This is a genomic window from Haloarcula sp. Atlit-47R, assembly GCF_003665985.1.
Lineage (GTDB): Archaea > Halobacteriota > Halobacteria > Halobacteriales > Haloarculaceae > Haloarcula > Haloarcula taiwanensis.
The window spans coordinates 288,358-344,535 of record NZ_QPLQ01000003.1 but is presented as its reverse complement, the minus strand read 5'-3'; the positions used below and the strand labels follow the sequence as shown (position 1 = coordinate 344,535).

Below are 56,178 nucleotides of genomic sequence, written 5' to 3'. Positions count from 1 at the left end.
AAAGCGTGCGCCGCGGCTCTGCAAGAGAACCCACAGATAAACGTCTCTCTCGACGAAGCAAACGAGGAAATCGTCGAGAAACAGTACTACAATATCGGTATCGCAACGGCGACTGATGACGGCCTGCTGGTTCCTGTCGTCGAGGATGTCGATACGAAAGGCCTGCTCGAAGTCGCCGCTGAAACCTACGAAAAGACTCAGAAGGCCAGAGAACGGAGTCTTTCGCCGGAGGAAATGCGTGGCGGGACATTTACCATCTCGAACATAGGCGGGATCGGCGGGGAGTACGGAACCCCGATCATCAACCAACCGGAGAGCGCCATCCTGGCACTGGGAGAAATAAAAAAGAAGCCACGAGTCGTCGAAAGAGATGGTGAGGAGACGATAGAACCCCGCCATGTCATGACCCTCTCGCTGTCGTTCGACCACCGGGTGCTTGATGGCGCAGACGCCGCCCAGTTCACGAATGCCGTACAGAAATACCTGCGAAATCCAAATCTGCTCCTACTAGAATAATGGTTGTCGGAGATGTAACTACGTCGACTGACGTACTGGTTATTGGTGCTGGTCCCGGCGGATACGTCGCCGCAATCCGCGCCGCACAGCTTGACCTCGATGTCACGCTCGTAGAAAAGGGAGCGTACGGCGGAGCCTGTCTCAACCGTGGCTGTATCCCCTCAAAGGCCCTGCTCAACGCTTCAAAACTGGCAGCGGAGGCGGGCAACGCGGAGGAGCTGGGAATTTACGCAGACCCAACAGTTGCGCTCGACGAGATGATGGACTGGAAAGACGGCGTCGTCGATCAATTAACGAGCGGTATCGAGCAACTGTGTACGGCAGCTGGCGTGAACCTGCTGCAAGGGACTGCCGAATTTGCTGATGAAAACAAGATCAGAATCGTCCACCAGGGTGATGGACAGGGGTCTGAATCGCTAAAATTCGAATACTGCATCATCGCGACGGGGTCCCGGCCGATTGAAATTCCGGGGTTCGACTACGGTGACGAGTATATCGTGTCCTCTGCCGGCGCTTTGACCCTTGAAACAGTACCCGACGAACTCGCAATCGTCGGAGCCGGATACATCGGCATGGAGCTAGCGACTGTCTACAGCCGACTTGGAAGCGATGTCACGGTCGTTGAGATGCTGGAGCAAGCGCTTCCCAGCTATGAGCAAGACATTGCTTCGGTAGTCCGGCAGCGAGCGGAGAATCTGGGTGTGGATTTCCATTTCGGGTACACCGCGGACAGCTGGGCTGAGTCTGGCGACGAGGCCGTTCTGACTGCTGTCCCCGCCGACGGAGCGGCACACGATAGCGATATAGAGCTCACCGCTGACAGAATACTCGTTGCCGTCGGCCGACGCCCGGTGACTGACACGCTCAGTATCGATGCCGCCGGCGTCGAAACCAGTTCTCAGGGGTTCATTCCAACGGATAGCAGATGTCGGACAAACAAGGAGCACATTTTCGCAGTCGGTGACGTTGCTGGTGAACCGATGCTCGCGCACAAGGGATCGAAAGAAGGGGAGGTTGCAGCAGAAGTAATCGCTGGCGAGCCAGCGGCAGTCGATTATCAGGCCCTCCCGGCTGCCGTGTTTACCGAGCCGGAAATCGGAACCGTCGGGCTCACAGCGACCGAAGCAGCGAACGAGGGAATTACGCCTGTCACAGGTACGTTCCAGTTTCAGGCGTCTGGTCGAGCACTGACAGCAAACCGGACGGACGGCTTTGTCCGAATCGTCGCCGCAAAAGAAACCGAACGTGTGATCGGTGCACAGATTGTCGGTCCGGAGGCCTCTGAGTTGATTGCAGAAATCGCGGCAATGATAGAAATGGGGGCAAAACTTCAAGATATCGGTTCAACGGTCCACACGCACCCAACACTAAGTGAATCGATAATGGAAGCCGCACAGAATGCAAGAGGGAAAGCGATACACAGACACACCTGACTGAACCGAATTGAGACCTCAGTCTCTCTATCTACGTCCAAACTGAGGGAGACGCCACTCAATTACGGCCCATACGATACTACCTGCTGGTTCGAAGCTGTAACTCCGGAACAGACCGCCGCAAGCGAACTCCACGTCTCCTTTGCTGGCCACGTAATTCCGAAGACTGGTCCAAGGCGGCTGTCGACTATGAACCAGTGTCAGTCGTTTGCGACTGTTTGGGTTGCGCCGCCGTCTCTGGTGCTTAGCTTGCTGTCTTCTTCGGGTTTCGCTGTGTCTGTTGGCAACTCTTTGTACAGAATTCCCTTGCTGCTGTTATACTGTGTCATGAATTCACATGGCTTGTGGACACACGTAAACCCATCCCTTATTTCATATCATTAAATATTAACACTCATGGGATATTTATATATCAAACAATCCTGTAGAGCAACAAAATAGCGCATCTGTATAAAGTATATAGAAATAAACGGACGCTCAAACTATTCTTTGGAGAAAATACATAGGAAATAACCTTTACTTCGATAATTTTTACTATTTGGTTGCCGTCTGCGTAGCCCATAATATGAGTGTGGTGTATTATATACTGTATTTTTGTATATTTGTGGTCTATACCAGTCGAAAACAAAACGGGAATCTCAGATATTGGGGTACTGCGATGTCATGCATTCCTCTTCACAGAAAAAATGCTCTGTTATCTCTCCGCCTGAGTCTCGTATCGTAAGACCTCTGTACCTCATCTGTTCGCTGATCACCTGCCCACAGTAGTCACAGCGGTAGGTCGGTGACCCACCAACTAGGACTCGGGTCGACTTATTTTGAATTATCAGCTCGGTAGTGGTTGTGTTGCCGCTGACTTCCATAGCGCAGCGACCGGTTGCTAACGACTGTTCTGCGTCACTTTGTCCATTCATCGTTCGTATCGATTCGTTGTTGACGGGGGACGGTCTCGTTCTATCGACTGGTCCACACTACTCCACAGTCGCGATAATCGACTCACCGACGTTTTCCACCGATACCGGGGTACTGCCCGGGCTGCGATGGTCTACGCGGATTACTAGGCAGGCAGTATAAAAAACGTATAACCGGTCGCTACGACGGTAGCTGCCATTGTTTTCCGGGACGCTTCTCCCGTCTGGACACCCGGTTCCATGTACATATATAACAAACTATTGTATTTAATCATTTGGTTAGTGTGCATCAACTCATCTACTGAGACGGGGCTGTCTGCAAACGCCGGTAGTTGGTGGGTGTGAACAGCCCTCACATAATTGTTAAGTGTACATCCAATGAATCCATGCATATGAATCCGGGCGTCGACTGTACGGCTTGGAAAGTAAGCCCGCTGTCCCGGCACGTGATCGGTACGGATCGTTCTACATCTGGTTTTACATTTTTCAAGTTTTAAACTGACGTAGACCACCACAGTGCGGGCAAACGTCCGCACACAGGTGGAAAACGTCAGTCCCGGCTGGTCCCCAGAGCACCGGCCAACGGCTGTCGGGTCGTGATGACCCATCACACGACGCGCTGTGACACAAACTACAAATCCACACTCAGCACCATCATGAACGCACAAAACACGCAGGAGTATCGTAGCCAACAACCAGCGGACATCGCAAACGCAGACCAGGCCCGGAATGCAGCCCCCGAAAGTGTCGAGAGCCAATCTATCAGGGTCGTCATTAGCTCGATTGCAACGCGCCACTGCGACCACTGCGGAGCACCGATCGGGGAAAACGTCCAGTATCGAAATGTCACTACCAGAGATGGGGCCGGCAACGTCACGGAATACGCGTTCTGCAGCGTCGACTGTAAGTCCGCCCGGTTCCCGAGGCTCGACTGATTACCTTCTGTCGGGGAACTGCGTCTGCTTACAGACCCGCTGGCTGGGCTGCCAGCGTTCCTGTGCCTGCTTGGGAAGAAACCCTCATTCGGACTGGCAGTCGCAGCCACCCTGTTCCAGAAATGCGACAATATCGTAGCTACGGCCACAGTCCTCACACAGTACCTGCAGTTCGTTGATGATGTTGAAATCGCCCGCTGAGATGGCGTCGTTTTTTTCTAAGCTCTCGATAGTTTGCCTCGTCACGGCGGTGGTTCGCCCCCGGAGCCGCTGTATTCTGTCAATGGCACTTTCTTTCCGTTCTTCGGGTGTCTGCTCGGGCCTAGCCGCGCCCCGATCGTTCTTGAGATAGCGATACACCGTCTGGTGGGAAATAAAATCAGCCATCACGGATTCGATATCGACTCCGCTCTGTTCGAGGCGGGAGCGTATGAGTGGGGCGTCGGCGTCGTCTTCACTGAGTGACTGATAGACCTGTTGGACATCACCACTCAATGTCGGGGCGTCAACCCCTTCAATAGCGGATTCGAGCACTGATTGATTGAAATACTCCGCAAGGTCGCGGGTGCTTTGTTCCTCTCCCTCGTCACCAACCCATCGGCTCTCAAGCTCTGCACCCATCCCGACAAGACCGTACTTCTGAATCACGGCATCGACCTTGCTCGTTCCTCCACCGGACTGTGAGTCGTCTGTGGTCATGATCCGATTTAGGTGGTGGCCATAGTTACTAAACACTCCCGCATATCCAGAGTCCGACCACGGTCCCGCACACGCAGCGCTTTCTCAGACCCGTGCTCTGGGATGTGCTGACAGATTCACGAACCGCCCTACTCATCTGATTCAGCGTCGGGCTCACGAACCCACGTCACTGGAACTGGGGACGTCCGGACGATTTTCGCGCTGACACCACCCATGACGTACCTGCTGAAATCAGTCTGTCCGTGAGTCCCCATAACCGCGAGACCGATCTGGTTCTCGTCGATGTAATCGCGAATCACCTTTGATGGGGTACCGTGTTCGATGGCGGTGGTGACCGAGTCAAGCGACGTTTCCTCAACTCTCTCGGTTGCCTCGGCCATAATTTCGTTCGCCCGATCAGTCAACTCCCCTTCCTTCAGGACAGAGCGTGCATCGAGCCCGAGACCGCCGGTCTCGACAACGTGGAGCAGATGGAGTGTTGCCCCCGTCGCGTTTGCAACAGCAATCCCCTGTGTCACTGCGACCCCCGCGCCACGGCTGCCATCTGTCGGGACAAGGACGTGTGTCGGCGGATACACGAGTGACCGCTCTCCTGCGGGGTTGACCGCAATGACGGGAACCGTCGCCGTGTTGATGACACGTTCGGTGACGCTTCCGAGGAGGATTCGCTTGATCCCCCGCTGTCCGTGTGTCGGCATGACAATGCAGTCAATGTCGGACTGTTCGCTGTAGTCGAGTATCGTCCTGTGCGGGTCTCCTTGGAGAACCGTCGAGACGACTGGGACGCCCTCATCCTTCGCATGTTGCGCGGCTTCCGCCACAATGCGCTCTCCTTCTGTTTCGAGAACGTCGATGACCTCTCCACGAATCGTTGTGACACTGTCTCGGCCAGTATCGGCGACGTTGAGGATATGCAATGTCGCCTCGTGCTCGGCTGCGATCTGTAGCGCGTATTCAAGAGCCGATTCTGCGGCGTCGCTCCCGTCAGTCGGGAACAGGATGGTGTCGTACATACTGGGAGTCGCTTGTTTGCACTCGGTCAGCTATCTGGGCAACGGAGGGCGTTCCGGGGTGACTGAAGACGGATTTCTGTTTGCACCCGTCCGTGACTGTGACTTCTGAGCCTTTGCTGTGTCAGCGTCCGCGCAGCGAACTGGTCGGCTCGATGTCGTTGCAGATGCATCGTAATCCAGAGACGCTGTTCGATGAACTACACAGTGGGATCTAATAACATCTCGCCTGCGGAAGTTTCTTGCCCGCTTCGGATAGAGGATGTACAGCGTCGCCGTCAGGTACCTCGATAGGAGTGGTCCGATGACAGGGTGGTATTGGCACACATTTTTACCATAACCCCGCGCGTGTTGAGATATGGCAGCAGTCCGACGCCTTGTAATCGATGTCCTGAAACCACACGATCCGCCGCTCCTGACCTTTACCGACCAACTGGCCGAAATTGCGGGGGTCGACGGAGTAACATCGTCTCTGATTGAACTGGATCAGGAAGTGCAGAATGTCAAGGTCACGTTCGAAGGCGACGATCTGGATTTCGAGGCGATCGATGAAACGATCGAACATCTCGGCGGGTCAGTGCACTCTGTAGACCAGGTTGCCTGCGGTGACACTGTTGTCACGGATCGACGGACGTTACAGGATGGCTGATGCGCTGTGGCGTCCATTCGACAATTCATCAGGCGACTGCTCGGAAAGGAAGATGTTCTTGCTATCTCCCGTCGGTACTTCATTTCGAACGGCTTTGACGGGACACTCACGAGCATCGGCATCATCGTCGGCGCTGTCCTGTCTGGGGTCCCTGATGGATACACTGTGATCAAAATCGGACTGGGCGCGGCAGTTGGCCTCGGGACCTCTGCAGTCTGGAGCGTGTGGGAAATCGAACGTGCCGAAACCCGGGCCGAAATCAGACGTATCGAGCAAGCGATGCTTACGGATCTCGATGATACCCGCGTGCAGCGAAACCAGCGCGGTGCCCGCTTCGTCCACGCCATTATGAGCGGCCTCGGCCCGCTGGTCGGGATTCTGATTCCGCTGACCCCGTTCCTTGTCGCAGGAACCGTCGTCACAATGACAGAGGCGGCACTCATCGCGGTTGGCCTCGGTGTCGGTGTGTTGGGTGCGTTCGGTGCCTACATGGGTTCGATTTCGGGCCAGCAGTGGTACGTTGCCGCCGCGCGAATGGGACTTGCCGGCGTAGTCGTGGCCGTTCTCAATCTCTTTCTCCCCGGCTGAGAGACTGGGACTCTGTTTCCTCACGGAAGCACAAATCCCAACTTGCTTTGGACTGGCCGCCGAACAAGGTCGTAGATGCATGTTGGCTTGCGGCAGTTCAAACGGCCGTTGTGCTACGTGATGTCGACCCTGTATGTCGTTGCTGGGATACTGCATTTCGTCGTGCCGGAACTATACGTCCAGATCGTGCCGCCGGTTTTGCCAGCACCGCTTGCGCTGGTGTACCTGTCCGGTGTCGCCGAGATCGGTGTCGGGTTCGGCCTGCTGGTACCGCAGACGCGCTCATACGCTGCATGGGCGACGATCGCACTGCTCGTCGCGATTTTTCCCGCAAACGTCTACATGGCTGTTTCCATGGTCACCATCGAGGGCACGGGCGGCGGCCAGCCATCTGCACTGGTCCGCTGGGCACGCTTACCACTGCAGGGCGTGTTGATTCTCTGGGCGTACTGGTACACCGACTGAGCGTGGCGGCGGCCGACCACGACGTGTTCGCCACGATACCTGCGCTGAATGAGAAGCTGGACCACGTATCCTGATTGAATCACTTATTACGAAGAAGCGGATGGTGTCGCACAATGGCCGTTGAATTCCTCCTCCCCGGCCTGATCGGATTCGCTTTCGTAATGGTTGCAGCCTATGCCGGCTCACTCCGGGCGCTGGAAGTCTACTTCGACTCGGAGCAGGACAGTATCTTCCTCTCGGATGACTACGACCCGCCCGGTGAGCAGTAGCCTCGCGGTATCAGCCACAGAATCGAGGCGTGTGCTGAAAGCTGGAGACAAGCTGTTCCGACGCGCTGCTTCGTGGTCAGTCTGTGTTCAGGCGCTCTGTAGCGGAATCTAATTTAGAGGCAGAAGTCAATAGTGTCGGTACTCACACAACTTTCTGCCAGGCCGGGCTCGCTTCGAGTTCTTGCATCGCCGTGCGGACCTCTGACTGAATCGCCCCGTAATACCGCTTTCGACCAACTGGTGTCTGGATGCGGATAATGGCGGTCTCGCTTGTCACCTCAAACAGCGACAGGGCCCACTGCCCGGCCTGATAGGACCAGTCGCCGAGTTCTATCGTTTGCTCGTCCTGAATAGAGCGTGTGCCCAGTTCCCAGCTCTGACGTGTCAAATGATCGAGGTTGAACGGCACAACATCGGGAAGCGTGGCAGCACAGCCGCTTTCACAGCGAGTGTTATCTACCGCCATGATACGAAATCCAGAATCGATCAGTAAAAACGTGTCTACTTTCCCGGCTCAAATCTGACGCGACGTGGAGTTCTCAGCGTAGCGCAAACCGCTGTCTGTTCTCGAATATATACTTACGCGACTCGCCACCGAATAAGCGGCTCACTTTGAGCGGGCTTCAACGTCGTTTCTAGGCCATATACACAGTCATTCCTCGCGTGAACTCATCAGCATTCTCGGAGCCGTCCGTCCACCTGGACAGCGAGGCCTTCTTCGCGAGCGTAGTCTGCAACAGTCTTGAACGGAGGTCCGACCGAATCGACGGCTGTCTCGCGCGGAATCGGCCAGTTGTCGCTGTAGACGACGTACGAGTTGGTGGCAATCCTGTACTCGCGACCGGCGTCGATAGGCTGGTCGTTGACAGCCACGCTCACTAGCCGTCCAGTTTCGGTGTCGTACTCGACGGTCATCCCGCTGATGTCGCCGTGCCAGAGCCGTCCGTCATCGCGGTGGGGACGGAAGGCTGCCTTCAAGAGCGTTCGTAGCTGGTCACCCGAAAGGCGGAGGACCTCCACCTTACCGCCGAAGGGGTTTAGGCTGGCCACCTCGCCAGCCGTGACCTCACCAGACAGGGGTCGCCCCTCTCGAAGGCCGCCATTGTGGACGAAGGCGACATCGGTATCAGCCGCCCAGCGATAGGCGTCGGCCACGAGGTTGCCAATACGACTCTCGCCGCGGGTACGCCGGTCGATATCGCGATAGATCGGGTCGTCGACAGTGGCGACAGTCTCCAGCAAGCCGACATCGGCCAGCTGCTCGCGGGTCGTATCGGCCATCGACTTGTCGATAGGTCCCTCGGCTGTCGAATGCCGAGTGGCCACCGGCGGACGATTCCCGTCGAACAGTTCGACTTCCCAGACCACTTGCCCGTTTGCTCCGGGGCGGATAACCAGTGTTCCGTCGACGATCTCGTGGCGTTCCCTGTGGACGTGGCCCCCGAGGACCGCGTCGACACCGTCGACGGCCGCAACGGCGGTCTCATAATCACGCCGTAAGTGTGCGAGCACCACGAACTGATCGACAGTGTGACCGAGTTCACCCACCGCTGTTCGCACGCTCTCGACAGGACTGGTCACGGTCAGCTCCGACGCGCCGGTTGGAGCAATTCGGGGCGTCGCGGGATCGATTACCCCGACGAATCCGATCTGTTGGCTATCTCGGTGTAGAACTGTCATTCCTTCTAACCCAGCGATGCCAGAACCACAACCGGCTTCACTGTCGCCGGCAGCGACGTTCGCGACGATCCACTCCTGTGGACTCTCCGAGATGACGTCTAGAATGGGCGCAGTCCCGAAGTCGAAATCGTGGTTTCCTACCGTCTCGACATCGGTACTCACTGCCCGGAAAAACGGTAGCGCTTGACGGCCTTCGAAATAGTGAGCGAGAACACCCGGGGCAGTGTTGTCGCCGGTACCGGCGACGACTGTGTCCTCTCCGCGGACGGACTGGATTGTTCCGGCGAGCTGCCCCATCCGAACGGGGTCGTCACAGCCGGTCTCAATGTCAGAGTACTGGAGTAACCGAACTGACATCGCTCAAAGCCGATTCCAGTGACGTATGGAAATGGATTTCGCTTGTGACTTCTCGGTAATGTGCTTCCGTTCCCGGCCGCCTCGGTGAGACCGTCCTCGTTGCTGGGTGAGATTCACTGCTCCAAAGCAACGTAGCTTCGACCGCGGCGTCCGCCAGCTGTTCCAATTAGAGGTCGTTATGTCGATTGTTCGGCTAACTTTTTCAGTTCCACCAGCCGCGGCAGTTCTGTGACGCCGCTAAGTACGACTAAAACCGACAGCGTGTTTCGGTCGGGCGTGGGCATGTCGCCACTCCGGACCTCCGGCGACTGGAGTTCCTCGGTAAGCCATCGCCGCCCGTCGGTAACGGCTTCCCGGAGCAGCCACGCGGGCGGCCCGGCAAACACAGCTAGGGCTTTATCGGCGGACGCCACCTCGCACTGGATCGTTAGTTTGCCACGTACCGCTCGGCGGAGTGTCGTCTCGACGGCGTTGTATGCCTCTATTTCGTCAACATCGTCCGAGTTGTCCCCGAGAAAGCGGTTTTTGAGCTGGCCTATAACTGTCCCGTCTCCGTCCCCGCTATCCGCCTGCAGGTCCTGACTGGCGTAGCCAAGTGTTGTGAAACCAGAGTCTGAGAGGGTATTGATAATCTCGCTAGCGTCAACGACACTCTGACCGACGGTGTCGGATGCCGTCGCCTCACCTGCGGCGAATAGCGCCCCGAGCCGCGCCACAACGGTTTCGTTCAGTGTCTCGGAGGTCTCATCGACCGTCTGGCCGCTTCCGAGCCACGCTTCGTTGTCGAACAGTATCTGTCCGTCGACAGGCGATTCCAGCGCCTGGAGTGCCTGCATCGTGTTCGCGGCTGCGTCGTCGTCCCTGCCGGCTGGTAACACCGCTAAACAGTAGAGTGGGAGCGAGTAAACCTCTCTGAGCGCGTGGGCGACGTGGGCTGTGGCACCGCTGCCAGTCCCGCCTGCAAGCCCGGCCACGAGGACGATAGCGTCGATATCACTCGTTATCAGTTCGTCTATCGCCCGGCGAATCTCGAGCCGTTCGTCTTCGATAGCGGCGATACCGCTCGCTCGGTCCCCGTTCGTTCCGATCCCAGTTGTTTCGGAGAGCCCGAAGGCATGCCGCCGGTCGGACGGGAGTCCATCGAGTTCGCCGAGCGCTTCGGTGTCCGTGTCGAGGGCACAGGCTGCGCCGAGATATGGTCCTTCGCGGCGTTCGTTGTCCTGCCACAGTCGCTCAACGATCCGGCCTCCAGCGCCACCGATACCAACTGCCGCGACTCGCATACGTCGCATTTAGTGTCGTCTACTATTAATAATCCGACTCACTGCGATACCACCACTGGTATTGCTACAAGTCGAGGTACGGTCGGAGCTTCAGTAGCGTCTCACAGGACTGGTATTTGACCGCAATACTGTCAGAATAGAAGCCTCTCATGCGACAGGCGCTGAAAAGGACTGTGTCTCACGAGCTTGTCGATGAACCAGCCGATTCTCTGTCTATTATCGTTTCCGGCGAGTCGATGGGCAGCCTGTTCATCGCCACCGCTCTCGACAGCTATAGGCCCTGTGCTGTGCGCGGCCCCCTCGGCTCTCGGGGGGTGCTGGCTCATAGAGCCTGATGCTGGTTTCCCGCTGTGTAAGAATGGATGCGGTGTTACTTGTCTGCTTGTCTAATAGTCGGTATATGACCCTCGTTGTGCCGTTCGACGGCTCTGAATTAGCCGAGGCAGCACTCGTTCGGGCGACGGAGTTCGGCAACGTCTTCGAAGAGGAGGTGCTGGCCGTCAGTGTCGTCCGGAACGGGAATGCGGAGTACGCTCGGGAACACGACTGGATCGGGCCGAACGAAGAATTCGACTTGGAGACAGTTGTCTCCTCACTGCACGAGCAGGTGATAGACCTGTGTCCGGCTTCCGATTTCCGACATACAGTCGTGGATCGGTACGCGCCGGCCGGGTCGGTGGCGAAAGCCATCCGCAAGATGGCCAAGAGAGAAGACGCGTCAATGGTCTTTATCGGGAGCGAAAACGCCGGCCACCTCGTCACGAGCATCAGCAGTGTCGGCGGATCGATTGCCTCGGACGACGCCTACGACGTCGTCATTGTCCGAAACTGCAATCCGTCTAAAATCGCCAAACTCAGGGACACGTCCCCGCACAGACAGTCGAAATCCGATTTTTATTTCCCGGAATAGGGAACGATGCCGGCCGTACAGTCATCCCAGAACCGACAGACGGAACGCAGATATCACAACTGTTTTTGTTACCAACTGTATATTGTTAGGTGGGTTCTGGTCCTCGCTCCATCTCCCCTTGAGTCTAATCCAGTTCATCGATTGGCCCGAGTCCAGAACCTGTCGTCGTGGATGACGACTTTGGGTGGTGCGTGCACGCCACTCCCCCCGGCTGCCCACCATTCGTTTGCTGACTACTCCTGAGTCGTTGCTGGTCCTCGTGACGGGTTTTTGGAAGTTCTCCCGTGTTACACCGCTTCCCCCAGTAGCGAAGCGGCCACGAATCGGTGTGAGCATACTGGCAGGGTTCGAAAGCCCGTGTCTGACAGAGTCAACTAGCGGCTACACATCGCTTCAAGCATCATGAGTGCCAGGAACCACTTCGAAGAGCTGCCCTGTATCAACGAACCAGGGCTACTGTTGGATTCTAAATAACTGTTGTGGGCTCGTTATTCGTGCGTTTTAGCCGGCGTATTATATCGCTAAATCGGCCAGTCATCCACGAAGCTCTCGGAGTAAATTCACGCGGCGCTGTCTCCGTTGATGGCGACTCGTAAAACGGAGAAGGGGAAAACCAGGTTGGCAGACACTGGCGTTGGCCCCACTGGCTATATATACTCTAGATATATAAGGTTTCTGATATATTATTTATAGTATTATCTAATAGTGTGGCAAATAATAGGCGACGCGAGATGCGAACGCCTACATCACTTTCTTGCGCAGATAGGCTGAGATGGCTTCACTGATGAGCACAAGGCCCAGAATCGAGATGAGTATCGTCAGGACTGCTTCCCAATTGAAGTAATTGATCTCTGTTTGTAGTGGGACGCCGATCCCGCCTGCACCGACGAATCCGATGATCGTCGACGCTCTGACGTTGATATCCCATCGAAGCGTCGCGACGCTGATGAACGCCGGCTTGATCTGTGGAACGATACTGTAGATGAGTACATCAACGGACGATGCCCCAGCTGCTGTGATCGCCTCGACAGACCCGCGGTCGATCTCTTCGATGGCCTCTGCGATTAGCTTTGCAGTGAACCCGATCGACCTGATCGAAATCGCAAGCACGCCAGCGAGGGCTCCCGGGCCGAAGATAACCACGAAGATCAGCGCCCAGATGATGACGTTGACCGAACGGGTAAACGAGATGATGAACTTACCCAGCAGGTACGCCGGCTTGTTGGGCGTCGTGTTGCTGGCGCCGAGGAACGCGACCGGAATCGCCATCACGATGGCCAGTGCCGTGCCGAGGATGGAGATATTGATGGTCTCGAGGAGCGGCCCGACAATTTTCCGGGAGTATCCCACATTGGGAGGATACATCCGGCCGAAGAGGTCAGCCAGTTCGCGCGGAGCAGTCACGGCGTAGCCGTAATTCACTTCCATGGCACGCCAGGCTGCGACGAGGATGACAAGCCCAGCCAGTAGTCCAAAGAACCGGAGCAATCGCTCACGGCGATCGAACCGGCTCCAGGAGTCAGTGCTGTTTGACATTATTGGATCCGCCTCCGGACGAGAGCGCTGACGCCTTCACCGACCATGACAATCGCGACGATGACGGCGATAATCGCCATACTGAACTGGTAATCGTACTTATCGAAGGAGTTCAGCAGTGTGATCCCGATACCACCCGCTCCGACAATCCCAACGACGGTGCTGTGACGGAGATTGATGTCGAGCCGGTAAATCGACAGCCCGACAATCCGGGGCATTACCTGTGGGAGCACGCCGTAGAGATACGTCTGGACGGGTGTCCCGCCGACCGCGGTGATCGCCTCCATCTGTCCGCGGTCGATGTCCTCGATTTCCTCTGCGAGGAGCTTCGCGAAGAATCCGATGGTTTTGAACGCGAGCGCAAGGACACCAGCGAGCGGACCGAACCCGACCGCTTTGACCATAATGATCGCGACGATGAGTTCGTGAAGCGAGCGCGTGACGGCGACGATGCTGCGGCCGACGTAGTAGACTGGCTTCGGCGAGAGGTTGTTGGAAGACATGACAGCGACCGGCACGCTGACGATGATTCCCATTGTCGTGGCGACAATCGTCATCACAATGCTCTCGACGATTCCCTGTATGAGGAGTTCCCGCTGCGACGGAGTGTACGCTGGTGGGAGCATGCTCGAGACGAGCTCGACACCGGCTCCGATCCCTCGCATAAATCGGCTGGGGGAAATCCGGAGGTTCCAGAAGCTATACGCGAAGAACAACAAGATAAGCCCGTAGATGAGATACTTGACTTTCTTGTTGTAGAAGACTGTGGGTCGCTCCCAGGATCCTTCAACAGCCGATCCAGATTCAGCAGCCATGTTGATTAGTCACCTCGCTCGGCAATAACGTCGTCAGAGTCGGTGCTGCTACTGGCACTCGGCTCTTCGCGGTCCGCAATGGATTCACCACCGCGATAGATTTCGTCTCTGGCTGCCTGATCCAGATCGTCGGGCGGGCCGTTAAAGACGATTTCACCGTCACTGAGACCGATGATGCGGTCCGCGTAGTCGACCGCTAGATCGACTTCGTGGATGTTGATGATGATGGGGATATCGTCTTCATGAGCGATGTCCGTCAGGAGGCTCATGACCTCTCGGGAGGTGTCGGGGTCCAGCGCACTCGTCGGCTCGTCAGCGAGCAGGATTTTCGGCCGCTGAATGACGGCACGGGCGATACCAACGCGCTGTCGCTGGCCACCAGAGAGTTCATCTGCACGGTTGTTCTCGACGCCTTCAAGATTCACGCGACTGAGAATCTCCCGTGCGCGCCTGATGTCCTCCGGTGGGAAGTTCCGCCGGAACGCGTTCCACGTGCTGAGATAGCCCAGGCGGCCGGAGAGTATGTTTTCCATGACCGTAAGGCGCTCTACAAGATTGAACTCTTGGAAGATCATACCCATATCGCGACGGACGTCGCGAAGGGCTGATTTGTCCAGGCCAGTGACCTCTGTATCGTCGAGTGAGACGTGCCCACCAGTTGGCTCGGTCAGCCTGTTGATACTACGAACGAGTGTGCTTTTCCCGGCCCCGCTTGGCCCGATGATTGCAACGATCTCGTTTCCACTGACTTCGAATGAGACACCTTTGAGTGCTTTATCACCGGAGTCGTACGTTTTTTCCAAATTATCTACAGTGAGCATTATTCGAGTCTCTTCTTAGCCTTCGATGTTATCGGTGTTGTACTTGATCTCGTTATTCTCCTGAATCTGCAGGATGATATCGTAGACTGTGGCGTAATCGATCTCCGTCCACTTTCCGCGACCACCGAAGACCTCCGCGATCTTGGTGTCAGAGTAGTCGTAATCGAGGAATGCCGCCCTGATACCTTCCTGAATTTCTGGTTTCAGGTTGTAGCGGTAACAGAAGCTCGTTGTGGGGAACGGATTGCTGGCCCACACGACTTTGAGATTCGTCGGGTCAATGTTGTCCGCCTCGGCAACACGCGTGACACAGGTGCTACAAACCGGGGCAGCATCGTAGTCGTCGTTTGCCACACCGAGGATGCTCTGTTCGTGCCCGCCAGAGTAACTCACTTCGTAGTCGTCTCCCGGAGTGACACCCTGGTTCGAGAACAGCGCACGCGGAGCCAGGTTCCCGGAGTTGGACGACGGCTCAGCGTGTGCGACACGCTTGCCCTTGAGATCCTCTAGCGAGGAGATTTCGTCGTTGTCTGCCTGTGTGGCGAGCCACAGCCGATAGCCGAAGTCACCCTCTTTCGAAATCTGGAGTGAGAACGGGACAGCACCAGCCAGATTCACAGCAAACGGCGTTGGCCCAGTGGAGAACCCGGCGACGTGGAGGCGTTCGGATCGCATCGCCTCAATCTGTGACGCGTACGAGTTGAGGGGGAAGTACTTGACTGATTTCCCCGTTTCCTCGGCGATGTTGTCCATCAGCGGCTGCATGGTATCCCGATAGACTGCCGGATCCTCTGTCGGCGTCATCGCAAACGCGATACGGTCCGGGTCAATCAGCTCATCTTCATTGTCGGGAGTACTCTGGACGGGATCACCGTAGCGAGGGGACTCGCGTTCCTTCATGTTCTTCAGGTCCTGCAGGGACCCCGTCTCGAATCCTGCCTCGATGAGCGTCTGCATCAGCTGCGGGAACTCCGGGTTCGCCGGATCGAACTCGGGATAGTTGTTACTTTGTCCGGAACTACCGTCACCGCTACTGGAGCCGCCGCCGCTATCAGTGCTATCTCCACCAGATGCTTCGGTGTTCTGGCTACTCTCCTGAGAACAGCCTGCAACGCCCGCTGCGAGCGCAGTAGCGCCAACTTTCAGCACAGATCGTCGGTCAACTGGGTTCTGTTTCATTGTCGACGCAGACATATGCGAAATCTGGGTTAAAAAGTATTTATGTTTAAATCTGACAAAACGATATAGCCTTCAAAACGAGTTTCAGCCATACATGACGTAGTATGAAAAATCAATATCAAAACACAATGTATGACAGATATTAGGTACTAACCGCTAATCGAGAGACGCTTTCGGTCTCCACAGAGACTATATCGATATTCAGGCCAGACTCAAGGCCAACACCTATTACCCATCAGTATATTTGTCTCCATATAGAATATAGTAGTATATAGACTATATAAAAATGACGGAACCACCGCTTGAAAGTTAAGATGACTGTAATGAGTGCAATCGCGAATACGGCTGTTTTCGGAGGTATAGAGGGGATAACTGTCGATCCTGAGATACTCCACCTTTTTATCGCAGGTGCGCTGGGAATGCTGCTCGGGCTCGAACGAGAGTGGGCCAACAAATCCGCAGGAATCCGCACGTTTACCCTGACGAGCCTAGTGGGGGCTGCCGCAATGTCGCTCAACGAGACAATCCTACTTGCTTCTGGCGGAGCGCTTGTTCTCGTACAGGGGGGGTTGCTTGGAGTCCGGGGGATAGTCGCACAGTGGACTGGCGACGATGGTGAGCTAGACTCTGGCCTGTCCCTGACAACGTCGACCTCGCTCCTCGTCGCGTACGCGGTCGGGATTTTGGTTGGTGCTAATCACGTCCTGATCGGCGTCATCATTGGGATAACGTCGTCGTTCCTGCTAGTCCTTCGCAGGGAGCTACACGAGTTTGCCAACCAGTTATCCCGAGAGGAAGTACGCAGCGCCGGTGAGTTTGCGATCATCTCATTTGTCGTATATCCGCTCCTGCCCGGTGGAACGTACGGGCCGTGGGATGCGATTGATCCGAAACTGGTCTGGATGCTCGTAATCGCAGTCAGTGGGATCGGGTTTGTCAACTATATCGTGATGCAACGATACGGCAGCAAGGGGATCGCTGTCACTGGTTTCTTCGGTGGGTTGGTGAACTCCACCGCCGTGATCGGTGAAATCGCGGGCCGTGCAAAGAACAACGTGGGAATCACAGAGCTTGCAGTGGGAACGATACTGATAGCTGATGCGGCGATGGCGGTTCGGAATTTAGCGATCATCGTTGCGTTCGTCCCCGAGTCGGCTGTCAGCGTTGGACTCCCCCTCGGCCTGATCGCCATCAGTGGCGTTGGACTCGCATATTACGATAGCAACTGGGAGGGCGATCTGGAACTGGATTTCGACTCCCCGTTTAGTAGCGCGAACGCGCTGAAATTCGGGGTGCTCTTCCTTGCTGTCTTGATTCTCACCGCTGGCGCACAGCGTATCTTCGGAACAGCTGGCTTCCTGATTACGAGCTTCCTCAGCGGCATCGTCTCGAGCGGCACGACGACAACGACTGCAGTGACGCTGACATCGACTGGCCAGATATCGCCGGCGGTAGCGGCACAGGGCGTACTGGCCGGAACCCTCTCCAGTATCCTCGTGAAAATCGGGTTTGCAACGAGTATCAACCGCTCACTGTTAGCGCCGGTAGTGCGAAAGTCGCTCTACCTGTCGCTGATCGGAATCGGTGGTGTGGTTATTAGCCTCCAAGTGATATGAACCGCCAGAGCTATCCGGATGGTACGAGGGCCGCCGGGGTCCCTGCGGCAAAGGAAGCGCCTGTGAATACGTCGGCAGCGGCGTCTGCCGAAGCGTTACTGTTCGAAACGGGGAATCTCTAGATGACGTACACCAGTGCTATTATCGATCTCGACGGAACGGTGTATCGAGGGGAGTCATTAGTTGAAAACGCTGCCGAAGGGGTCCAAGCAGTGCGTCAGGCGGGGCTTTCGACCCTGTTCGTTACGAACAAACCGATTGACCGCCGAGAGACATACTGTGAGAAGCTGAACGCGCTGGGCATTGAGTGCAGCAGTGATGACATAATCACGTCCGCCACGGCAGCAGCGGACTATCTATCCGCGCAGTATCCGGAGCGTGAGATTTACGTTATCGGCGAGGACGCCCTGGTCGCGGAGTTGCGCGCCGCTGGATTGAAGACGACGACTGACCCAGAGCGAGCAGGCACAGTCATCGCATCACTTGATTTCGGGTTCGATTACCAGACGCTACAGGATGCGCTAATCGCACTCACTGAGAACGACGCGCTCTTCGTTGCGACCAATCCGGATCGAACGTGTCCTGTAGATGACGGTGAGATTCCCGATGCTGCAGGGATGATCGGAGCGATAGAGGGAGTGACTGGGCAGGAGTTGGACCAGTTGATTGGAAAACCGTCCAACGTCATCCTGCAGATGGCGCTGGAGCGGGTCGGCGGAGAGCCCGACCGTTGCCTCATGATCGGTGACCGGCTCGAGACAGACATCAGAATGGGAAATCAGGCTGGAATGGAGACGGTACTGCCACTCACTGGCGTTACCAGTACCGCGGACTTGGCGGAGAGTGAGGTGCGTGCCGACCACGTCGTGACCGACCTTTCAGAGCTGGCAGCGATTGTAGCGGACGAGGGATAGGGCAGGGACCAAGGAGCGGTTAGCTGTTCCCACTGCGTCTATGCCTCAGATATCAATCGAGTACACCGGGGTAGTCAGCGATGATTCCGTCGACACCGGCCTCGACCAGTTTCTCCGCCTGATGCCAGGTCGTTATGGTGTATGGGATCACCTTCCGCCCCTCCTTGTGGGCAGTCTCGACCAGATCGATCTCGGCGAAACCCGGGTCTTCGAGGTAATAATCTTCGTTGAAGAAGGGCGTGTTCATAATCATATTGTACGGGGGCTGGATGTACTCCGCGTCCAGATCACGGACGACAGACAGTCCCTCCTCGATGGAGTCCCAGAGCAAGTACGCGATCGGAATATTGGGATTCGACTTTCTGACGGACTCCAGTGCAGCCCTCTGGAACGACTGAACGATAAAGTCGTTCTCGTGAGTGGAGAGGACGTCAAGCGCCTGCTCCGTAAACGGGTCCCAGGTCTCAACGGCCGATTCTGACGCGTCATCGTCGGGAGAAACTCCAGCGGCTTTCCACTCAATGTTGAGTGGGATGCTGTCCGGAGTGGCTTCGACGAACTCGTCTAGTCGTGGGATCGTCTCTCCGCTGTCACGGATTTCGGCGTCCAGAACGGTCTGTACATCTGTCTCCCAGACGTACCCGGATTCGTCTGTCAGGTCGTCCAGCTTATCATCATGGAATACGACGATTTCGAAGTCCTCGCCCTTCCAGGGTTTCCCGCCTGCAGGTACGAGGTCACACTCCATCATGTCAGTGTTGTACCCCGGACCGCCACGACCACCGTACGCCGCCTGTTGGACAGCAGCAATGGTGTTTTGCGGATACAGGCCGCGGTAGCCACGGTGTGCAGCAAGGATCGGTGTGGAAGCGATAGGCGGCTCGGTGCTGTCGTGATCGTTTTCTCTGCCAGCAGCAGTGCCCACGATGGACCCCAGAGCGGCAGCAGACGCACTCTTCAGCACGGTTCGACGGCATATGTCTGGTATTCGAACCATTCCGTGGCCTATTACCTACACAATCTATATATAGCTATTGATTAGTAATATCGATATATACGGGTTCGGAGTTGCGAGTCATTTTACCCCTCATAGGAGGTGTGTCTGTAGCTCAGTCGGAACTGACCGACCCGCAATAGTCCGACAGCGACGAACAGGACGACGGAGTTCGCTGGGGCGGACCCAAACTCGTGGAACTGGAGGGGTCCGGGAGGGGGCGTGAATAATTGCGTACCGGTCCGACCGTCCGTTGTAGTGCGGCACATGCCGAAATGGCATATAACTGTAACTATGCGGCAGCCTCCGCTCACTTTCAGTGTGCTTGATTACTCAGTACGGGGACGTAGCTGTCAGGGCCACGGATCTGAAAGCAGCGCATCAGGAAAACAGTCGTTCCCAGAGCACCGAACAGCAGCCCGACAGTCGGATACGGAAAGACTCCATCAAAGAGAATGACCAGAAACAGTCCGGCGAGTGTCACCTGCACGCCGAGAAACTCCGCCTCTATCGTCTCTATATCCCCCTCTCTCCCAGCCGTTAAAACGGTTGTGCCGTCCGACAGGAAAACAGTTCAGGCACCGTGAAAATGTGAACTGTTAACTAAGAACCTCGATATATGGAGGCACGGATGCCACAGCCAGTCATTGCATCGGTCGGTGCCTCACCGCTCGGCCGCACGGACCTCCCGGGCCGCGACCTGTTCTCGGTCGCTCTCGCGGAGGCGTTCGACGAACTGCCCGACCCTGCCGACATTGTTGAGGCGGTGTACGTCGGTAATCAGTCGGAGAGCTACGAACACCAGATCATGTACGGGACGTTGCTGGCGGAGTGGGCCGGCCTTCGGTATGTCCCCGCTGAACGGGTCGAAGGGTGTGCCGCCGCGGGCGCGCTCGCGCTGCGCCACGCAGTCAAGGATGTCCGCAACGGTGAGCATGAGGCCGTGCTCGCCTGCGGTGTCGAGAAGATGACGTCTGCGGGCACCAGCGGCGCGACGGACGCGCTGTCGGCGGCATTCGACCGCGCCATCGAGCAGCGCTCCGGCATCACCGCACCCAGCCAGTACGCACTGCTCGGCCAGCGCTACCTCCACGAGACCGACGCCACGGAGCGGGACCTTGCCGAGATCGCGGTGAAGAATCACGCCAACGCTGCTCGCAACCCTCGGGCGCAGTTCCCGAAGGAAATCGACGTGGCGACTGTGCTGGAATCGGACCCAGTTGCCCCGCCGCTGAAACTCTACGACTGCGCGCCAGTCGGCGACGGTGCCGCCGCTGTCCTCGTGACGACCGCTGAACTAGCGGCAGACCTTGACCGGCCGCAGGTGCGCGTCGCGGGCAGCGGGGCCGCTGCGAACAACATCGCGGTCGCTGAGCGGAACATGACCGATATCGCTGGCGCTCGCATTGCTGCCGAGACGGCGTACGAAGAGGCAGGCATCGACGCCACGGCTGTCGACATCGCGGAGGTTCACGACGCGTTCACAGTCTGTGAGGCGCTCCTCGCGGAAGCTGCCGGCTTCGCGCCTACAGGCACGGGCTATCAGAGCTACCTGCCGCCCGCGGAGCGGGCTGACGGCTGGACAGACGTGCAGTTGAGTCCGAGCGGTGGGCTGAAGGCTCGCGGCCACCCCATCGGCGCGACCGGACTCCTGCAGGCGCTCGAAGCCTACGAGCAGCTCACCGGAGCCGCAGATGACCGAGCAGTCGAGGGGGCCGAGACGGCCCTGTTGCTCAACGAAGGTGGTGTCGCTGACGCTGTCACCGTCGGCCACGTGCTCACGACGGCGGAGGCACCATGACTGACAGCGACCTCGATGCGACCGACCCCCAGACACTGCCGGGGTTCTTCGACACCCTTGCGGACGGCGAGTTACTGGGCGGGGTCTGTGCGGACTGTGGACAGGTCCTGTTGCCGCCGCGGCCGGCTTGCTACGCCTGCGGTAGCCGCGCCGTCGACGTCGAGCCACAGCCCCGTGAGGGACAGATCTTCTCGTACACGGCAGTTCACACGCCACCGCCGGCGTTCGCGGAAGACGCGCCATACACGGTCGCCGTCGTAGAACTCGCGGCCGGTGGCCGCCTCCTCGGACGCGTCGCCGCCGATTACGCCGATGTCTCCATCGGTGACCCAGTCGAACTCACGGTGCGCGAGCCGACGGCTACAGAGCGGGAGGTGGCGCTCGACTACGAAACCGACTGGCCGGTTCACGTCTTTCAGCCGCGGTGAGAGCAGGCCTCGCAGACGACAGCAAGACGGTCGCGGCCACCCCAGCCACCCCTACTTGACTCAGGAACGGTAACTGATACAATAGACCCGCTGGGACGAGGCACGGAGCCACGAGGTCTCAATTATCGTCCCGGGGGGAATCGTCTCTATCTCAGAAATGACAAACCGATCCCGGTCGATCACGAGGTCGAAATTTGAGACGGTAAGCGTACGCCGTTGTCGGAGTCCCTCGCCAAACCATCCGAAGTCGAGCACAGCTTCGAAAGACCGTTCAAGCAGCCCCTGCCGCTGTGCACTGATGAAGTCAGCATCTCCAGCAGCGATGAGTATACTGTTTGACTCAGCTACAATATAACAGATCGTTTGCGCACTAAAGTACAGATCGCCTGGTTCGAAGAACTTCCATATCACCGGAACGAAGTCGGTGAGAGAATCGACGAAGACCACTTCACCTGGTTTCGTCTCGATGAGGTCGTCAAACCGCCGGAATACATGTTGATACTGCTCCGTTGACTGGTCCGTCTTTGATTTGTACTCGAAGCCGCCACCAGCCCCGGGTTTCATTGGCCCGAGAGTGACCATTTCCTCGGCAAGGCTGTGGACCTCGATGTGGTCAGGTGCGAACGTCTGTAGAATTGAATTTTCAGCGTAACAGTGCCTCGTTGACGGCGATCGTCATGACGACAATTTCGGCGGTAGACGCGCAGTTATCCGCTGTCATGATAGTTGGACGGTGAGTCCCCAGCAGCTGTATGAAAAAAAGACAGTCAGTCTAAGGCACAAGTATTTTAATACTAATCATATAATAATCGGTTGGGTTCTGGTCCCCGCTCCACTTCCCTCTGGATCGCCCCAATTCAGCAACTGACCCGGGTCCAGAACCCGTTGTCGTGGATGACGACTTCCAATGGTGTGTTGCACGCTGCTGCCCCATGGCTGCACACCTACCCCCCACTCTGTTGTTGCCTGATCGGTGGTGGTTGTGCAGGCGTGCCAGTCTCTACCTGAATGTATCAGTAAGCGGTCTGGCTGCGGTCCAGAACTCGGCAGGCATGAAGGATATAGCGCACGCTTCTCCGCATTCACCTCAGACCTGCGTGGATTCTGTGCCCCATTGATTCGTCTATTCTATCGACTGTGTCAGGGCTCAACTCTGTCGTCGACGCCGCGGTATCCGCTAGTTCGATGTGTCCCGACTCTCCCACTCTCAGCAACTGACTGCTCCGTTGATGCACATAGCGGGACCGAAGTTGTGCGACGTAGAACTGTGGACACCGCTAGAGACTGTGGCAGGATGGCCGGTTTCCGAGAGGGCTTATCTTATGCCATTCGATGACATGTCTCAACAAAGTCTATTTACTAGGCGATTATTACATCCGAGTGGGTTCTGGTCCCCGCTTCAACCACCCCTGATTGCTGGTCGTCTGGTAGGGTTTCTCGGGTCCGGAACCCAGCCGTGCCTCTGACATAGCAGTACGGTGGGTCACAAATTGCCCATTGTGGCCCACCATTTCCCTCCAAACGATCGGGCAGGGTCCAGTCCCTGGTTGTGTCGTACTGTTGTTCCGTTGGAATGCCGGTAAAATGGGATCGCAGCGTCTTGCAAACGTCTCTACAGGCTGAGCAGGCCGAGTGCCTCGGGGCTACCCGAGGCGGTTCACACGGAACTGGTGCAGCCACGTGTCAGCGTCAGTCAGCGAATACACGTTGGTGCAAGCGTGTTCAGTACTCATCGCTTCTGTTTTTCCGTTTACGTATCATAGCCCGGCTGGCATACGTAGCGCGCGGCTTGACCTCAGCGGCACTCGCCTCAAACCGCACACCCGAGGTCGTCAAGCGTCTGAAGCGCCGTCTCGAGGTCCGACTGTTTGACGAGCACGTGGTCCGTCGAATACGCCGAGACGACGAACACAGAGACGTCGGCGTCGGCCAGGGCCGACGCGACAACTGCGAGGAACCCGACCAGTTCGAACGGGAGTTCAACATCGAAGGTCAGTCGCTTCCAGCCACGTTCCACGTCAGCGGCCTCGTCCACGGTTGGGCTGGTCTGGTCGACGACGACGGTGGTCTCTGTCTCGTCCTGCACCGTCACGAACGCGTCCGGGTCTGGGTGGGCCGTCCGGCAGACGGCGTACACATCGTCAGCAACAGTGACCGTGGCGTCTTCCAGAAAGTCAGCCGGTTCCATCCCGTCGTCTTTGGTTCCTCTCCCACTAGTAGTGGTCGGTGTAGAATGCCGACCAGCGGGCCTGAGTCAAGCATGAGCTGGAAGCCGCAGCTTCGAATTTCCGCTCTGCACTGAGAGACAGCCAATCAAGACGGGTGATCGCTACTCCTCGACCCACTTGCACCGGAGCTCGTAGCGTGCCACGGCGTCGACATCGACGCCAAGTGCGAACTCAAGTGTGGTCGACTCACCGACGTCAACGGCGTCCACTAGCGTGCGTCCAGCTTGATATACCTGCTCGCCGGTATCGGAGCGAAACGTACAGACGATCCGTGGGACTGGCGGGTCGGTTGTGATAGATTCGTCGCCGTCGTTTTCGGCCGTCACCTCGACGGCGATTTGAGTGCCAGAGTACGTCGCCTGAACTGCGTAGTCGTGTGAGAGGACGAGCGGCGTCTCGTTTGTGCTCACGGTTCCGTTGACGCTCGACCCAGTACAGCCGGCAAACAGTGTCCCCACCCCGGCGGCCAGCGATCCGAGGACGGCACGTCGGTGCATGCTATGACCCCGGACACCTCCAGAATAAATGTCCCGTCCGTACTGTCCGGACGCCGCCGAATCTCGGACCGGCGAGCGCGCCGCCGGTGGGGTCAGTGCAGTTCGGGCAGCCTCTCGACCAGCGCCCGGAGATCCGCCACCTCGGCGGTCGGTTCAACGTCGAGGGACACGTCCGAGACGTGGTCACGTCGGAGGAAGACCGAGTCGATGCCGGCGCGGTGAGCCGCGACAACGTCCTTCTCGGAGTCCCCGACGTACAGCGCCTCGCTCGCGTCCAGGTCAGAAAGCGCCTGCTCGATGTACGCCGGGTCCGGTTTGCGCCGGGCCGCGCCCGCGAGGGTCGGCTGGCGGCCGTAAGCGGTGTCGAAGCGGTCGATGTCGTGGTGAGCGAGCAGAAATTCGACGGTCGCGTGCTGGTTGTTGCTGACCAGTCCCAGCGGCACGTCGAGCGCGTCGAGCGCGCGCACGTCGTCGTAGACGGGCTTGCCGCCCGCGCGGGTGTGGGCCTGCTGGGCGAGGCTCGCGGTCAGTTCGCGCTGGTGCCAGAACGCCTCGGCGTCGAGGCCGTGGTCGGCGATCAGGTCCCGCGGGACCGCGTCCTCGGCGACGGACTGTCGGACCGTCGACGCGTCGACCGGCACGTCGAAGGCCGCGAAGGCGTCCACGACGGCGTCGACGAGAACGCTCTGGTCGCTGGGTTCGACGATCACGCCGTCGTTGTCGAAGACGACGGCGTCGTACTCAGTCATCGCCCGGCACCCCCGTCTCCGGAAGCGGGGCGTCGCCGTCGGTGCAGGCGGCCACGTCGGCGACGGACTTCATCTCGAAGACGAAGCAGTCCGCCGGGATGGCGTCGATCAACGGTTCGGGCGCAGACAGCGGGTCGTGCTGGTCAGCGGTCCCGTCGTTGTCGTGGAGGTGACAGACGCGGATTCGGTCGCCGAAGCGGTCGACGAAGTCGCGCCAGTCCTCGCCGGTCACCTTCGCGTGGCCGACGTCGAGCGTGACGCCGAGGTACTCCGGAATCACGTCGACGGATTCGAGCAGTGCCGCGAGGTCGTCTGGCGTGGTGGTGTAGCGCCGCGTCGTCTCGTCGAAGGGCTGGTTCTCCAGACAGAGCGGGACGCCGACCAGCTGGGCGTACTCGGCGCACTCCGCGAGCGACCGCTTCGCGCTCTCCCAGGCCTGTTCGTGGACCCACTCGGGGTAGCGCTCCGGGACCGACCCGCCGTGGACGACGACGGCCTCGGCCCCGGCGTCGGCGGCGTCGTCGAGCGTCCGCTTGACTCGCTCGACGGAGTCCTGCCGGACCACCTCGTCGTAGCTCCCGGTGTTCCAGTCCCGGAACGGCGCGTGGTACGTGACGCTGACGTCGTAGCGCTCGCACAGTTCTCGGACCGCTCGCGGCCCCGGCGTGTCGGGGTGGCCCGCGAGGTACTCGCGCTTGAACTCTACGTGGTCGAGACCAAGGTCGGTGACGTATCGCACGAACGCCTCGACGGTCGTCCCGTAGCGGATATCCATCGCCGCGCCGACGCGGGCGGTCATCGCGTCCCTCCCGCCGCCGGGTCCGCGCAGTACACTGGCTGGCCGGCGACGAGTGCGCGCGTCACAGTGGGCGTCGGGTCGCGGTCGACGACCAGCAGGTCGGCGCGCGCCCCGTCCGCTATCCGGCCGCGGTCGGTGAGACCGACCGCGTCGGCGGGGGCGGCGCTGACCCGCCTGACCCGCGCCGGGAGCGGTTCGCCGGTGTCGACGAACGCGCCGGCGAGCAGCGACGGGGGGTGGTAGTCCGCGACCAGCGCGTCGACCACGCCAGCCCTGATGGCGTCGGCTGTCGAGAGGTTGCCCCACTGGCTCTCCCCACGGACGAGGTTCGGCGCGCCCATCGCTGTCGTCATCCCGATGTCGGTGGCCCGTTCGGCCGTCTCCAGCGTGATGGGGTACTCCGTGATGTCCACGCCGGCCTCGCTCAGTCGGTCGACCTCGGCGGGGTCCTCGTCGTCGTGGGAGGCCGTCACCGCGCCGGCGTCGTGGGCGGCCGCGACGACCCGGTCCACACGCTCGCGGAGCGTCGCCATCGAGATGTCGGTTCGCTCGGCGATCATCTCCTCGGCCTCCTCAACCGTGCGGTCGTCGGCGTTCTCGTAGTACCGCTTGAACGCCTCGACGTCGCGGAACTGGCCCTTGCCGGGGACGTGGCTCATCACCGAGACGAGGTCGGCGTCGCCGTTCTCGACGACGTCCAGCACCGCGTCGACGCACCGGCGCTGGGTCACCTCACACCGGGCGTGCAGGCGGTGGTCCGCGAGCAGGTCGTCGGCGGCGGCGATGCCGTCGGTCAGCGTCGCCGCGAGTTCCGGCGAGCGGTCCTCGTCCGCGTCGTCCTCGAAGGAGATGGCGTGGAACTTCGTCGTGATGCCGGCCGCGAGGTTCGCACGGTCCGCGGACGCGAGCGCCATCGACGGGGGCATGCGCGCACCCGACCGCGGGTGGAGGTGCGTCTCGATATCGTCGCCGTGCAGGTCGACGAGGCCGGGCAGGATCAGGCGGCCGTTGGCGTCCACGACGGTGTCGGCGTCGGCGTCGACAGCACCCACGCTCACGATTCGGTCCCCCTCGACGCGGACGCCGCCCTCGACGACCGCGTCGGGCGTGACGACCCGGCCGCCGACGATGGCGACGCTCTCTGCGGCGGTCTGAGCGGTCGAACTCATCCGACCACCACCTCTCCGTCGAAGGCGTCGATGGGGACGACCCGACGGAGGCGGCCGTCGTCCAGCACGACCACCCGGTCGGCGACGGCCTCCACGACGTCGGTGTCGTGGAAGACGCCGACCACTGTGGTCCCCGCGTCCAGCGACGTCGAGAGCAGGTCGATGGCGGCCCGGCGCGTCTCGGGGTCGAGGGCGCTCGTCGGTTCGTCGAGCAGGAGCAGGTCCGGTTCCGGCGCGAGTGCCTGCGCGAGGTTGACGCGCTGGCGCTCCCCGCCAGAGAACGTCGCCGGGTACGCCTGCCAGAGTTCCTCCGGCACTGACAGCGCGGACAGGAGGTCGCGGGCGGTGTCCCGGGCGTCCTCGCGGTCGGTCCCCTGCTCGACGAGCGGCCGCGCGACCACGTCGACTGCGGGGACGCGCGGTATCTCGTCGAGGAACTGGGAAGTGTAGCCGATGGCGTCGCCCCGGAGGTCGATGACCGTCCGGTCGGGACAGGACGCGAGGTCCACGTCGCCGTCGGGGCCGTGGTAGACGACGGCGCCCGAACTGGGCTCGTAGGTGCGATAGAGGCACTTCAGCAGCGAGGACTTGCCGCTGCCGGACTCTCCGACGATAGCGAGGAACTCGCCCTCGCGCACGTCGAACGATACGCCGTCGAGGCCGACGACCTGCGTGTCGCCGAGCACGTGCATGTCGAAGGTCTTCGAGAGACCGTCGACGGACAGGACTGTCATATGACTGAGTTGATGAGGGTCTGGGTGTACTCGTGGTGCGGGTCTTCCATCACGCGGTCCGTGAGGCCGGACTCGACGACGCGCCCGTGGCGCATCACCAGCGTCCGGTCGGCCAGCAGGCGGACGACGCTCAGGTCGTGCGAGACGACGATGGCCGCGACGCCCTCCTCGCGCTGGACGCGCCGGAACATGTCGAGGACGCGGGCCTGGACGCTCACGTCCAGCCCTGTGGTCGGTTCGTCCAGCACGACCAGGTCGGGGTCCGTCGCCAGCGCACGGGCTATCTGGACCCGGCGCTGCATCCCGCCGGAGTAGGTGCTGGTGGGGTCGTCCATCCGGGTGACGGGAATCTCGGTCGCCTCAAACAGGTCCCGGACGCGCTCGCGGACGTCCTCGTAGGACCGCTCGCCCGCCGAGAGCAGTTTCTCGGCGACGTTGCCGCCGCCAGTGAACGAGAGGTTCAGTCCGTCGCGGATGTGCTGGTGGACCAGGGCGATGTCGCCGGTCCGGAGGTCGTGACGCGTCTCGTAGTCGACGTCGAGCAGGTTGCCGTCGTGGCCGGCGTAGCGCACTTCTCCGGCGGTTTTCGCGTCCGAATCGCGCTCCAGTGCGACCAGTTCAGCGAGGCTGGACTTGCCGCTGCCGGACTCGCCGACGATGCCGAGCACCTCGCCGGCCTCGACGTCGAGGTCGGCCTCGGCGCAGGCCACGACGCTCCCGCAGTGGGGACACTGGTTCGTCCCGGCGCGGTCGCCCGTCGACTCGACGCACTGTGGACATCTGGGCCCGTACACCGTCTCCAGGCCCTCGGCGTCGAGCAGCGTCACTGCCCGTCACCTCCACGGACCGCCTCGTCGCCTGTGACAGCGTCGTCGTCCGTGGCCGCACGGGCCGCCCCGTCGTCTGCTGTGGCCGTCTCACTCGTTCCCGGCCCCCAGTCGACGCTCTCACGGTCGAGGTGGTGGGTCTTCGACAGGTCGGGATTCTCGCGGCGCTTCTCACAGAAGCTCGCGTCATTGCAGGCGTAGCGCGTCTCGAAGCCTCCGTCCGCGTCCGCGGCGGCCTCCGAGACTTCGACGAGGTAGGTGTCGGTCGATCCGCAGGCGTGACAGGCCTCGTCCGGGAACCGCTCGACCGTGAACTCGCGGTCCTCGAAGGCCAGCGGTTCGACCTCTGTGTGGGGCGGGACGGCGTAGATGCGTGCCTCTCGGCCGGCGGCCAGCACGGTGAGGTGGTCGGCATCGTCGAGTTTCGGCACGTCCCACCGAGGGATAGGCGAGGGGTCCATCAGGTAGCGCCCGGCAACCATCGTCGGGTACCGCGACGCGATCTGGATCTCGCCGTACTCGACGACGTTCTCGTAGAGGTGGACCCACATCTTCCCGTAGTTCCGGTGGGCGTGTCGCCGTCGGTTCGCGGCGTCGGAGGGGTCGACCTTCCGGAGGGCGTCGGTGACCGGCACCTGCAACACGAGGCGCTGGTCGTCGGTCAGCACCTCCTCCGGGATGCGGTGGCGGCTCTGTATCAGGTCGGCGGCGGTGGTGTCCGTCGTCGTCTCCACTTCTGCCGTGTTCTCCGCTAGCCGGCGGATGTTGGCCGCGTTGACGCTCTCGTCTGCGCCCTGGTCGATCACTTTGAACGTGTCGTCGGGGCCGAGCAGCGACAGCGACGCCTGTATCCCGCCGGTCCCCCACCCGCGGGCCAGCGGCATCGGCCGTGAGGCGTAGGGCACCTGGTGGCCGGGGATGGCGACGGCCTTCAGCATCGACCGCCGGACCTCGCGCTTGGTGTGTTCGTCGAGATACGCGTAGTTGTACCCCGCGAGGCCGTCGCCGTCGAGCGAATCCAGCGCGGCGTCGACGGAGTCGGTCGCGACGGGTGTCCCCCCGTCGGGCGAGACGTCGTTAGTGGTGGTGTCCTCAGTCATCGTCACTCGCTCCCGCGACTGCCGGTTCGGCTGGCTGTTCGTCGTCGACGCGTCCGTCCTCACGAAGCCCCTGGCGCTCCCGGATCGCGCGGATGCGGTCCAGAATCGACTGGAAGGTGACGTAGTGGGGCAGTTTGAGGTGCTCGATGAAGCCGAAGGCGTCCATCCCGTCGACCGTGTCGAGGACGAACTCGGCGTCCTCGGCCGGTTCGGCCTCGCCGTCGAGCTGTATCGAGGCGTCGAGGATCGTCATCCCGATGGCCTTGCGTTCGTTGCGACCGAACGTCAGGCCGTAGCCGAAGGCGAACTGGGGGTCCTCGCGCTTCTCGTAGACAGGCACGACGGCCTCTGACTCGGTGACGCGCGTGTGCGCGACGGTCACGTCGTCGCCGGTGTAGGGGTGTTCGATGCGGACCGGCAGGTCGCCGACGCGGACCTCCGCCAATGTCGGGTGGACCTGGCCGTACCCCCGGAGCGCGGAGTAGCCGAGCGCCGTCACAGCGCCGGTCTCGCCCCGGGCGAGTTCCTGTAACACCTCGTCGCGCTCGGGCGGATGCGTCACCGACTCCCGCGTGGTGTCGTTTGGCTCCTCAACGTCCGGGGCGGTCGGTTCGTGGAGCAGGCCCTCCTCGCGGAGCAGTTCTGTGACGTTCGTGAGCCGCTCGGGTTCGCCTGCGTCCTCGACGTCCCAGTCCTCGGTCGGGTCCGTCGGGTCGCCGTCGACGAGGTCGAAGTCCAGTAGGCGCTGGGTGTAGTCCTTGGTCGCGCCGAGAATCTGGCCGCCAGGGACATCTTTGAACGCCGGGGAGACGCGCCGCGAGGCGATCATCTCGCTTGGCTCGACTGTGACACTCTCGTCGAAGCGCTCCAGCGTCGAACGGTAGGCCCGTAGGAGGAAGGCGGCCTCGACGGCGTCCCCCTGGGCCTGCTTGACCGCCAGCGCAGCCAGTCGTGGGGCGTACAGTCCGCCCTCGCCCATCGCCTGGGCGGTGAGGCGACCGAACTGGTCGCGAATCTGGTCGACATCGACGTCCTCGGAGTCACCGATCCGCTGACTCTCGAATAAGTCGGCCGCGCGCTCGATGAGTTCCTCGCCGGCGGTGACGGCAACGTATCCCATTCAGACCACCTCCGCGGTGAGCGACCGGGGGAGGGCCGCGAGGCTGTCGTCGGCCGCGAACACCGCGTCGACGCCCCGGGGATAGCTCGACTGGGCGTCGGTGAGCGCGGCCAGATCTGCGGCGGGCAGCGACACCGACAGCGTCGTCTCCCCGTCGACGCCCGGCCCGGTAATCCGAACGGTCGTCCCGGCCCCGGCGGCCCCAGCGGCGAGCGACGCCACGCGGTAGACGACCGTCGCGCCGTCGCTGGGTTCGACGAGCGTCCCGCGTTCGCACTCGCGTACGTCGACGTCTCGGTCGCCGGTGAGGTGGACGATGTCGGCCGCCTCGGGCGGCGCGGCGTCGAGACGCCCCTGGTCCGAGAGCGCGTCGCGGAGCGTCTCGTCGGTCGTCGAGAGCGTCACTTCGTGGTCGACCAGCGTCGAGACGACGGCCTGGTCTGCCGGCGACGGGACGGACTGGACCGTTCCCGGCCGACTCATCGCTTCGAGCAGACCGTCGAACGCGTCGCGCGTGTCGTGGACTGGGTCGAGACCGAGCGCCCTCATTCCTCGCCCTCCATCGTCTGGAAGTCGACGGCCGTATGCTTGCTCTCGGCCCACGCCCGCCGGCGCTGGTCGCGCTCGCTGTCGGCGACCGCTTCGAGCGCCGCGACGATGTCCGGCGTCGCCTCGTGGTCGCCGGCGACGGCGGCGTCGACGATAGCCCCAGAAAGCGCGGCGCGCTCGCGCTTGCCGGGGAGCATTGCGAATCCGCGAGCGCCGTCGAGTTCGACCTCGGCGGGCGTCACAAGGACCTCCCCGAGATTGAACGGCCGTCGCTCGACCGGTTCGCGTACCTGTTGCATCACCAACTGCGGCCGTGGCTCCTGACGGACGGACAGCGGCGGGTCGTCCGCGAGGACATCGTTGGCGAACCGGGCGAGCGTCCCGCCCTCGCAGGCGGCGATCAGCTCGAACCGGTCCGACCGATCATATGGGTCAACCATGCACTCACTCTATCAGGACTGCAACTACCGCATAAGGCTTCACTCGGTACTCTCTATGCCCGACCAGCTGCTGGGGTTCGCTCCCCCTCCTGTCTCTGTGCGTCTATACGGGTATGTACTTGCTAGCCACGTTGTGGAGATAGTCACCAGCCGCCCTCAGACAGGTGGACGCTCCGGACTCTACGCAGCCAACTGTTATTCGACCCCTTTACCAGCCCACAGATGATGTCAGACGACGCGACTGAATACGGGTTCGGGGTATCGGACACAACGAACGGGACACAGTCTGGTGCGGTCAACCGCCGTCGATTCCTCGCCGGTGGTGCGGCCGCCGCTGCGACATTTGGTCTCGCCGGGTGCAGCTCCGTGATGGGCGGTGGGAGTGGTGGCGGCGCAGAGAGCGTCACGATGCTGCTGACGCCGGGGACGCCGGCCGACGCCCGTCGGCGCTACAAGCCGGTCCAGAACCTCATCAACGGCGAGGTTGACGGCGTCAACGTGGAAATGAAGGTCCCACAAGATTACTCCGCTATCCGACCGGCGCTGGAGAGTGAGCAGGCCGAGATCGGGATGGACGACGTGACACTCATCTCCAACCCCGACCTGATGGACGTCTACGGAACGACCGTCACGGGCGGGTCGGCGTTCTACTTCTCGGTAATGCTAGTCAAACCGGACTCGGAGATTTCAGAGCGGACAGACGTGGAGGGCAAGACGTGGGCTTTCGCCGACCGCCTCTCGACCAGCGGCTCCATTTTCGCGCTCTACACGCTTCAGGAGGCTGGCCTCGACATCGGTGAGGCACCCAAGGGGCCGCCGGAAGACTTCGAAGGGAGCTGGACCGACCACGACATCGCTCTGCAGAAACTCGGGAACGGCGAGGCTGACGGCGCGACCACCTGGGGTGGGAATGGCATCCCGCACATCCCCGAGAAGTACAAGTCAGACTTCCCCGACCGCGTGCTGGACAAGAGTTCCTTCCTCGACACGCTCGGGACTGAAACGCCGGCATTCAAGCCGATCTGGTGGTCCTTCCCCATCCCGAAACAGCCGATGTACGCCCGCAAGAGCTGGGACTCCGAGAAGAAATCGGCGATCGGCGACGCACTGGTCAACTCTGATAAGGAAACTATCCAGCAGTACTACCCGGACGACTACAACGAGGAGGAACTGCCGTTCACGACACTTAGAGACACCTCAATGGAGACATATCAACCGGTGATCAAACGGATGAACGCAGTCGGCATTGACCCCGCGGCCTAAGCGCTTAGGGTACTATTTTTATCATGAGTACGCTTAAGGTAGAAAACCTGACAAAGGAGTACGGTGACGTGACAGCCCTCGAATCAGTATCGTTCGAGATTGAAGACGAGTTCGCGGTCTTGCTCGGAGAGTCTGGGGCGGGAAAGTCGACGCTGTTGCGCTGTGCCAACGGTCTGACCGAGCCTACTGAGGGCGGTATCTATCTCGATGACGAGGAGATTGGCGGGTCGCGGACAGACGTTGGGATGATCTTCCAGCAACACAACCTTGTGGAAGGCGTCTCGGCGTACCTGAACGCTCTCACTGGGTCTCTGGACCGCGTTTCGATGGTCAAGAGCCTGCTTCAGTGGCAGGCCCGCGAGGACAAGGTCCGGGCGTTGGAGGCTCTGGAAACAGTCGGCCTGCTCGACGAGAGCCACCAGCGCGTCACTCAGATGTCGGGCGGGCAGCAACAGCGCGTCGGCATCGCCCGCGCGCTGGTCCAGGACCCCCGTCTCCTGCTCGCGGACGAACCGGTCGCAAGCCTCGACCCCGCCAGCGCCGAAACAGTGATGGGCTACCTCCGGAAGGCCGCGATGGAGCATAATGTGACGGCGCTCGTAAGCCTCCATCAGGTTAACATCGCCGCACACTTCGGCGACCGATTCATCGGCTTGAAAGACGGTCAAAAACTGTTCGACGTGGGTCGGGAGGGCCTGACGCCCGATTTGATTGACGACCTGTACGGCAGCGTCGAGACGGTCGGCCTAGCAGACCAGGACGACCTCGCCGACGGCGCTGCCGGTCTCCCCGGAGACGAGGACCACGAGCGGAGGGTCGAAGCGTGAGTTCGGCCGACGGCAACCGCGTCGCGACATACTTCGGGTTCGACGACGTGGGCGACACCGCCGCGGAACAGAAACTTCAGGAGATGAAGCGCCGTAAGACGAAACGGCGGCTCTGGACGCTTTTAGGCCTTGTTGGCACCGGTTTGATATTTTATTTCAGTCTCCGCGTAATCGAGTTCGAACTGCTGATGCTGGTCGAGCAACTCGACCAGTTCTACGAGGCACTACTGGGGTACTTCCCACCGACGACGTACTTCGGCGTTCCGTTCGTCGATCTCGGTGAGTACTGGGCGTTCATGATGGCGGAGAATCTTATTCTCACCGTCGAGAACGGACAGATCGTCTGGGGCGCTATGTTCGTCACGTTAGCTGTCGCATTCGCTGGGTCGGTACTCGGACTGCCCGGCGCGCTCTTTTTCGGCGTGATGGCAAGCGAGCGGGTTGTCCCCTACCCGTTCAATTTCGTCTTCCGCGGGACGATGAGCCTCATTCGAGCTATCCCCGGACTTGTCTGGTTCCTGATACTCATCCCGCTGGCCGGGGTCACACCGTTCACCGCGGCTCTGGCGATAATGGTCGACACAACGGGATACCTCGGCCGGTTGTTCACCGATGAGCTCGAAGAGATAGAGGACGGACCCATCGAGGGGATCCGCTCGACGGGCGCGAACCGCTCGCAGGTCGTCTCTTTCGGGATGCTCAGTCAGGTGTTCCGGCAGTTTATCGCCTGGATCGCCTTCGACCTGGAACACAACGTGCGGGCCGCTATCGGCCTCGGTATCATCGGCGGCGGCGGCCTGGGTCTGGAACTGTACATCCAGCGACAGACGTTCCACTACACCAATATGATGGCCTGTATCATTCTGATCTTCCTGTTAGCCGGATCTGTTGAACTAATCAGTCAGCGTGTCCGGTCGTACCTGCGAGAGGACGACGACACCGAACAGACCGGCGTCCTCGACGCCTTCGTAAACGCGCCGAAGAAGATACTGGCCTCGACGATGGGGCGTCGCCAGTGACGTACGTCGAGGACTACGGGGCGGACCGGACCCGGTCGCTCGGTCCCGACCCGACGCTGCACGACCCCGTCTCGATCACTGAGAGCGAACTCGGGGCGTGGACCGAGGTCCGGCAACGGTCCCGACTCAACGAGTCTGCTATCGGCGACTACACCTATCTCATGGAGGACGTACAGCTGGATTTCACGACCATTGGGAAGTTCGGCAACGTCGCCGCCGCGGCCAGACTCGGGCCGACCAACCACCCCATCGACCGCCCGACGGCACATCACTTCACCTATCGCGCGGCGATGTACGACCTCGGAAAAGACGACGAATCGATATTCGAATGGCGGGCCGACCAGCCAGTCGAAGTCGGTCACGACGTGTGGATTGGCCACGGTGCCATCGTCCTCCCCGGTGTCTCTATCGGTGATGGGGCCGTCGTGGGCGCGGGTGCCGTCGTTGCCGACGACGTGGCGCCGTACTCCATCGTTGCGGGCGTCCCCGCCGAGCCGATTCGGCGGCGTTTCCCAGAGGACATCGCGGCTCGCATCGCAGCGACTGAATGGTGGGACTGGGACCACGAGACGCTCCGCGAACGACTCGACGACTTCCGCGATTTAGAGACCTTTCTCGACCGGCACGCGCCCGAGACAGCCGACCCCGCGACGCTGGATTGAGTAGTCTGGACCCGTCTGTACTCGCGCTGTTTTTGTCGGTTCAGATCTCGACGTGGTCCGGCTGGACGCCAGAATGCAACTGAACGGCCAGCTCAGCGGCGTCGACCCAGTAGTAGATAGCCCGTTCAAGTGCACGCGTAATGGTGACGAGATACCCGTACATATCGGGGTCGTACGCAGTCACCAGTTCGAATAACTCATCCAGATCCCGGTGGACAGTGACCTCCTCCTCTCGGAGTCTGTCGAGTACTTCGAGTTCACAGTCGAATAGAATTCTCGAAAGGTAGTCGTTGATCTGCTCCCCGGATGCAAAAATATCCGTCATCCGTTCGTTCACCATCCCAGTCGCGTCGGTCTCCTCACGAGCGACCACGTCGGCAATGAAGCAGGCCCGGTCGCCGACGATTTCGAGATTGGTCGCAATCGTCGAAAGGTCGGCAGCGACACGGTTACCGGGCCAATCAGTCGTCAGCGTGTAGGACTTCAATTCCGACAGCACTGCGGAGTAGCGCTCATTGGTCAACGATTCAAGTTTCTTCGCCGAGCGATCAACAGGGTCACCTTCGAAGGCTGCACGAGCCGCTTCGTACTGGCGGGTGGTCACCGACTCTAATCGTGCGAGCAGTTTGAGGAGCGCTGCACCTCGGTCATCAGATACATCGGCATCTGTTTCGGTCTCTTCGGCTGATCCACCGTATAGCTTCGAGATGTTCGGTGCACCACGGTAGAGTGCCTCATCGTCGACAATGTAGCCCTTTCGAACGACGTTTTCGGCCTTGAGTTCCTGAAGCAATTCCGAGAGGTACTGTTCAGAAATACCGACTGTGCGTGCCAGCTTTTCTTTCGTCTTCGGAGCGGTTCGGTCAATCGCCTCGACAACCTGTGCACGTGTCGCATCGCGACCCTGTTGATCCCTCGCCAGCGGGTGGTGCCACGTTCGATGGGACATAGCTGCTTCTCTCTACTTGCAGTATTAGCCCTGTTCCACAGACTGTCCGGACGGCTATATAGCGTTGTTAGCTGCCGTGACGTACTCTGTTTTTCCCTTCCGCTCTGGCGGCCTGTACAGATATATACCACTTCCTACCAGGATAGACCCCTCATATAAAATATAATATCTATTCTGTTATCAGCGGGTAGTGTATGGAGACACGGAAGGTGCAACTCTCGGGGGGAACGACATTTACTGTCTCTCTGCCGAAATCGTGGGCGCAGGAACACGGAATCGACGCTGGATCCGTGCTCTCACTGCATCCCAACGACGACGGATCGCTACTGATTGAGGCGACAACGGATCGCACGATGGAGGCCCGGACGACGACAGTCGATGTGGCGACCGACTCAGACAACGCTATCCGTCAGCAAATACACGCCCTGCACGCCGTCGGTTTCGATACAGTGACGCTGCTAGATAGAACAGGCCACTCCGCGGAGCGCCGGAAGTTGGTTGAGGACACTGTCTCGAAGCTCTCAGGGTTCGAACTGTTGGAGGCCGGTGAGACGCGAATCCGCCTGACCAACCTCATCGACGCCAACAACGTCGATGTGCGTAAGTCTGCGCTCCGGTTGCGGCTTGTCATGCTGGGAATGCACCGCGATGCCGTTCAGGCCGTGCTAAACGGCGACGAAGCACTTGCTCGGCAGGTCATCAACCGCGATAGCGAGGCCGACAAGCTGTTCGCGATGGTGACCAGACACTTCCGTCGCGCGCTGACAAACCTCCAAGAGGTAGAGAAGCTCTCATACGGTCGTGACGAGCTATTCGAGTATTACTATGCTAGCCGGCAGTTCGAGCGATGTGCAGACCATGCCGAGAAGATAGCGCGCTTTGCTCTCGACCCCGACGCAGTGGTGCCAGCGACGTTCGCGGATCGCATTGAGTCGCTCTCGGCGACTTCCCGACAGGTCGTCGACGACGCCGCCGACGTGATCCTCGCCGACGGCGGCATCGAGGCCGCACACGCTGCCCTCTCCAAGCGCAACGATTTGAGCGACAATCTCCAGGCGCTGGATCGAGACCTCTACGGGCACGATACCCCCGGCGAGGCCTACGTCGTGGGTCTCTTACTCGACAGTATTCAGCGGACTGCTGAGTACGGTGCCAACGTCGCTGGCATCGCTATCCAGCAAACTGCTCGTGAATGCGAGTGTCTCGACTGAATAGCGGATCGACGGTGCGACGATGCGTGGCCAGTGTGCGGGGCACGAGCGGCGGCATGGATAAGAGGTAGCGGGAGAGTCGCGGCCAGTGATTTCAGGTACCCGGTCGCACCGAGCGACGTGATCTCGCTGAGCGGGTCAGCAGCGAGGGACCTCGCTGTGGTATTCGTGAAGTTGCCCCGGGAAATCTGACCGCACTGGCATAGTGCGTGCCGCGTGTGTGGCCCAATCAGTTACGCCACTCGTTGATGAGTGTCGGTATGATAACGCCAACGCCGAGTAGCACAGCGAAGTGAATCCATTGATTGTCGGTAACAGTTATGCTACCGAATACCAACACGAGAGCGAGTATGATAAAGACAGCTGTGATCTTGGTCTCTGTACTGACAAAGCTCGTTGAACGACTGGAGGGCGGTTCTGACATCTGGTGAATGTTTGATCGCATTCTAAAAATGTCTTACCTAGAGTATCAGACCCAGCAACTGCCCCGAGCCGAACAGCATAAGAGGCGCACCCGCGTATAAAGTGGGGCCACACGGCCCGCAGCTTACGAAAAGCAGTCAGCGATTCAGGTGTGCAATTCTGAAAAGTCGCCATAGCCACGCCGATGCTGAAACCCAGCAGGAAACGCTTGGAGGGTATGCGTGTGGAAACCGCAGGGCCACATCGGCCTGAAATCCTGTGACGGGAGGGTTGTGGTTTCTGGCGATACCTTCTGTTCTTGACGGCCTCTCTGTACTGTACTGGCAACGGTCATACAGGTGCAGTTCAGCCGTGCTATCGAATTCGAAGTATGTTTGTTGTTCAGGTGTAACGACTTGAGTGCTACCAATCATGACCCAGCGGTTCCCGACTTTCGTCCGCGGTCTGGGTGTAATCGCTGCGAACTGTATTCCGCTGGTCGGAGTCACTGCCTGGGGCTGGGACCTCTGGCTATTACTCGTTGTCTACACAGCTGAGGCCGCCTTTTCAGTCCTCATCGCAGCGACGAAGGCCCTGTTCGCTGAGCAGGGGTCTCCGGGACGTCCCGGACAGCACGAGCCGTTACATGAACTCCGGGAGAAACGCGGTAGTTTTCAGCTCTATTCGAATTTGCCACCGATTTATCCACGGAACATTCCTTTCGCGCTCACGGTGTTGGGGGTCTGGTTCGGATTCATCGGGCCGATCAGCCTTGTCTACCTCGTGACGCTCGGGCCGGCGATTCAGGTCTCAGTGGGCCTCGCTGTGAGCATCGCGGCGTTGCTGTTCTCACAGATCGAGGAGTTCGTGGTTGAGTACATCGGCACCGGTGAGTATCGCGACGTGTCTGCGCAGGAACTGATCCGGACACCGGCACAGTTGACCTTGGTACTGCTCTTTGTCGGGCTTCTCACGCTGGGTGGGTCCCGTGCCGGTCGTATAACGCTGCTAACGGGACTTGTCATCGGAAAAACACTCAGTTCGGTCTACCGGTTCTACGTGGAGCATTTCGGAGGGTCGCTTCTCGATGTGAATATAGACCTTTCAGATGACTTGCCCAGAAGCGAACCGCCACCGGAGCCAAAGATGCCTGAAGAGCCGGTCGAAGCCAGTGTTGTCGTCGACAAGAAGTCCGTTATACTGGGAAGTCTCAGCGCCGTCGGGTTCGCACTGGTCTCGCGGTTCACACTTCTCACTGTCGCGGCGCTTGTCGTCGCGCTACAGATCGGTCACCCGGTCTGGATCGGGCTGCTTTCGGTCGTACTTCTCTGTATTATCGGTGCTCGTATGCTGAGTTTCTACCTCCGCTACGGAACGATCGAGTACCAACGCCGGGGTGAGTTTCTGGTCGCTTACGACCGACTGTTGGAGTCACCGCAGTGGATTGCCACGGTCGGTCCGGGAACCGACTTTTCCGTTATTAACGCTATCGTCGACCGGCTTCGTGACACGGGCCGGTTACGGATCACTGGCGTTGATTCGGTCGACGGAGGTAGCGTGCAGTTCGGCCCGCTGTCTGATCTCGACGAAGCAATCAACACGCTACAGCTTCCAGTACACCAAACGGAACGGCCAGAGCGGGATCCAACGATCATCGCAGCTGCCGGCGGCCTGTTGCTCTTTTTTCTCGCAGTGCCAGCCGGGCTGTTTCTCGCCCCCGGAATCGACTCGGGAACAGCCTACGCTTCACTGGTTGTTATCGGACCGTTCGCCGTGATTCACGCTGGTATCTTGTTGTACGTCGCGCTGTCTCGGATCTGAGTGAGCGCCTTCGGCGAGCCATTGATCGACCGCTTTTCATGGCTACATTGACGTGGAGTCGTCGAAGCGAATTCGGTCGGAGTCAGCGGTTCGGGTACCAGACAGCTTGTCCGGGCGTATGATGCACCCATGTATCGTCGTCAAGCAGTTGTGGATCCCGCCATCGAAATCGCCCGTTAGAGTCATACGATATCGGTGATTCTGTCTTCCGCGTCCGGAACTGCGTCCGCGCACAGGCTGCAAAAGCTCCCCGGTATCTTTTCCCTCGTGGTGTGAACGTATACTGCGTGAGAGTCGTCTCGGGACCGGTATTACTGGTGGCCTCAACAGTGAGACTATCTAACCCAGCGTCTTGGGGACTCATTCCGCTTATCTTCCCCGGGAAATCCGAAACGAAACGGATCCGGTCCGGTTTGTACGAGCTGGTATCGCTCTGGGTGGACCCGCCGTACACTGTGGCCTGCATATCGACAGAGACTACCGCTGGGTCAACATTAGCAGCCATCCGAAGGGTATCCCAGCGATCAAAGCCGCCGACATCGTTCACTCCGCGAATTCGTGACCGGCCGATGGTCGTGGCACCGTCAGGACCCTCCAACTCCAATGGCGCGGGACACTCCGGCAACGATGGTTCGAGCACTTCACTGACAGCCCACGGAAGGTCCCGCGGTAGCTCTGCACCGACGAATTTGTGTGTGTCCAGTCGGCCCTGTTTCGGGACAGCAGCGGCGATCCGGTCCGTTGGCCCCCACCCGTTCTGAGTGAAGCCGTACCGACGCTCACTGTCGGCGCACGCCTGCATAACGGTCCACTGCGCGTCCGCGCCTGCCACGACAGCAGGGCGGCCGTCAGTGAGACAGTCGCGGACTCGCTGGACTTGGTCGTCCCCGGATGGGTACACACTCACGTCAGCACTGGCTCCATCCGTGACAGATGAAACCGGCCTAGGGCCCGGGAAGTCGACTTCTTTAGCGACAAAAACGCGATATCTATCAAGCTCTCTAGCGGGCGGAGCCTCTGCTGCCGGTGAATTGTTCACAAGAGATCCACAACCAGCGAGGGAGACTCCCAGTCCAGTTCCAGCAGCTGCGAGGAGGGTGCGGCGGGTACACGAGGACATAGGTGTTAGTTCGGTCGTAGCTATGTTGATTTTTTCATACAGGCGGACGGGGCTTTCCCTCAGCTGGTGAGAGGCCACCTGTTTCGGATAATCCAGGGTGACTCGTTCGGCGTACTATGGTTCCGTTAGGACACTCTGTTCACCATTCCCGACGGGTATGCTTCTTCTTGAGACGATCCGACGAAGGGTTCGGACTGAAGGCATTGAGGCGGTACGAATGTCACTGTCGCCTCACTGTCTAGGATATGTGAGTTGTCAGTGGCGGGCCACCGGGCTGAGAGCCATGGCGATGGTGCGGCGGATTTGATTCTCAGTGTGACTGTCTCACTATGAACGCTTAGCAAGAACTGGTCAGCCTGTCTGTGGCTGTTGTATACAAATTTCGTACCGTACTTGGTCCGGTAGCTGTAACTTGATGTATGCGCACCGCCCTCCGATACGCCATTTCAGCAGGCGTTGGACTGCTAATCACCGTTCTTGCAGTAGCGTTCGCCGCATCGGACCACCTGGTCATGCTTTCGCTTCTCCCACTGTACGGTGTGGTAACATCACTGATTTTGGCACATAAACAGCAGTGGCTCTCTCTTTCTCGTGGGCAGTCGAATCGGTCGGCGAGGAAACGCGGGGGTATTATCGGCGGCATTGGAGCATTTACTGGGTATTTGCTTCTCCAGGCATCAATCCCCGCCGGCCTCGCCGGGTACGGATTACTGCTTCTTGGGATGGCTGGGGCTATTGGCGACATGGACGGGGCCTGAGTCTGCTGTACTGACCGACTCGCCTGAACTACGCCTCCAAGATGGGCTGCTTTTCGCAGCCTACTACTGGGTCAGCTATGAGTGTGACGGGCCTGTCCTTTGGGCCGATTGAGACGCCGACAAGGTTGTATTTCGCCGCCACTGTTCGAAACACTTGCGAGTGATGTAACTGTCTTCCCGGCGAGCGTATTATTCGAAACAAGAACACAATCAGGCCGTGAAACCGTATTTTATATTCATCCAAGCAGTATCATATCCTAACAGATGTATCGGCTTACGAGAAAGCTATTCAGTTTGCGAGAGGTTGTGCGTGTAGTTGTTGTGGTGATACTAGTCACAGCGAGCGGCTGTAGTGCAATCGGGAGTTCATCCAGTGGGAGTGCGGAGCTACCATCAGAAGCTGAGGCAACAGAGCGCTACGCGTCGCTTGATACCGTCAACGCAACGGTAACGACAGTCCGAACCCGGAACGACAAAACAACAACAATCGTCACGCAAAAGCGAGAACGAGTTCGCTCATTTGCGTATTTTGAGCGGGTGATCTCGGTTACTAAAACGAAGGAAACAAGACCACCCCGGGTTGGTGAAGGCGGATTTATTATTGCAAACAGGTCAAGGCTTGTGTCCTATGACCCGGAGTCGAATGAGCTCCACCGAATGTCGTTCCAGACCACTGATAGCGCTACAGAGACGACGTATCCAGAGCTTCTCGCTGCGGCCAAAAGTAACCGCCCTGTCTCGCAGCCGACGTCGACCCCGGGCATTTCACCCCTGCCAGTAGTGCCACGCGAAGACGAGTCCGGAGAAAACAGTTCAGCTGCGTATCGTGGCGGGAACGTGACGGTCGTATATAATGGCACAGAAACGATTGCTGGGCGAGAAACCTATCGGTTAGAGATCGCGCCGGCCAATGAAGATATGTCGTTACGGTCACAGACGCTGTGGCTAGATACTGAGTTCCTGTTTCCGATCAAGCGCCAGACGTCGTTCGTTGCCAACGGTGATGACTACGAATACCTAGTCACGTATCGGAATGTAACGTTCAATCCGACGTTCGAGCCTGGAACGTTCCAGCTCGACCCGCAAGAGGTTCCGGATGATGCACAACAGGTCCAGTTCAATACGTACGAGTCACGAGCGGCGCTGGCCGACGCTGCGTCACTTCCAGTGCCGAACCCGAACATGCCGGCAGAATTCGAGTTAGACGTCGCGTCGCACCGCTCAACTGATCCAGAGGTAGCGATGCTCAGATATGAGTCTACGAGCACTGACACACACTACAGGATTGGAATTCTCAACGGGACACGGAACACGACTACAGGGACGCCCGTGCAAGTGGGTGAGTACGAAGCAAGGCAAACGCAGACGAACAGAACGGTCCGCATTAGTTGGTCGGTGAATCACACCACCTATTATGTGAGCAGGTTCCCTGCCGACACAGCCGACGACAGCACGTTACTCCGTGTTGCACGCTCAGTTGCGAAGACTACGTGACAGCCGATCCGATCAGCCGTGGTGCTTTGTCGGCCTCATGTTCTATTCACAACCCACGGCCAGCCGCTTGTATAGGACGGCACAAAGGTGTAGCTGAACGAGATACCGCTGAACGCGAGGTCAGAGAATCGTCGGCAACAGCAGTAACAGCTTTCCATAACTCGCGTGAAAAGCCCGTAGCTTTGAGGCCAACAGTTGTTCCGCACTGTGGGTTGAGCTGGTGCACGGCGTTCAAACAGTATAGCCGGTGGCGCGTTTCTGGCTGATAAGATACATACTACTTGGAATCGAAGAGCGTCGCATGGGCAGTGTCGCGCGACAATTTTGGCTCATGGTTGTTCCCTCGCTGACTAGTCTTTCGACCATGGGCCTGCTCATTGTGCTTGCGCTCTTTCCAGACCGGCTGTTTACTATCAGCACTGCCGGGTACATCGCTACGGCTGCCGTTGCGTTCGTCTCACTCGGGATTCTCGTGTGGCAACTCAGCAGCAGTGAGCCCCAGAATGCTATCGAGCGGCCAGAGGAGTAAGAGAAGCGGAGACACTCTGTCCACCGGCCGGTCGACGATTTCGCCACGGACCTGTTTAACATCGCTGAGCAGCCGATCGACCGCGTCTTTCTGCAGCGTACTTCGGCAACTGGACTGTGGTCCTGCGACGGAGCCCGTTAGTGGCGGGTCCCGCGAATACGCGAGTATATCGCCATCGCTGGTGGCTGATTTGCACTCAGCCGTGCCATAGGGTTCTGGGTGTATCTAGAGGGGTATCACCGCTGCACACTCACAGAAATACGTCTACACTTGGTGTGGTTGTCTGTTATTCTCGGTTGGAAGGAAAGATTATATTAACTACTGTCCATTCATTTTAGGCATGCCTAATTTAGGCTGCCCTAATAACTCGAATCGGTCCGACGGGACACGTATCCAGAGTAGACGACGTTTCCTCACGGAAACCGGTGCAGCAGTCGGCGCAAGTACACTTACCGCCCTCTCTGGGTGTACGTCTCTGCTCAGTGGCAACTCCATGGACACCCTCAGCGTGGCATTCAAGCCACCGTTCCCGTTCCTCCAGTACCACGTAATGAAGCATCAGGGGTACTTTGAAGCGCTAGCTCCCGATATCGAGGCGACGAACTTCGCTAATGAGGGTCTCACCATCGTTTCAGCGTACTCTGACGGGGACATTGACCTCGCCTTCATGGGCATCACCCCTGCGATCAAGATGAAGAGTAAGGATGTCCCGGGGAAAGTCACAGCGGCCAATCACAAGAACGGGTTTGTCGTATTCGCTCACGAGGACTTTGCTGCTCTCTGGGATGAACACGGTGCCGACGCTTTCCGGGTCTTCCGTGAGGAAAACGGGCGGAAATTCAAATTCAGCACCTTCCCCAGGGGCAGTGTCGCGTTTATCCTTCTCCACTATTGGCTCCGCGAGGAACTTGGACTCTCCCCGGACCTTGTTGATATTGAACCGATGGCAGGTGGTAGCCCCGTCAAACGCTCGCTGCTCTCTGGGAACGTCGATGGCACTGTCATTATGGAGCCCATCCCGACTGCGCTTGAACAGAGAGGCGCACCCTTCGAGCGCATTACGTGGGCTGGCTCATTCATGTCCGGCCAGCCTGGCGGCATCATGTTCATGCACGACCGCCTCTGGAACGATCACCCGGACATCGCGAAGTCTGTTATTACCCAACATTCGCGTGCTACTGAAACCATCCAGGAACAGCCGGCCGTCGCTGCGAAGGCTGTGAGTAAGGCCAAAGGCGACAAACTCCCGACGAAGATTGCCCGGAAAGCCCTCACGTCGAAGGCCTCGAACTACATCAGCGACCCGGCACAGATTACAGAGAGTACGCAGCTTTTCGCTGCGCAGATGGAGGACCTCGGCCAGATCAATAGCGGAGTGTCTACCGACGAGATCTTCGAGCAGTCACTCTACGACGACATCGCCGAATAGGATGGCCACAGAATTTGACCCAGTAGCGGACTCATCCGGCATCCGCTCCCAGCCGACAACCACGATTGCGTTCGGCCGAGAATGGAATCTGACACGTCTGTGGTATGGATTCGTGGGAGCGGCTGGATTTCTGGCAGTCTGGTGGGCAGGGGGTCGTGAAGTTCCGTCGTACCTGTTGCCGACACCCAGCGAGGTGGCGGGCGCGCTGTGGACCGAGCTGGTTAGCGGCGAATTACTTGTTCATCTCGGAGAGAGTCTCCTCCACTACGTTCCCGGTGTCGCCGGTGGCGTTGTGGCTGGCGGTTTACTCGGCATCGGCATGGGCTGGAGTCTGGTTATTGACGCCGTCCTCACACCCATCGTGCGGGTGCTCCGGCCGATTCCACCATTGGCGTGGATCGTGTTCGCCATCATCTGGCTTGGACTCGGTCACACCGGTGCGGCCTTTATTGTGTTCATCGGTGCATTTTGGATTACGTTCTATAATGCGTACGAGGGGGTCGAGAACGCCTCGAACGAGCTAGTCGAGGTCGCTACGACACTGGGTGTCGATAGCAATCGTCGGCTGCTGTGGCGGGTCGTCATCCCGGATGCATTACCGGGGATTCTGACCGGAGTCCGTACGAGCGTTGGCCAGTGCTGGATGATGGTGATCGCAGCCGAATTGTTCGGTGCGCCCGGTGTCGGATACGAAATTATTACGAGCGCGAACAACCTCGCGATGGCGCGTAGCATCGCGTATATGCTGGTGATTAGTGTGGTGTTCCTGCTCAGCGACTGGGCCGTCCGGCGAGTTCGTGCCCACCTCCTCGACTGGCAACAATGAGAGACAGCACGGATACCGAAATCGCCATCCGCGGGGTCTCCAAGCAATACGAAAGGGAAGGCAGAGTTACGACAGCCCTCCGTGACGTGTCGCTGCGTGTCTCATCTGGCGAGTTCGTCACCGTGGTTGGCCCGTCAGGCTGCGGGAAGACCACACTTCTCAGGCTTGTAAGTGGACTGGAACCACCAACAGACGGTGATATCACAGTTTCGGGGAAGCCGGTTCAAGGCCCTGACCCGAATCGGGGAACGGTGTTTCAGGAGTACCACCTGTTTCCGTGGCTGACAGTCCGAGAAAACGTCGCCTTCGGATTAGTGGAGCGGGGAGTGCCGGCTGCTGAGCGGCAGGAGCGAGTCCGAGAAATGCTAGCTATTATTGGATTGTCTGACTTTGCTGATGCATACCCGAAGGAACTCTCAGGTGGTATGAAACAGCGCGTCGGTCTTGCGCGCGCACTCGCTGTGGACCCAGCTATCCTCTTGTTGGACGAGCCCTTTGGCAGCGTGGATATGCAGACACGCCGACAACTCCAACGCGAACTGCTCGACATCTGGCGTGGCACCGATAAAACCGTGTTGTTCGTAACCCATGACATCGAGGAGGCCGTTGCGCTCTCGGACAGGATTGTCATCATGTCCGGCACGCCGGGGCGCGTTCGAGCAACGGTTTCAGTGGCGGAATCTCGGCCCCGTAACCGCAGTGCGCAGTGGTTCGTTGACCTCGTGGAAACACTGTTCGAGCGAATTGAATCGCAGACGTAGTTACTGACTGTGCCTTCTGCAGATGTCACGGTGGGGTTGGTAAACTCCCTGCTGACTGACCGTCTCAGTATCGCTGTATCATATCTCGGCGCCTCTCCCCGCTGGGACGATGTGTCTGCCCGGACCAGCGATGAGTAGTGCGCAGAACGATGCGATCTAATGTAGTTTGTCTGTCGCTGACGACACCACTCGACTAGTTCGGTTTGCGCTACACCGTTGGAGGACTGCTAAGAGCCGTTGTGTTGGCTTCCTTCCGTCCACGTGAGAGTGGCTTGCAGTTCCTCAACGGAGATCTCGTCGAGATGATGCACTGTCACTCACGACATTGAGCAAAAAGTTCTAGCAGTGACAATCGTCGCTGACAGCGACCGGACGCAACTGAGAATTTGCGACAGACGGGAACTCCGAATACCGCACCGAAGTAGAGTAGCTCACTGCCCAGCAAACCCTCTCTCCGCCTGTTCGGCAGATCCACGGGCAGAGAATGCCCGCAGTAACAGGTCGTGTTTGAACGCTACTGTCCCAGCGTGGGAATCCCCGCTTCAGCGCGGGAGGCTCTCAAGCAGGACGAGACGGCACATTCGTTCAGGGACGCGATGGAGTTACTCCCTCGTCAATCGTTATCCTGTCGTTTTGAACCTGGATGAAGATGGTTTGTTCAGGCTCATCAGAGACTGTGACAGCAGCGGTGGACTCCTGCTGTCTGTCGAGAACAGCCTTCACTTTGTAGCAGCCATTCCGTAGTAAGTTGACCGAACAACCCGACTGGCCCGACAGAAGCTGATAGTGTGCTGTATGACAACATTCTCCGTCATCGTATATCTCTATGTGGACATCACGCTTGGTGTCAGAGGCATTTCTGATGTGGAGGTCTTCGTGTGCTAAGCGCCACTCTTCACTGGTCGCCGAGAGGAGTGTACGACTGCTGGAGGGCATGTCGACATTGTATCTATGTTACAACTACAATATATATCTTATCTACATGTACCTCGCGCCATCTGTTCACACGCACAAACTCGGACTTTGCTAGTGCCGTCCACGTCGGATTTTTATTTGTGCATCATCTCCATAGTCATATGCAGTTTTACGAGGATATTTCGGTCGGTGACGTGCGAGAATCGGACGGATACACAGTGTCGAAATCTGAGATTGTGGACTTCGGCGAGAAGTACGACCCACAGCCGTTCCACACTGACGAGGAGGCAGCGAAGGACTCAGTATTCGGTGGGCTAGTCGCGTCTGGGTGGCAGACTGCCGCAATCTGTATGCGTCTTAACGTTGAGACCAGCGAGGACATCGCAACACAGGCTGGCGTCGGCGTCGACAATCTCCGCTGGCATCTACCGCTCCAACCCGGTGATACGCTCCGATTACGAACCGAAATCATCGACAAGCGACCCTCCGACAGTGATCCGAGTCGAGGATACCTCACCACTCGCCACGAAGGGCGCAATCAGGACGACGAACTGGTTATTTCATACGAGGCGACGGCCACGATTCGCCGGAAGACCGACGGGTGACGGCACGGCCCAGGAAGTCCAATTGGTGTGTGTGATACAGCAACTCAGCAGCAGCGACCTGCTCACGCCGGCCGGCCAGCCAGTCGGCGAGTCCCTCGAAGTCGCGACCGGCCACCTCGCCGACTGCATCCTCGATAGTGTCGAGAATGTATCGGAGGAAGTAGGCTTCGTCGGCCGGATAACTCCCGTCGATAGGTCGGACAACCCAGTCCGACCCGGCAACGGCTGAAAGCGTTGTGCCGTCGAGGCGCTGGAGGCGACCGAGCACGTCGCTGCCGGCGCGGCTGTCACCGCCCTGCTTCCCGTCCATGTGCTCGTGATAGAGTCGTTCGACCGTCCGGTCGGCCGGATGGCTCGGCTGGAAGCGGGTTGCCCCGTCGAATGTGAGCGGGAAGTAATACAGGCCACCCGGTGCGAGCGGATCGAGCAATGTCGGCAGCTCCCGCCGGTCGAGAATATCGAGCAGGGCTGCCCCAACGAGGAGGTCGTATTCGCCGTCAGTACCCGTCGCGTGCGCCACAGCATCGGCTTGCACCGCCTCAATCTCGACTCGCCGGTTTTCGCTGTCCAAGACGAGCGGCCCGTGTCTCACAGACATCTGCCGGTCAGCGGCCCAGTTCCGGATGTGGTCTGGCAAGCGAGCCACGTTCTCCGACTGGAGATCGACTGCGGTGTAGTGGACTTCGCCGGCAGGAAGCACGTCCCAGTCGAGGAAGCGGGCGAGCATCGTGCCGATACCAGCCCCGATTTCGAGGATGCGTAGCGGCCCGTCGCTGTCGGTCGCCCGGTCAGCCAACTGCTCGCGGAGCAGCTTGACCAGCCGGCGGTCCAGCGCGCGGTCGTCGACTGTCCGTTTTGCCCGGAGATATCGCTGGAACGATTTCGTCATGCTGGTCCCTCCGCAGGCTGAACGATAGCAGACAGCAGGCCGCGTACCCGTCCGACCGTCTCTTCCCAGTCCGGGTGTGCCTCGTAGCTCTGTCTCGCGGCCCACCCCATCTCGGCCAGGCGGTCGCGGTCGGTGGCGAACCGCTCCAGCTCACGAGCGACGGCTGCAGAGTCGTCCGGGTCGACGAGTGCCCCCGTTTCGCCGTCGGTTACGATGTCGGTCGCCCCGCCAGCCCGGGTGGCCAGCGCCGGGAGACCAAAGCTCATCCCCTCCAGATAGACGATGCCGAACCCCTCGTACCGGGATGGCACCGCCAAGACGTGGCTCGACCGGAGCGTGCGCTTTAGCTCGTCGTCCGCCAGTCGGCCCGTGAACGCTACACGGTCATCCAGACCGTGTTCCCGGATGCGGTCTCGGACTGCATCGACGTGCCCGTCGTCGACGGCCCGACCGACCACCGTGATGTCGATGTCGGCGGCAGCGTCCGCCACACCCTCGACGAGCGTATCTAACCCCTTTCGAGGCGTGATGTTTCCGACGAAAACCACTCGCAGCGGCTCAGTAGTGGCCCGCTCCGCAACCGTGGCCCGGTCGATGTCCGGGGCGAAGCGGTCGCCGGCCGGCGGTGCGACGACGGTGTCGGCGGGGTTGACGCCGAGGTCCGAAACGACACGTCGGGTCGTGGCGCTGTTACAGACGACACCGTGGACCGTCCCGAGGTAGCGACGCTCTACCGCGCGATACAGCGGGGCGAGTCGGCTCGGCTCGCTTGCCCGCAGGTGGTGGACGATGCTGACAACCGGATATGGGAGGGTGCGGTTCGTGTGAACAAGCGATGGATGAGCGAGTTCGTCCTGTAACATAATGTCGACATCTACGTCCAGTTGTCGTCGGAGCTTGCGCGACCCGTTGTCGAGCAACCCACGGTGGTAGTTCCGCCAGGGAAGCTGGATACATTCGACAGTGTCGCCGGCCGCTCGAAGTCCCTTGACGAGTTTTCTATCGTATCGAAACCCGCCCGACTGCTCGTCGAGGCTCCCGTACAGGGTCAGGCCGACTCTCATACGGCGGCGTCGTAACTCGCAGCGGCGTCTTCGTCCTCCCAGACGGTGACCGATAGTTCAGTGACCGTCTCGTCGGTGACACGCGCAATGACGCGTTCGAAGATGACACGGGCAAACCGTTCCACGCTGGGATTATACTCCTCGAACTCTGGGAGGTCGTTGAGCAGTGTGTCCTGATACCGGTCAGCGAGTGACGACAAGGCTGTCTCGGCATTGTCGATGTCGACGATGTAGTCGAACTCGTTGAGCTCGGGGCCGCGGAAACACAGTTCCACCCGGTAGTGATGTGAATGCGGGTCTCCCTCTGGGCCCGGGTCCGGGACAGTGAGGTAGTGCTGTGCCACGAACTCGGTCCGGACCGTCGTCGCGTACATGCCCGAACAGACGGCCGGGACACACCTAAATCACGGGTGTCAGTTGTACGTCAGCACCACCTGCACGGCGTCGTCTGGCCGGTTCGCCAGCAGTTGATATGCCTCGCCTGCACGTTCGATGTCGATTTCGTGTGTCAACAGCGCCGAGAGGTCAGTGTCGCTCAGCCACGACCGGACAACGTCCAGTCGGCGGTCCTTGTCCCAGCGGTCAGCGTGGTCCGGATCGATTCGGCTCACCTGACTGCTGCGTACGCGGATGTGGCTCCGATGGAAGTGGTGTCCGAGGTCCAGTGACACACCCTTCGAGCCGTACCACGACCCGACGATGACCTGACCCGCGTAGCCAGTGGCGTCGATAGCCCTGTCGAGGGCGGGTGGGTTTCCCGAGAGTTCGAACGTGATGTCGGCGTCAACATCACCGAGATTTCCGGGGGTGACCGAACGGTCTGCCCCGAGTGCTTCCGAGAGCCGACGACGGCTTGCACAGGGGTCGACTGTCACAAGTGACGCCAACGGAAAATCAGCCAGAAGTCCAGTGGTCAACAGTCCGACCGGCCCCTGGCCGAAGACGACCACCCGAGCGCCGATGCGCGGTCGAGCGTCCATCACGAAGTTAACGGCCGCCTCGACGTTCGGCATGAACACCGCCTGTTCCGGGGGTAACGTCGTGGGAATGAGCGACGACGGTTCTGCGAGAAAGTGGCTCTCGTGTGGATTAAACGCAAACACACGACGGTCGAGCCAGTTGTCGTCGACTTCAGCACCGATGGCGGTGACACGGCCGACTGCGGCGTAGCCGTACTGCAGTGGATACGAAAACGTCCCATCTAAGGCGTCGATTGTCTCGTCGGTCGCAAGTTCCGAATCGACCTCACCGCGGTACACTAACAGCTCCGTTCCGGGACTGATTCCTGAGAGTTCTGTTCGGACGCGGACCTGTGATGGTCCGGGGTCAGGCACTGCCTCCTCGTCGACCCTGACTGATTCCGCGCCGGTAAAGTACAGCGTTCTGGCGGACATTACACTGTCTCTTGGAAACGTGGATGGCCGGTGCCGATGTTTCGATGCCAACTCTTCTGGACGTGGCGACGGCTCCGGGAAGACACGTCTCCTATCCAGGCCTTCTCTGACTAAAAAGTATCTCCGATTGACTACAAATACCCCAGTGACTTCAGCCGGCAGCTGTCGCTCTCGGAACCATAGACGCGCGACACTGGAAGCGGTTCGGGCGGACGCAGATCGGGCTCTCGCCCCCCGCCGTCGACGCCGTCGGTCTCGGCCCACGGCACCGCCAGTAAGGCAGGGACCGGCGTGTACATCGGATGGCCGTACAGCCCCCACTCCCCGAAGAGATTACCGTGATCGGCGGTGACGGCGAGGTGACCGTCGACGTTTTCGGCCAGTGCTTCTACTTCGCGGAGGACGTATCGGAGGTTCGCCTCGTATGCGTCCCAGACGCGGCCCGGCGAAATATCGCCACGGCGGAGCGCAACCCACGGATTTGCCGTGTTGCTGTGGTGGCCAGTGCGGGCCAGACCGCCGTCGCTGTCAAGCGGGTCGGGGACAAACGGGTGGTGTGGTTGCATGTAGTGGACGACCAGCCGCTCGGGGTTCAGCCGCCGGGCCAGTGCGATTGCCCGGTCGGTTACGGCTTCAGCCGGGACGGTGTTCAGATCCTCGTCCCACGCGTACTTCCAGACCTCGTCCAGTACGGCGAAGGCGTCGGCATCGAGGTACCTGTCGGTCCACGTATTGCCGGTGACCATGACGGTGTGAGCTGTCTCTGGATGCCCGGGGAACGTGTTTTCGAGCCACTCCGAGGACGAACTCCCGACAGAGCGGACCGTCGAAACAGCGTTGAACAACTCGGTATCGGAGGCAACCGTCTGCAACAGGTCCGCGCGACAGGCGTCGAGGACGATGAGCACGTCCCAGTTGCGTTCATAGATGGTCGTTCCGTACGGAATCCACTGGCCCAGCGCCTGCAACGTTCGCAAGTACGCCGTGCCTAGCCGGCTCATCCCCGGTTCTGTCACGTCCGCTATTCGGTGGCGGCGACTAAAGTCCCACCGGCGGTATGATATATATGCGAGGACGCCTCCATTGGAGTGTGCAGTGTCTGTTCGTCGGTGCGGGCAGTATCGCGGCGGAGTACGCGGCCGAGCTGGCAGATAGCCCACTCTCGCTGGCGGGAGTCTGCGACCTCGACGGAGACCGGGCTGCGTCACTCGCCGGCGCGCACGGCTGTCCAGCGTTTACTGACCTCGATACCGCGCTCAGCGGCGTTGACGCGCCGCTGGTGGTGAACCTGACGAACCACGCCGCCCACGCACCGGTGACCCGAACGGCGCTGGAAGCAGGGCGACACGTTTACTCGCAGAAGCCGCTGGCGCTGGAAGAGACGGTGGCCGCGGAGCTACTGTCGCTAGCCGGTGATAAGGACTTGGCACTGGGCTGTGCCCCGGGGACGCCTGACGCGCCGTCGCAGCGTCGTGCTGGACGATTGCTTGCCGACGGTCGCATGGGGCCCGTTCAGCTGGGGTATGCCCACGCCCACGTCGGCCGCGTGACCGAATGGCACGACCGCCCCGATTCGTTTCTCTCTATCGGGCCGCTGTACGACGGCGGCGTCTACCCGCTCGCGCTGCTGGTCTCGTGGTTCGGCCCCGTCAAATCTGTTCAGTCCGCGACTGCACTCGATAGCTGGCCTGACCGGGAGCCAAAGCGGCCATCGGTCCCGAGCCATGTCGAGGCGATGCTTTCCTTTGCCGGCGGATTGACAGTCCGGCTGACCGCGAGCTTCTACGCGCCACACCGGAGCCGGGAGTTCTACGGACTCGAACTTCACGGCGACGACGGGTCAGTATACCTCCGTGGGACCGGCGCAATGGCCGACAGCCCCGAAGCCGTTCGCTACGGCCGATCTGGTCGCGAATACATCGACGCTCCCGCCCAGCACCCTACGCAACCGTACCGCTATCTCGACCCTGTGGAGTCGCTTGCGGCCAGTGTCAACCGTGGGTCTCCGTCCCGGAAGACTGGTCGCCGTGGTGCCCACATCGTCGCGGTCTGTAATGCGATTGAAACGGCTGCGGAGACGGGTGAGCCGGAAGTCGTGTCCGGACATGGGGTGTCGGCCGCCCCGCCGCCAGCGCCGACCGTCACTCCAGACAGCGCCCGAAGCAGTGGACGGGCGGGGGCGATTCGGCTACCCCCCGTCGGCTTTGGCTGTTCCCGCTACCGTGACGGAACGTACGTCGAGCGCGCGGACTCCATCGCGACGGCCCTCGACGCTGGCTATCGACTGCTCGACAGCGCCGAACTATACGGCAATGAACACCGTATCGGCCGCATTCTCGCCGCCCCGGGCGCACCCGACCGGCGTCGGGTGTTCCTGCTCGGGAAAGTCTGGCGCACGAACCACCGCCGAGAGCACATGGTGACGGCCTGTCGGGGCAGTCTCGACGAGCTCGGTGTCGACGCCTTCGACTGCTACGCGCTCCACTGGCCCGAGGCGTGGGCGCACCGCGGACCACTGGAACGCCTGGCCGAGAAACCGGTCGCGCGTCAGGAAGCGTTGACCTTCCCCGAGGATGATGGGGGCGACATCGAGACGGACTCGATTCCGCTCCAGCGCGCCTGGGAGAATCTGGAGGCACTCCACGAACGGGGCTGGGCGCGCACGCTCGGCCTCTGTAACGTCTCACAGACGCAACTGGAGACCGTTATCGAAACTGGGACTATCAGGCCGACACTCGTCCAAATCGAACGCCATCCGTACCAGCCACGGACAGACATCGTCGAGTACTGCCACGAGCGCGGCATCAGAGTCGTGGCCCACTCGCCGCTGTCGGCTCCCGGATTGCTCGACGAGCCTGTCCTGACGGATATCGCAGAGGAGTACGGCCTTTCCTCGGCCGGTGTGGTGCTGGCGTGGAACGTCACACAGGGGGTCATTCCGATTCCGTCCAGTACGACACCGTCTCATATCGTCGAAAACCTCGTCGCAGCTGGGCAGCGACTCGACACAGAGACGTCTGCCCGCATCGAGGCACTTCAGCAACCGGATTTCGAGCGGTGAGCGGTGCAATTGGCAGTATGATTATGTGACTGAAACCCGAATCCAAAACATGACCGCGACGGAAACACAGGGACGTTCACTCGACGTAGCTTCGCTGGACAGCCGACACTGGCTCGGTATCGTGGCGGCACTGGTCTCGGCGGCGGTACACCTCCTGCTCGGTATCAGACTGGCCCCCTCCGCTCTGGGTATCAGTTTCATCCTCGCGGGGCTTGGGTTTCTGGGTGGTGTCGCGCTGGTCGGCCTGGGGATTCGCCGTCGCCTCGTCTACGCCGCCGGTGTCCCGTTCACGGCCGTCCAGATCCTGCTGTGGTACTACGTCAATTTCGCCGCCGGACCGAAATCATTCCCGGCTGATGTCGGGACACTGGGTGCGGTCGACAAGGTCGCACAGCTTGTCCTGCTGGCAGTCCTCGTTGCGCTGTTGCGATGAGCTGTGCTACTGTGACGGCAGACAGACGGTACCGGGGAGGTGTCGATGGCCGAGCAACACGGTGACGGCGCAATCCCTGTCGAACTTTCGGTGATCGGCGGGTTCGTTATCGCTGGGATTGTCGGCGTGCTGTTCCCCGCAGACGCGATGACCCACTGGCTGTTCCACCCGGCGGTCGTCGCAGGCTGTTGCTGGGCCGGACAGCTCTGGTACGTCGGCCGAACGGTCAGTGTCACGCCGGCTACCGGTAACCCCTGGCGCTACACCTTTGGGATTGCAAACACGGTAACGCTACTTCGCGGTGGGCTTTATGCTGTCGTCGCTGGGTTTCTCGTGGTGCCGATGACGACCGAACTCGTCTGGGTCCCGGCGGTCTGCTACGGCGCTGGGGTTGTGCTCGATAGGCTCGATGGCACCGTCGCCCGAACCGTCGGCGAACAGACCCAGCTGGGCACGCGGTTAGACATGGCCTTCGACACGTTCGGGTTCGTGGTTGCACCGCTTGTCGCAGTTCTCTGGGGTCAGCTCCCCGCTCTGTATCTCTCACTGTCGGCTGCTCGCTACGTCTACGTCGGCGGGATTCGCTGGCGGCGATACCGCAACCGACCCGTCTTTGAGCGGCCTGACAGCGATCTCGGGAAGTATCTCGCCGGCGTCCAAATGGTGTTTATTACCGCCTCGCTCGTCCCTACTGCGCCGACGGGACTGGTCTTCAGGCTCACACC

The 56,178-nt window shown here is 59.9% G+C and carries 56 protein-coding genes (2 of these 56 cut by a window edge); 27 read left to right on the top strand and 29 right to left on the bottom strand.

Annotated elements, in window-relative coordinates:
- Positions 1-516, top strand: the final stretch of a protein-coding gene (locus DVK00_RS13825; protein ID WP_101351909.1) for a dihydrolipoamide acetyltransferase family protein. Its footprint begins 1,011 nt before the window's first position; 516 of the gene's 1,527 nt are visible here — the last part of the coding sequence; its start codon lies beyond the left edge, outside the window; the stop codon is at positions 514-516.
- On the top strand, positions 516-1,949 hold the full coding sequence (lpdA, locus tag DVK00_RS13820) for a dihydrolipoyl dehydrogenase (RefSeq protein WP_121577873.1): 1,434 nt from the start codon (positions 516-518) through the stop codon (positions 1,947-1,949). Before DVK00_RS13825 ends, lpdA begins: the two co-directional genes overlap by 1 nt.
- 200 nt (positions 1,950-2,149) lie before the next feature.
- On the opposite strand, the gene DVK00_RS22285 is transcribed toward lpdA, so the two are convergent.
- The 3 genes from DVK00_RS22285 to DVK00_RS13800 all read right to left on the bottom strand — a co-directional run bounded on the left by DVK00_RS22285 (position 2,150) and on the right by DVK00_RS13800 (position 5,507).
- Entirely contained in the window at positions 2,150-2,278 is a 129-nt protein-coding gene (locus DVK00_RS22285; RefSeq protein WP_255410436.1) for a hypothetical protein, read from the bottom strand.
- A 1,601-nt stretch (positions 2,279-3,879) separates the two neighbouring features.
- A complete protein-coding gene (gene rdfA / locus DVK00_RS13805) occupies positions 3,880-4,494 on the bottom strand; it encodes a rod-determining factor RdfA (protein WP_121577872.1) in 615 nt (204 codons plus the stop codon).
- Between the two features lie 128 nt (positions 4,495-4,622).
- The gene (locus DVK00_RS13800) at positions 4,623-5,507 is read right to left on the bottom strand and encodes a universal stress protein (RefSeq protein ID WP_121512698.1); all 885 of its coding nucleotides are present in this window, start codon (positions 5,505-5,507) and stop codon (positions 4,623-4,625) included.
- Positions 5,508-5,862: 355 nt separating this feature from the next.
- Between DVK00_RS13800 and DVK00_RS13795 the strand changes: the two genes are divergently transcribed.
- The 4 genes from DVK00_RS13795 (at position 5,863) to DVK00_RS21780 (ending at position 7,475) form a co-directional block, all read left to right on the top strand.
- Complete coding sequence (locus tag DVK00_RS13795) at positions 5,863-6,153, top strand: DUF211 domain-containing protein (protein ID WP_101351903.1); 291 nt, start codon at positions 5,863-5,865, stop codon at positions 6,151-6,153.
- Between the two features lie 6 nt (positions 6,154-6,159).
- A complete protein-coding gene (locus tag DVK00_RS13790) occupies positions 6,160-6,741 on the top strand; it encodes a VIT1/CCC1 transporter family protein (protein WP_101351902.1) in 582 nt (193 codons plus the stop codon).
- 75 nt (positions 6,742-6,816) lie between these two features.
- Positions 6,817-7,206 (top strand): DoxX family protein, encoded by a 390-nt coding sequence (locus tag DVK00_RS13785; RefSeq protein ID WP_121577871.1) that lies wholly within the window; start codon positions 6,817-6,819, stop codon positions 7,204-7,206.
- A 113-nt stretch (positions 7,207-7,319) separates the two neighbouring features.
- A complete protein-coding gene (locus DVK00_RS21780; protein ID WP_199722467.1) occupies positions 7,320-7,475 on the top strand; it encodes a hypothetical protein in 156 nt (51 codons plus the stop codon).
- A 142-nt stretch (positions 7,476-7,617) separates the two neighbouring features.
- Here the strand turns inward: DVK00_RS21780 and DVK00_RS13780 are convergent, their stop codons facing one another.
- From DVK00_RS13780 to DVK00_RS13770, 3 genes are all read right to left on the bottom strand, one after another.
- The gene (locus DVK00_RS13780; RefSeq protein WP_101351900.1) at positions 7,618-7,941 is read right to left on the bottom strand and encodes a hypothetical protein; all 324 of its coding nucleotides are present in this window, start codon (positions 7,939-7,941) and stop codon (positions 7,618-7,620) included.
- 206 nt (positions 7,942-8,147) lie between these two features.
- The gene (locus DVK00_RS13775; protein ID WP_121577870.1) at positions 8,148-9,512 is read right to left on the bottom strand and encodes a bifunctional UDP-sugar hydrolase/5'-nucleotidase; all 1,365 of its coding nucleotides are present in this window, start codon (positions 9,510-9,512) and stop codon (positions 8,148-8,150) included.
- 176 nt (positions 9,513-9,688) lie between these two features.
- The gene (locus DVK00_RS13770; protein WP_121537121.1) at positions 9,689-10,795 is read right to left on the bottom strand and encodes a tubulin/FtsZ family protein; all 1,107 of its coding nucleotides are present in this window, start codon (positions 10,793-10,795) and stop codon (positions 9,689-9,691) included.
- A 400-nt stretch (positions 10,796-11,195) separates the two neighbouring features.
- Between DVK00_RS13770 and DVK00_RS13760 the strand changes: the two genes are divergently transcribed.
- Positions 11,196-11,705 (top strand): universal stress protein, encoded by a 510-nt coding sequence (locus tag DVK00_RS13760; protein WP_121537117.1) that lies wholly within the window; start codon positions 11,196-11,198, stop codon positions 11,703-11,705.
- A 741-nt stretch (positions 11,706-12,446) separates the two neighbouring features.
- On the opposite strand, the gene phnE (DVK00_RS13755) is transcribed toward DVK00_RS13760, so the two are convergent.
- Genes phnE (DVK00_RS13755) through phnD form a run of 4 tightly spaced genes read right to left on the bottom strand, consistent with a single transcriptional unit; the run spans position 12,447 to position 16,071 of the window.
- Positions 12,447-13,241 carry a phosphonate ABC transporter, permease protein PhnE gene (gene phnE, locus DVK00_RS13755; protein WP_053967803.1) on the bottom strand — a complete coding sequence of 265 codons (795 nt, stop codon included), beginning with the start codon at positions 13,239-13,241 and terminating at the stop codon, positions 12,447-12,449.
- Positions 13,241-14,056, bottom strand: a complete 816-nt coding sequence (gene phnE, locus DVK00_RS13750; protein WP_101351895.1) for a phosphonate ABC transporter, permease protein PhnE — start codon at positions 14,054-14,056, stop codon at positions 13,241-13,243. The genes phnE (DVK00_RS13755) and phnE (DVK00_RS13750) overlap by 1 nt, the downstream gene beginning before the upstream one ends.
- A 5-nt stretch (positions 14,057-14,061) precedes the next feature.
- Entirely contained in the window at positions 14,062-14,877 is an 816-nt protein-coding gene (gene phnC / locus DVK00_RS13745; protein WP_101351894.1) for a phosphonate ABC transporter ATP-binding protein, read from the bottom strand.
- Between the two features lie 15 nt (positions 14,878-14,892).
- On the bottom strand, positions 14,893-16,071 hold the full coding sequence (gene phnD / locus DVK00_RS13740; protein WP_198560259.1) for a phosphate/phosphite/phosphonate ABC transporter substrate-binding protein: 1,179 nt from the start codon (positions 16,069-16,071) through the stop codon (positions 14,893-14,895).
- 299 nt (positions 16,072-16,370) lie between these two features.
- Between phnD and DVK00_RS13735 the strand changes: the two genes are divergently transcribed.
- Positions 16,371-17,672 (top strand): DUF4010 domain-containing protein, encoded by a 1,302-nt coding sequence (locus tag DVK00_RS13735; protein WP_198560258.1) that lies wholly within the window; start codon positions 16,371-16,373, stop codon positions 17,670-17,672.
- A gap of 122 nt (positions 17,673-17,794) precedes the next feature.
- Complete coding sequence (locus tag DVK00_RS13730; protein ID WP_101351893.1) at positions 17,795-18,586, top strand: HAD-IIA family hydrolase; 792 nt, start codon at positions 17,795-17,797, stop codon at positions 18,584-18,586.
- A gap of 52 nt (positions 18,587-18,638) precedes the next feature.
- On the opposite strand, the gene DVK00_RS13725 is transcribed toward DVK00_RS13730, so the two are convergent.
- A complete protein-coding gene (locus tag DVK00_RS13725; RefSeq protein ID WP_232794571.1) occupies positions 18,639-19,511 on the bottom strand; it encodes a glycerophosphodiester phosphodiesterase in 873 nt (290 codons plus the stop codon).
- A gap of 700 nt (positions 19,512-20,211) precedes the next feature.
- On the opposite strand from DVK00_RS13725, the gene DVK00_RS13710 reads away from it, so the two are divergent.
- The gene (locus DVK00_RS13710) at positions 20,212-21,381 is read left to right on the top strand and encodes a beta-ketoacyl synthase N-terminal-like domain-containing protein (RefSeq protein ID WP_101351943.1); all 1,170 of its coding nucleotides are present in this window, start codon (positions 20,212-20,214) and stop codon (positions 21,379-21,381) included.
- Positions 21,378-21,809 carry a Zn-ribbon domain-containing OB-fold protein gene (locus tag DVK00_RS13705; protein WP_121577868.1) on the top strand — a complete coding sequence of 144 codons (432 nt, stop codon included), beginning with the start codon at positions 21,378-21,380 and terminating at the stop codon, positions 21,807-21,809. Before DVK00_RS13710 ends, DVK00_RS13705 begins: the two co-directional genes overlap by 4 nt.
- A 60-nt stretch (positions 21,810-21,869) precedes the next feature.
- On the opposite strand, the gene DVK00_RS13700 is transcribed toward DVK00_RS13705, so the two are convergent.
- From DVK00_RS13700 to phnG, 12 genes are all read right to left on the bottom strand, one after another.
- Positions 21,870-22,373, bottom strand: a complete 504-nt coding sequence (locus DVK00_RS13700) for a hypothetical protein (protein WP_121577867.1) — start codon at positions 22,371-22,373, stop codon at positions 21,870-21,872.
- A gap of 1,246 nt (positions 22,374-23,619) precedes the next feature.
- Positions 23,620-23,997, bottom strand: a complete 378-nt coding sequence (locus tag DVK00_RS13695; RefSeq protein ID WP_101351889.1) for an ACT domain-containing protein — start codon at positions 23,995-23,997, stop codon at positions 23,620-23,622.
- Between the two features lie 141 nt (positions 23,998-24,138).
- Positions 24,139-24,534 carry a hypothetical protein gene (locus DVK00_RS13690; RefSeq protein WP_121577866.1) on the bottom strand — a complete coding sequence of 132 codons (396 nt, stop codon included), beginning with the start codon at positions 24,532-24,534 and terminating at the stop codon, positions 24,139-24,141.
- A 92-nt stretch (positions 24,535-24,626) separates the two neighbouring features.
- Positions 24,627-25,283 (bottom strand): HAD family hydrolase, encoded by a 657-nt coding sequence (locus tag DVK00_RS13685; RefSeq protein ID WP_101351887.1) that lies wholly within the window; start codon positions 25,281-25,283, stop codon positions 24,627-24,629.
- Complete coding sequence (locus DVK00_RS13680; RefSeq protein ID WP_101351886.1) at positions 25,276-26,082, bottom strand: sugar phosphate isomerase/epimerase; 807 nt, start codon at positions 26,080-26,082, stop codon at positions 25,276-25,278. Before DVK00_RS13680 ends, DVK00_RS13685 begins: the two co-directional genes overlap by 8 nt.
- Complete coding sequence (locus DVK00_RS13675; protein WP_121577865.1) at positions 26,079-27,251, bottom strand: alpha-D-ribose 1-methylphosphonate 5-triphosphate diphosphatase; 1,173 nt, start codon at positions 27,249-27,251, stop codon at positions 26,079-26,081. Before DVK00_RS13675 ends, DVK00_RS13680 begins: the two co-directional genes overlap by 4 nt.
- Positions 27,248-27,985 carry a phosphonate C-P lyase system protein PhnL gene (locus DVK00_RS13670; protein ID WP_101351884.1) on the bottom strand — a complete coding sequence of 246 codons (738 nt, stop codon included), beginning with the start codon at positions 27,983-27,985 and terminating at the stop codon, positions 27,248-27,250. Before DVK00_RS13670 ends, DVK00_RS13675 begins: the two co-directional genes overlap by 4 nt.
- Complete coding sequence (locus tag DVK00_RS13665) at positions 27,982-28,812, bottom strand: ATP-binding cassette domain-containing protein (protein ID WP_101351883.1); 831 nt, start codon at positions 28,810-28,812, stop codon at positions 27,982-27,984. The genes DVK00_RS13670 and DVK00_RS13665 overlap by 4 nt, the downstream gene beginning before the upstream one ends.
- Positions 28,809-29,912 (bottom strand): alpha-D-ribose 1-methylphosphonate 5-phosphate C-P-lyase PhnJ, encoded by a 1,104-nt coding sequence (locus tag DVK00_RS13660; protein WP_233560800.1) that lies wholly within the window; start codon positions 29,910-29,912, stop codon positions 28,809-28,811. Before DVK00_RS13660 ends, DVK00_RS13665 begins: the two co-directional genes overlap by 4 nt.
- Positions 29,905-31,032: a carbon-phosphorus lyase complex subunit PhnI gene (locus DVK00_RS13655; RefSeq protein WP_101351882.1), complete on the bottom strand. Its 1,128-nt coding sequence runs from the start codon at positions 31,030-31,032 to the stop codon at positions 29,905-29,907. The genes DVK00_RS13660 and DVK00_RS13655 overlap by 8 nt, the downstream gene beginning before the upstream one ends.
- A complete protein-coding gene (phnH, locus tag DVK00_RS13650; RefSeq protein ID WP_101351881.1) occupies positions 31,033-31,581 on the bottom strand; it encodes a phosphonate C-P lyase system protein PhnH in 549 nt (182 codons plus the stop codon).
- Complete coding sequence (gene phnG / locus DVK00_RS13645; protein WP_101351880.1) at positions 31,578-32,021, bottom strand: phosphonate C-P lyase system protein PhnG; 444 nt, start codon at positions 32,019-32,021, stop codon at positions 31,578-31,580. The genes phnH and phnG overlap by 4 nt, the downstream gene beginning before the upstream one ends.
- A gap of 225 nt (positions 32,022-32,246) precedes the next feature.
- Between phnG and DVK00_RS13640 the strand changes: the two genes are divergently transcribed.
- From DVK00_RS13640 to DVK00_RS13625, 4 genes are read left to right on the top strand one after another with little or no spacing between them, the layout of a single operon-like run.
- Positions 32,247-33,284, top strand: coding sequence for a PhnD/SsuA/transferrin family substrate-binding protein (locus tag DVK00_RS13640; RefSeq protein WP_101351942.1), 1,038 nt, complete (start codon positions 32,247-32,249; stop codon positions 33,282-33,284).
- Between the two features lie 23 nt (positions 33,285-33,307).
- Positions 33,308-34,111: a phosphonate ABC transporter ATP-binding protein gene (locus tag DVK00_RS13635; protein WP_101351879.1), complete on the top strand. Its 804-nt coding sequence runs from the start codon at positions 33,308-33,310 to the stop codon at positions 34,109-34,111.
- A complete protein-coding gene (phnE, locus tag DVK00_RS13630; RefSeq protein WP_101351878.1) occupies positions 34,108-35,130 on the top strand; it encodes a phosphonate ABC transporter, permease protein PhnE in 1,023 nt (340 codons plus the stop codon). The genes DVK00_RS13635 and phnE (DVK00_RS13630) overlap by 4 nt, the downstream gene beginning before the upstream one ends.
- Positions 35,127-35,792: a DapH/DapD/GlmU-related protein gene (locus DVK00_RS13625; protein WP_101351877.1), complete on the top strand. Its 666-nt coding sequence runs from the start codon at positions 35,127-35,129 to the stop codon at positions 35,790-35,792. The genes phnE (DVK00_RS13630) and DVK00_RS13625 overlap by 4 nt, the downstream gene beginning before the upstream one ends.
- Positions 35,793-35,832: 40 nt before the next feature.
- Here DVK00_RS13625 and DVK00_RS13620 read toward each other — a convergent pair whose 3' ends face one another.
- On the bottom strand, positions 35,833-36,741 hold the full coding sequence (locus DVK00_RS13620; RefSeq protein WP_121512713.1) for a PhoU family transcriptional regulator: 909 nt from the start codon (positions 36,739-36,741) through the stop codon (positions 35,833-35,835).
- A gap of 194 nt (positions 36,742-36,935) precedes the next feature.
- Between DVK00_RS13620 and DVK00_RS13615 the strand changes: the two genes are divergently transcribed.
- The 9 genes from DVK00_RS13615 to DVK00_RS13565 all read left to right on the top strand — a co-directional run bounded on the left by DVK00_RS13615 (position 36,936) and on the right by DVK00_RS13565 (position 48,612).
- Complete coding sequence (locus DVK00_RS13615) at positions 36,936-37,952, top strand: phosphate uptake regulator PhoU (RefSeq protein ID WP_101351875.1); 1,017 nt, start codon at positions 36,936-36,938, stop codon at positions 37,950-37,952.
- Positions 37,953-38,786: 834 nt separating this feature from the next.
- On the top strand, positions 38,787-40,175 hold the full coding sequence (locus tag DVK00_RS21775) for a DUF6498-containing protein (RefSeq protein ID WP_199722466.1): 1,389 nt from the start codon (positions 38,787-38,789) through the stop codon (positions 40,173-40,175).
- A gap of 1,539 nt (positions 40,176-41,714) precedes the next feature.
- Positions 41,715-42,053 carry a hypothetical protein gene (locus DVK00_RS13595; protein ID WP_121577862.1) on the top strand — a complete coding sequence of 113 codons (339 nt, stop codon included), beginning with the start codon at positions 41,715-41,717 and terminating at the stop codon, positions 42,051-42,053.
- A gap of 294 nt (positions 42,054-42,347) precedes the next feature.
- Positions 42,348-43,547 carry a hypothetical protein gene (locus DVK00_RS13590; RefSeq protein WP_233560799.1) on the top strand — a complete coding sequence of 400 codons (1,200 nt, stop codon included), beginning with the start codon at positions 42,348-42,350 and terminating at the stop codon, positions 43,545-43,547.
- Positions 43,548-43,911: 364 nt separating this feature from the next.
- A complete protein-coding gene (locus tag DVK00_RS21375; RefSeq protein WP_158598767.1) occupies positions 43,912-44,076 on the top strand; it encodes a hypothetical protein in 165 nt (54 codons plus the stop codon).
- Positions 44,077-44,569: 493 nt separating this feature from the next.
- Positions 44,570-45,505: an ABC transporter substrate-binding protein gene (locus DVK00_RS13585; RefSeq protein ID WP_101351871.1), complete on the top strand. Its 936-nt coding sequence runs from the start codon at positions 44,570-44,572 to the stop codon at positions 45,503-45,505.
- Positions 45,506-45,617: 112 nt separating this feature from the next.
- Entirely contained in the window at positions 45,618-46,331 is a 714-nt protein-coding gene (locus DVK00_RS13580; protein ID WP_198560254.1) for an ABC transporter permease, read from the top strand.
- Positions 46,328-47,092, top strand: a complete 765-nt coding sequence (locus DVK00_RS13575) for an ABC transporter ATP-binding protein (RefSeq protein ID WP_101351869.1) — start codon at positions 46,328-46,330, stop codon at positions 47,090-47,092. Before DVK00_RS13580 ends, DVK00_RS13575 begins: the two co-directional genes overlap by 4 nt.
- A gap of 1,076 nt (positions 47,093-48,168) precedes the next feature.
- Complete coding sequence (locus tag DVK00_RS13565) at positions 48,169-48,612, top strand: MaoC family dehydratase (protein ID WP_101351867.1); 444 nt, start codon at positions 48,169-48,171, stop codon at positions 48,610-48,612.
- Here DVK00_RS13565 and DVK00_RS13560 read toward each other — a convergent pair.
- From DVK00_RS13560 to DVK00_RS13540, 5 genes are all read right to left on the bottom strand, one after another.
- Positions 48,563-49,501 carry a class I SAM-dependent methyltransferase gene (locus tag DVK00_RS13560; RefSeq protein WP_121577860.1) on the bottom strand — a complete coding sequence of 313 codons (939 nt, stop codon included), beginning with the start codon at positions 49,499-49,501 and terminating at the stop codon, positions 48,563-48,565. The genes DVK00_RS13565 and DVK00_RS13560 overlap by 50 nt on opposite strands.
- Positions 49,498-50,565 (bottom strand): glycosyltransferase family 4 protein, encoded by a 1,068-nt coding sequence (locus DVK00_RS13555; protein ID WP_121577859.1) that lies wholly within the window; start codon positions 50,563-50,565, stop codon positions 49,498-49,500. Before DVK00_RS13555 ends, DVK00_RS13560 begins: the two co-directional genes overlap by 4 nt.
- Positions 50,562-50,939 (bottom strand): 6-carboxytetrahydropterin synthase, encoded by a 378-nt coding sequence (locus tag DVK00_RS13550; RefSeq protein ID WP_101351864.1) that lies wholly within the window; start codon positions 50,937-50,939, stop codon positions 50,562-50,564. Before DVK00_RS13550 ends, DVK00_RS13555 begins: the two co-directional genes overlap by 4 nt.
- A 39-nt stretch (positions 50,940-50,978) precedes the next feature.
- Positions 50,979-51,959: a zinc-binding alcohol dehydrogenase gene (locus DVK00_RS13545; RefSeq protein ID WP_101351863.1), complete on the bottom strand. Its 981-nt coding sequence runs from the start codon at positions 51,957-51,959 to the stop codon at positions 50,979-50,981.
- A 131-nt stretch (positions 51,960-52,090) separates the two neighbouring features.
- Complete coding sequence (locus tag DVK00_RS13540) at positions 52,091-52,960, bottom strand: hypothetical protein (protein ID WP_121577934.1); 870 nt, start codon at positions 52,958-52,960, stop codon at positions 52,091-52,093.
- Between the two features lie 89 nt (positions 52,961-53,049).
- Between DVK00_RS13540 and DVK00_RS13535 the strand changes: the two genes are divergently transcribed.
- The 3 genes in view from DVK00_RS13535 to DVK00_RS13525 are tightly spaced (at most 49 nt apart) and all read left to right on the top strand, a layout consistent with a single transcriptional unit that may run on beyond the window.
- Positions 53,050-55,020 carry an aldo/keto reductase gene (locus DVK00_RS13535; protein ID WP_121577858.1) on the top strand — a complete coding sequence of 657 codons (1,971 nt, stop codon included), beginning with the start codon at positions 53,050-53,052 and terminating at the stop codon, positions 55,018-55,020.
- Between the two features lie 49 nt (positions 55,021-55,069).
- A complete protein-coding gene (locus DVK00_RS13530) occupies positions 55,070-55,453 on the top strand; it encodes a hypothetical protein (RefSeq protein WP_101351861.1) in 384 nt (127 codons plus the stop codon).
- A 45-nt stretch (positions 55,454-55,498) separates the two neighbouring features.
- Positions 55,499-56,178, top strand: the 5' portion of a protein-coding gene (locus DVK00_RS13525) for a CDP-alcohol phosphatidyltransferase family protein (RefSeq protein ID WP_101351860.1). It continues 94 nt past the right edge of the window; only the first 680 of its 774 coding nucleotides appear in the window; it begins with the start codon at positions 55,499-55,501; the stop codon falls past the right edge of the window.

What these genes read in the sequence shown, in the direction of transcription:
- lpdA (WP_121577873.1), top strand. Translation starts at nt 516, where the DNA reads ATGGTTGTCGGAGATGTAACTACGTCGACTGACGTACTGGTTATTGGT.
- DVK00_RS22285 (WP_255410436.1), bottom strand. Translation starts at nt 2,278, where the DNA reads ATGACACAGTATAACAGCAGCAAGGGAATTCTGTACAAAGAGTTGCCA.
- rdfA (WP_121577872.1), bottom strand. Translation starts at nt 4,494, where the DNA reads ATGACCACAGACGACTCACAGTCCGGTGGAGGAACGAGCAAGGTCGAT.
- DVK00_RS13800 (WP_121512698.1), bottom strand. Translation starts at nt 5,507, where the DNA reads ATGTACGACACCATCCTGTTCCCGACTGACGGGAGCGACGCCGCAGAA.
- DVK00_RS13795 (WP_101351903.1), top strand. Translation starts at nt 5,863, where the DNA reads ATGGCAGCAGTCCGACGCCTTGTAATCGATGTCCTGAAACCACACGAT.
- DVK00_RS13785 (WP_121577871.1), top strand. Translation starts at nt 6,817, where the DNA reads ATGCATGTTGGCTTGCGGCAGTTCAAACGGCCGTTGTGCTACGTGATG.
- DVK00_RS21780 (WP_199722467.1), top strand. Translation starts at nt 7,320, where the DNA reads ATGGCCGTTGAATTCCTCCTCCCCGGCCTGATCGGATTCGCTTTCGTA.
- DVK00_RS13780 (WP_101351900.1), bottom strand. Translation starts at nt 7,941, where the DNA reads ATGGCGGTAGATAACACTCGCTGTGAAAGCGGCTGTGCTGCCACGCTT.
- DVK00_RS13775 (WP_121577870.1), bottom strand. Translation starts at nt 9,512, where the DNA reads ATGTCAGTTCGGTTACTCCAGTACTCTGACATTGAGACCGGCTGTGAC.
- DVK00_RS13770 (WP_121537121.1), bottom strand. Translation starts at nt 10,795, where the DNA reads ATGCGAGTCGCGGCAGTTGGTATCGGTGGCGCTGGAGGCCGGATCGTT.
- DVK00_RS13760 (WP_121537117.1), top strand. Translation starts at nt 11,196, where the DNA reads ATGACCCTCGTTGTGCCGTTCGACGGCTCTGAATTAGCCGAGGCAGCA.
- phnE (WP_053967803.1), bottom strand. Translation starts at nt 13,241, where the DNA reads ATGTCAAACAGCACTGACTCCTGGAGCCGGTTCGATCGCCGTGAGCGA.
- phnE (WP_101351895.1), bottom strand. Translation starts at nt 14,056, where the DNA reads ATGGCTGCTGAATCTGGATCGGCTGTTGAAGGATCCTGGGAGCGACCC.
- phnC (WP_101351894.1), bottom strand. Translation starts at nt 14,877, where the DNA reads ATGCTCACTGTAGATAATTTGGAAAAAACGTACGACTCCGGTGATAAA.
- phnD (WP_198560259.1), bottom strand. Translation starts at nt 16,071, where the DNA reads ATGTCTGCGTCGACAATGAAACAGAACCCAGTTGACCGACGATCTGTG.
- DVK00_RS13735 (WP_198560258.1), top strand. Translation starts at nt 16,371, where the DNA reads ATGACTGTAATGAGTGCAATCGCGAATACGGCTGTTTTCGGAGGTATA.
- DVK00_RS13730 (WP_101351893.1), top strand. Translation starts at nt 17,795, where the DNA reads ATGACGTACACCAGTGCTATTATCGATCTCGACGGAACGGTGTATCGA.
- DVK00_RS13710 (WP_101351943.1), top strand. Translation starts at nt 20,212, where the DNA reads ATGCCACAGCCAGTCATTGCATCGGTCGGTGCCTCACCGCTCGGCCGC.
- DVK00_RS13705 (WP_121577868.1), top strand. Translation starts at nt 21,378, where the DNA reads ATGACTGACAGCGACCTCGATGCGACCGACCCCCAGACACTGCCGGGG.
- DVK00_RS13700 (WP_121577867.1), bottom strand. Translation starts at nt 22,373, where the DNA reads ATGAAACCCGGGGCTGGTGGCGGCTTCGAGTACAAATCAAAGACGGAC.
- DVK00_RS13695 (WP_101351889.1), bottom strand. Translation starts at nt 23,997, where the DNA reads ATGGAACCGGCTGACTTTCTGGAAGACGCCACGGTCACTGTTGCTGAC.
- DVK00_RS13690 (WP_121577866.1), bottom strand. Translation starts at nt 24,534, where the DNA reads ATGCACCGACGTGCCGTCCTCGGATCGCTGGCCGCCGGGGTGGGGACA.
- DVK00_RS13685 (WP_101351887.1), bottom strand. Translation starts at nt 25,283, where the DNA reads ATGACTGAGTACGACGCCGTCGTCTTCGACAACGACGGCGTGATCGTC.
- DVK00_RS13680 (WP_101351886.1), bottom strand. Translation starts at nt 26,082, where the DNA reads ATGACCGCCCGCGTCGGCGCGGCGATGGATATCCGCTACGGGACGACC.
- DVK00_RS13675 (WP_121577865.1), bottom strand. Translation starts at nt 27,251, where the DNA reads ATGAGTTCGACCGCTCAGACCGCCGCAGAGAGCGTCGCCATCGTCGGC.
- DVK00_RS13670 (WP_101351884.1), bottom strand. Translation starts at nt 27,985, where the DNA reads ATGACAGTCCTGTCCGTCGACGGTCTCTCGAAGACCTTCGACATGCAC.
- DVK00_RS13660 (WP_233560800.1), bottom strand. Translation starts at nt 29,912, where the DNA reads ATGACTGAGGACACCACCACTAACGACGTCTCGCCCGACGGGGGGACA.
- DVK00_RS13655 (WP_101351882.1), bottom strand. Translation starts at nt 31,032, where the DNA reads ATGGGATACGTTGCCGTCACCGCCGGCGAGGAACTCATCGAGCGCGCG.
- phnH (WP_101351881.1), bottom strand. Translation starts at nt 31,581, where the DNA reads ATGAGGGCGCTCGGTCTCGACCCAGTCCACGACACGCGCGACGCGTTC.
- phnG (WP_101351880.1), bottom strand. Translation starts at nt 32,021, where the DNA reads ATGGTTGACCCATATGATCGGTCGGACCGGTTCGAGCTGATCGCCGCC.
- DVK00_RS13640 (WP_101351942.1), top strand. Translation starts at nt 32,247, where the DNA reads ATGTCAGACGACGCGACTGAATACGGGTTCGGGGTATCGGACACAACG.
- DVK00_RS13635 (WP_101351879.1), top strand. Translation starts at nt 33,308, where the DNA reads ATGAGTACGCTTAAGGTAGAAAACCTGACAAAGGAGTACGGTGACGTG.
- DVK00_RS13620 (WP_121512713.1), bottom strand. Translation starts at nt 36,741, where the DNA reads ATGTCCCATCGAACGTGGCACCACCCGCTGGCGAGGGATCAACAGGGT.
- DVK00_RS13615 (WP_101351875.1), top strand. Translation starts at nt 36,936, where the DNA reads ATGGAGACACGGAAGGTGCAACTCTCGGGGGGAACGACATTTACTGTC.
- DVK00_RS21775 (WP_199722466.1), top strand. Translation starts at nt 38,787, where the DNA reads ATGACCCAGCGGTTCCCGACTTTCGTCCGCGGTCTGGGTGTAATCGCT.
- DVK00_RS13595 (WP_121577862.1), top strand. Translation starts at nt 41,715, where the DNA reads ATGCGCACCGCCCTCCGATACGCCATTTCAGCAGGCGTTGGACTGCTA.
- DVK00_RS21375 (WP_158598767.1), top strand. Translation starts at nt 43,912, where the DNA reads ATGGGCCTGCTCATTGTGCTTGCGCTCTTTCCAGACCGGCTGTTTACT.
- DVK00_RS13585 (WP_101351871.1), top strand. Translation starts at nt 44,570, where the DNA reads ATGGACACCCTCAGCGTGGCATTCAAGCCACCGTTCCCGTTCCTCCAG.
- DVK00_RS13575 (WP_101351869.1), top strand. Translation starts at nt 46,328, where the DNA reads ATGAGAGACAGCACGGATACCGAAATCGCCATCCGCGGGGTCTCCAAG.
- DVK00_RS13565 (WP_101351867.1), top strand. Translation starts at nt 48,169, where the DNA reads ATGCAGTTTTACGAGGATATTTCGGTCGGTGACGTGCGAGAATCGGAC.
- DVK00_RS13560 (WP_121577860.1), bottom strand. Translation starts at nt 49,501, where the DNA reads ATGACGAAATCGTTCCAGCGATATCTCCGGGCAAAACGGACAGTCGAC.
- DVK00_RS13555 (WP_121577859.1), bottom strand. Translation starts at nt 50,565, where the DNA reads ATGAGAGTCGGCCTGACCCTGTACGGGAGCCTCGACGAGCAGTCGGGC.
- DVK00_RS13550 (WP_101351864.1), bottom strand. Translation starts at nt 50,939, where the DNA reads ATGTACGCGACGACGGTCCGGACCGAGTTCGTGGCACAGCACTACCTC.
- DVK00_RS13545 (WP_101351863.1), bottom strand. Translation starts at nt 51,959, where the DNA reads ATGTCCGCCAGAACGCTGTACTTTACCGGCGCGGAATCAGTCAGGGTC.
- DVK00_RS13540 (WP_121577934.1), bottom strand. Translation starts at nt 52,960, where the DNA reads ATGAGCCGGCTAGGCACGGCGTACTTGCGAACGTTGCAGGCGCTGGGC.
- DVK00_RS13530 (WP_101351861.1), top strand. Translation starts at nt 55,070, where the DNA reads ATGACCGCGACGGAAACACAGGGACGTTCACTCGACGTAGCTTCGCTG.